The organism is Nocardioides koreensis (genome assembly GCF_039531775.1).
In the GTDB taxonomy this organism is placed as follows: domain Bacteria; phylum Actinomycetota; class Actinomycetes; order Propionibacteriales; family Nocardioidaceae; genus Nocardioides; species Nocardioides koreensis.
The window spans coordinates 389343-445151 of the sequence record NZ_BAAAQR010000002.1 but is presented as its reverse complement, the minus strand read 5'-3'; the positions used below and the strand labels follow the sequence as shown (position 1 = coordinate 445151).

55 protein-coding genes and 2 pseudogenes (2 of these 57 running past the window's edge) are annotated in these 55809 nt (G+C 71.7%); 29 read left to right on the top strand and 28 right to left on the bottom strand.

What is annotated here, in order from left to right; translation table 11 throughout:
• Window positions 1–206 carry the 3' portion of an LLM class F420-dependent oxidoreductase gene (locus ABD268_RS06250; protein WP_344149158.1) on the top strand. It extends 781 nt beyond the left edge of the window, so only the last 206 of its 987 coding nucleotides appear in the window; its start codon lies off the left edge, out of view; the stop codon is at window positions 204–206.
• 8 nt (window positions 207–214) lie between these two features.
• Here the strand turns inward: ABD268_RS06250 and ABD268_RS06245 are convergent, their stop codons facing one another.
• The 5 genes from ABD268_RS06245 to ABD268_RS06225 form a co-directional block, all read right to left on the bottom strand.
• Window positions 215–1915: an ABC1 kinase family protein gene (locus ABD268_RS06245; protein ID WP_344149156.1), complete on the bottom strand. Its 1701-nt coding sequence runs from the start codon at window positions 1913–1915 to the stop codon at window positions 215–217.
• Window positions 1916–2085: 170 nt separating this feature from the next.
• On the bottom strand, window positions 2086–2619 hold the full coding sequence (locus tag ABD268_RS06240; RefSeq protein ID WP_344149154.1) for a GNAT family N-acetyltransferase: 534 nt from the start codon (window positions 2617–2619) through the stop codon (window positions 2086–2088).
• A 3-nt stretch (window positions 2620–2622) separates the two neighbouring features.
• A complete protein-coding gene (locus ABD268_RS06235) occupies window positions 2623–3486 on the bottom strand; it encodes a PHP domain-containing protein (protein WP_344149152.1) in 864 nt (287 codons plus the stop codon).
• A 164-nt stretch (window positions 3487–3650) separates the two neighbouring features.
• Complete coding sequence (locus ABD268_RS06230; RefSeq protein WP_344149150.1) at window positions 3651–4355, bottom strand: class I SAM-dependent methyltransferase; 705 nt, start codon at window positions 4353–4355, stop codon at window positions 3651–3653.
• Between the two features lie 137 nt (window positions 4356–4492).
• Entirely contained in the window at window positions 4493–4963 is a 471-nt protein-coding gene (locus ABD268_RS06225) for an SRPBCC family protein (protein WP_344149148.1), read from the bottom strand.
• 270 nt (window positions 4964–5233) lie between these two features.
• Here ABD268_RS06225 and ABD268_RS06220 point away from each other — a divergent pair, with 270 nt between their 5' ends.
• Window positions 5234–6286, top strand: a complete 1053-nt coding sequence (locus ABD268_RS06220; RefSeq protein WP_344149146.1) for an HNH endonuclease signature motif containing protein — start codon at window positions 5234–5236, stop codon at window positions 6284–6286.
• A 35-nt stretch (window positions 6287–6321) separates the two neighbouring features.
• On the opposite strand, the gene ABD268_RS06215 is transcribed toward ABD268_RS06220, so the two are convergent.
• The 5 genes from ABD268_RS06215 to ABD268_RS06195 are packed head-to-tail and all read right to left on the bottom strand — an operon-like array spanning window position 6322 to window position 10924.
• Window positions 6322–6648 carry a hypothetical protein gene (locus ABD268_RS06215; protein WP_344149144.1) on the bottom strand — a complete coding sequence of 109 codons (327 nt, stop codon included), beginning with the start codon at window positions 6646–6648 and terminating at the stop codon, window positions 6322–6324.
• A gap of 11 nt (window positions 6649–6659) precedes the next feature.
• Window positions 6660–7520: a GNAT family N-acetyltransferase gene (locus tag ABD268_RS06210; RefSeq protein ID WP_344149142.1), complete on the bottom strand. Its 861-nt coding sequence runs from the start codon at window positions 7518–7520 to the stop codon at window positions 6660–6662.
• Window positions 7521–7558: 38 nt separating this feature from the next.
• The gene (locus ABD268_RS06205) at window positions 7559–7981 is read right to left on the bottom strand and encodes an iron chaperone (protein WP_344149140.1); all 423 of its coding nucleotides are present in this window, start codon (window positions 7979–7981) and stop codon (window positions 7559–7561) included.
• Window positions 7978–9735, bottom strand: coding sequence for a DUF429 domain-containing protein (locus ABD268_RS06200; RefSeq protein WP_344149138.1), 1758 nt, complete (start codon window positions 9733–9735; stop codon window positions 7978–7980). Before ABD268_RS06200 ends, ABD268_RS06205 begins: the two co-directional genes overlap by 4 nt.
• A gap of 22 nt (window positions 9736–9757) precedes the next feature.
• Window positions 9758–10924, bottom strand: a complete 1167-nt coding sequence (locus tag ABD268_RS06195; protein ID WP_344149136.1) for an ROK family protein — start codon at window positions 10922–10924, stop codon at window positions 9758–9760.
• A gap of 210 nt (window positions 10925–11134) precedes the next feature.
• Between ABD268_RS06195 and ABD268_RS06190 the strand changes: the two genes are divergently transcribed.
• The 5 genes from ABD268_RS06190 to ABD268_RS06170 are packed head-to-tail and all read left to right on the top strand — an operon-like array spanning window position 11135 to window position 17550.
• Window positions 11135–12403: an extracellular solute-binding protein gene (locus tag ABD268_RS06190; protein WP_344149134.1), complete on the top strand. Its 1269-nt coding sequence runs from the start codon at window positions 11135–11137 to the stop codon at window positions 12401–12403.
• Window positions 12403–13395: a carbohydrate ABC transporter permease gene (locus tag ABD268_RS06185; RefSeq protein WP_344149132.1), complete on the top strand. Its 993-nt coding sequence runs from the start codon at window positions 12403–12405 to the stop codon at window positions 13393–13395. Before ABD268_RS06190 ends, ABD268_RS06185 begins: the two co-directional genes overlap by 1 nt.
• Window positions 13392–14216, top strand: a complete 825-nt coding sequence (locus tag ABD268_RS06180; RefSeq protein WP_344149130.1) for a carbohydrate ABC transporter permease — start codon at window positions 13392–13394, stop codon at window positions 14214–14216. The genes ABD268_RS06185 and ABD268_RS06180 overlap by 4 nt, the downstream gene beginning before the upstream one ends.
• Window positions 14213–15955, top strand: a complete 1743-nt coding sequence (locus ABD268_RS06175) for a glycoside hydrolase family 13 protein (protein WP_425573683.1) — start codon at window positions 14213–14215, stop codon at window positions 15953–15955. The genes ABD268_RS06180 and ABD268_RS06175 overlap by 4 nt, the downstream gene beginning before the upstream one ends.
• Complete coding sequence (locus ABD268_RS06170) at window positions 15952–17550, top strand: glycoside hydrolase family 66 protein (RefSeq protein WP_344149126.1); 1599 nt, start codon at window positions 15952–15954, stop codon at window positions 17548–17550. Before ABD268_RS06175 ends, ABD268_RS06170 begins: the two co-directional genes overlap by 4 nt.
• A gap of 10 nt (window positions 17551–17560) precedes the next feature.
• Here the strand turns inward: ABD268_RS06170 and ABD268_RS06165 are convergent, their stop codons facing one another.
• Entirely contained in the window at window positions 17561–17956 is a 396-nt protein-coding gene (locus tag ABD268_RS06165) for a MerR family transcriptional regulator (protein ID WP_344149125.1), read from the bottom strand.
• An 83-nt stretch (window positions 17957–18039) separates the two neighbouring features.
• Here ABD268_RS06165 and ABD268_RS06160 point away from each other — a divergent pair, with 83 nt between their 5' ends.
• Both ABD268_RS06160 and ABD268_RS06155 read left to right on the top strand, forming a co-directional pair.
• On the top strand, window positions 18040–19569 hold the full coding sequence (locus ABD268_RS06160) for a SulP family inorganic anion transporter (RefSeq protein WP_344149124.1): 1530 nt from the start codon (window positions 18040–18042) through the stop codon (window positions 19567–19569).
• Window positions 19570–19667: 98 nt separating this feature from the next.
• Window positions 19668–20249 carry an HdeD family acid-resistance protein gene (locus ABD268_RS06155; RefSeq protein ID WP_344149122.1) on the top strand — a complete coding sequence of 194 codons (582 nt, stop codon included), beginning with the start codon at window positions 19668–19670 and terminating at the stop codon, window positions 20247–20249.
• A gap of 263 nt (window positions 20250–20512) precedes the next feature.
• Here ABD268_RS06155 and ABD268_RS06150 read toward each other — a convergent pair whose 3' ends face one another.
• The 4 genes from ABD268_RS06150 to ABD268_RS06135 all read right to left on the bottom strand — a co-directional run bounded on the left by ABD268_RS06150 (window position 20513) and on the right by ABD268_RS06135 (window position 23914).
• On the bottom strand, window positions 20513–21307 hold the full coding sequence (locus tag ABD268_RS06150) for a DUF2785 domain-containing protein (RefSeq protein WP_344149120.1): 795 nt from the start codon (window positions 21305–21307) through the stop codon (window positions 20513–20515).
• A gap of 217 nt (window positions 21308–21524) precedes the next feature.
• Entirely contained in the window at window positions 21525–21917 is a 393-nt protein-coding gene (locus ABD268_RS06145) for an SHOCT domain-containing protein (RefSeq protein ID WP_344149118.1), read from the bottom strand.
• A 187-nt stretch (window positions 21918–22104) separates the two neighbouring features.
• Window positions 22105–22806, bottom strand: coding sequence for a hypothetical protein (locus tag ABD268_RS06140; protein WP_344149116.1), 702 nt, complete (start codon window positions 22804–22806; stop codon window positions 22105–22107).
• A gap of 493 nt (window positions 22807–23299) precedes the next feature.
• Window positions 23300–23914 carry a class I SAM-dependent methyltransferase gene (locus ABD268_RS06135; protein WP_344149114.1) on the bottom strand — a complete coding sequence of 205 codons (615 nt, stop codon included), beginning with the start codon at window positions 23912–23914 and terminating at the stop codon, window positions 23300–23302.
• A gap of 263 nt (window positions 23915–24177) precedes the next feature.
• Between ABD268_RS06135 and ABD268_RS06130 the strand changes: the two are divergent.
• A pseudogene (locus ABD268_RS06130) lies at window positions 24178–24351 on the top strand (integrase core domain-containing protein); the annotation flags it as partial.
• On the opposite strand, the gene ABD268_RS06125 reads toward ABD268_RS06130, so the two are convergent.
• A complete protein-coding gene (locus ABD268_RS06125; protein WP_344149112.1) occupies window positions 24348–24659 on the bottom strand; it encodes an antibiotic biosynthesis monooxygenase family protein in 312 nt (103 codons plus the stop codon). The pseudogene ABD268_RS06130 and the gene ABD268_RS06125 overlap by 4 nt on opposite strands.
• A gap of 139 nt (window positions 24660–24798) precedes the next feature.
• Between ABD268_RS06125 and ABD268_RS06120 the strand changes: the two genes are divergently transcribed.
• Complete coding sequence (locus ABD268_RS06120) at window positions 24799–26118, top strand: cytochrome P450 (protein WP_344149110.1); 1320 nt, start codon at window positions 24799–24801, stop codon at window positions 26116–26118.
• 18 nt (window positions 26119–26136) lie between these two features.
• On the opposite strand, the gene ABD268_RS06115 is transcribed toward ABD268_RS06120, so the two are convergent.
• Complete coding sequence (locus ABD268_RS06115; RefSeq protein WP_344149108.1) at window positions 26137–27435, bottom strand: alpha-hydroxy-acid oxidizing protein; 1299 nt, start codon at window positions 27433–27435, stop codon at window positions 26137–26139.
• Between the two features lie 81 nt (window positions 27436–27516).
• Between ABD268_RS06115 and ABD268_RS06110 the strand changes: the two genes are divergently transcribed.
• Window positions 27517–28359 (top strand): DUF427 domain-containing protein, encoded by an 843-nt coding sequence (locus ABD268_RS06110; RefSeq protein ID WP_344149107.1) that lies wholly within the window; start codon window positions 27517–27519, stop codon window positions 28357–28359.
• 147 nt (window positions 28360–28506) lie between these two features.
• Complete coding sequence (locus tag ABD268_RS06105) at window positions 28507–29934, top strand: lytic transglycosylase domain-containing protein (RefSeq protein ID WP_344149106.1); 1428 nt, start codon at window positions 28507–28509, stop codon at window positions 29932–29934.
• Between the two features lie 28 nt (window positions 29935–29962).
• Here the strand turns inward: ABD268_RS06105 and ABD268_RS06100 are convergent, their stop codons facing one another.
• Together ABD268_RS06100 and ABD268_RS06095 are read right to left on the bottom strand one after the other, a co-directional pair.
• On the bottom strand, window positions 29963–30460 hold the full coding sequence (locus ABD268_RS06100; protein WP_344149105.1) for a hypothetical protein: 498 nt from the start codon (window positions 30458–30460) through the stop codon (window positions 29963–29965).
• Entirely contained in the window at window positions 30457–32259 is a 1803-nt protein-coding gene (locus tag ABD268_RS06095) for a sialidase family protein (RefSeq protein ID WP_344149103.1), read from the bottom strand. Before ABD268_RS06095 ends, ABD268_RS06100 begins: the two co-directional genes overlap by 4 nt.
• Before the next feature lie 155 nt (window positions 32260–32414).
• Between ABD268_RS06095 and ABD268_RS06090 the strand changes: the two genes are divergently transcribed.
• Window positions 32415–33014, top strand: a complete 600-nt coding sequence (locus ABD268_RS06090; RefSeq protein WP_344149101.1) for a GNAT family N-acetyltransferase — start codon at window positions 32415–32417, stop codon at window positions 33012–33014.
• Here the strand turns inward: ABD268_RS06090 and ABD268_RS06085 are convergent.
• On the bottom strand, window positions 32998–33384 hold the full coding sequence (locus ABD268_RS06085) for a VOC family protein (protein WP_344149099.1): 387 nt from the start codon (window positions 33382–33384) through the stop codon (window positions 32998–33000). The genes ABD268_RS06090 and ABD268_RS06085 overlap by 17 nt on opposite strands.
• An 84-nt stretch (window positions 33385–33468) precedes the next feature.
• Window positions 33469–34659, bottom strand: coding sequence for a RimK family alpha-L-glutamate ligase (locus ABD268_RS06075; protein WP_425573682.1), 1191 nt, complete (start codon window positions 34657–34659; stop codon window positions 33469–33471).
• Window positions 34660–34802: 143 nt separating this feature from the next.
• Between ABD268_RS06075 and ABD268_RS06070 the strand changes: the two genes are divergently transcribed.
• The 5 genes from ABD268_RS06070 to ABD268_RS06050 all read left to right on the top strand — a co-directional run bounded on the left by ABD268_RS06070 (window position 34803) and on the right by ABD268_RS06050 (window position 41059).
• Window positions 34803–35276, top strand: a complete 474-nt coding sequence (locus tag ABD268_RS06070; RefSeq protein ID WP_344149096.1) for an ATP-dependent zinc protease family protein — start codon at window positions 34803–34805, stop codon at window positions 35274–35276.
• Complete coding sequence (locus ABD268_RS06065) at window positions 35276–36229, top strand: succinylglutamate desuccinylase/aspartoacylase family protein (RefSeq protein ID WP_344149094.1); 954 nt, start codon at window positions 35276–35278, stop codon at window positions 36227–36229. The genes ABD268_RS06070 and ABD268_RS06065 overlap by 1 nt, the downstream gene beginning before the upstream one ends.
• A gap of 48 nt (window positions 36230–36277) precedes the next feature.
• Window positions 36278–37888 carry an FMN-binding glutamate synthase family protein gene (locus ABD268_RS06060; protein ID WP_344149092.1) on the top strand — a complete coding sequence of 537 codons (1611 nt, stop codon included), beginning with the start codon at window positions 36278–36280 and terminating at the stop codon, window positions 37886–37888.
• 154 nt (window positions 37889–38042) lie between these two features.
• Window positions 38043–40211: an RNA polymerase recycling motor ATPase HelR gene (gene helR / locus ABD268_RS06055; RefSeq protein ID WP_425573681.1), complete on the top strand. Its 2169-nt coding sequence runs from the start codon at window positions 38043–38045 to the stop codon at window positions 40209–40211.
• 92 nt (window positions 40212–40303) lie between these two features.
• Complete coding sequence (locus tag ABD268_RS06050) at window positions 40304–41059, top strand: sulfite exporter TauE/SafE family protein (protein WP_344149086.1); 756 nt, start codon at window positions 40304–40306, stop codon at window positions 41057–41059.
• Window positions 41060–41087: 28 nt separating this feature from the next.
• On the opposite strand, the pseudogene ABD268_RS22805 reads toward ABD268_RS06050, so the two are convergent.
• Window positions 41088–41279 (bottom strand): annotated as a pseudogene (locus ABD268_RS22805) (phosphotransferase); the annotation flags it as partial.
• A 23-nt stretch (window positions 41280–41302) separates the two neighbouring features.
• Here ABD268_RS22805 and ABD268_RS06045 point away from each other — a divergent pair.
• From ABD268_RS06045 to ABD268_RS06025, 5 genes are read left to right on the top strand one after another with little or no spacing between them, the layout of a single operon-like run.
• Entirely contained in the window at window positions 41303–41872 is a 570-nt protein-coding gene (locus tag ABD268_RS06045) for an RNA polymerase sigma factor (protein ID WP_344149083.1), read from the top strand.
• Complete coding sequence (locus ABD268_RS06040) at window positions 41869–42705, top strand: zf-HC2 domain-containing protein (RefSeq protein ID WP_344149079.1); 837 nt, start codon at window positions 41869–41871, stop codon at window positions 42703–42705. The genes ABD268_RS06045 and ABD268_RS06040 overlap by 4 nt, the downstream gene beginning before the upstream one ends.
• Entirely contained in the window at window positions 42702–43583 is an 882-nt protein-coding gene (locus ABD268_RS06035; RefSeq protein WP_344149076.1) for an ATP-binding cassette domain-containing protein, read from the top strand. The genes ABD268_RS06040 and ABD268_RS06035 overlap by 4 nt, the downstream gene beginning before the upstream one ends.
• A gap of 40 nt (window positions 43584–43623) precedes the next feature.
• Window positions 43624–44517, top strand: a complete 894-nt coding sequence (locus ABD268_RS06030) for a hypothetical protein (RefSeq protein WP_344149073.1) — start codon at window positions 43624–43626, stop codon at window positions 44515–44517.
• A complete protein-coding gene (locus ABD268_RS06025) occupies window positions 44514–45104 on the top strand; it encodes a hypothetical protein (protein WP_344149070.1) in 591 nt (196 codons plus the stop codon). The genes ABD268_RS06030 and ABD268_RS06025 overlap by 4 nt, the downstream gene beginning before the upstream one ends.
• Window positions 45105–45194: 90 nt before the next feature.
• Here the strand turns inward: ABD268_RS06025 and dnaB are convergent, their stop codons facing one another.
• Window positions 45195–47588 (bottom strand): replicative DNA helicase, encoded by a 2394-nt coding sequence (dnaB, locus tag ABD268_RS06020; RefSeq protein ID WP_425573685.1) that lies wholly within the window; start codon window positions 47586–47588, stop codon window positions 45195–45197.
• 701 nt (window positions 47589–48289) lie between these two features.
• Between dnaB and ABD268_RS06015 the strand changes: the two genes are divergently transcribed.
• Together ABD268_RS06015 and ABD268_RS06010 are read left to right on the top strand one after the other, a co-directional pair.
• Window positions 48290–49648 carry an MATE family efflux transporter gene (locus tag ABD268_RS06015; protein ID WP_344149067.1) on the top strand — a complete coding sequence of 453 codons (1359 nt, stop codon included), beginning with the start codon at window positions 48290–48292 and terminating at the stop codon, window positions 49646–49648.
• A 9-nt stretch (window positions 49649–49657) separates the two neighbouring features.
• On the top strand, window positions 49658–50251 hold the full coding sequence (locus ABD268_RS06010; protein WP_344149064.1) for a hypothetical protein: 594 nt from the start codon (window positions 49658–49660) through the stop codon (window positions 50249–50251).
• Window positions 50252–50273: 22 nt separating this feature from the next.
• On the opposite strand, the gene rplI is transcribed toward ABD268_RS06010, so the two are convergent.
• The 4 genes from rplI to rpsF form a co-directional block, all read right to left on the bottom strand.
• Window positions 50274–50720: a 50S ribosomal protein L9 gene (gene rplI / locus ABD268_RS06005; protein WP_344149061.1), complete on the bottom strand. Its 447-nt coding sequence runs from the start codon at window positions 50718–50720 to the stop codon at window positions 50274–50276.
• Between the two features lie 14 nt (window positions 50721–50734).
• Complete coding sequence (gene rpsR, locus ABD268_RS06000) at window positions 50735–50971, bottom strand: 30S ribosomal protein S18 (protein ID WP_179661957.1); 237 nt, start codon at window positions 50969–50971, stop codon at window positions 50735–50737.
• Window positions 50972–51093: 122 nt separating this feature from the next.
• Window positions 51094–51669 carry a single-stranded DNA-binding protein gene (locus ABD268_RS05995; protein WP_344149055.1) on the bottom strand — a complete coding sequence of 192 codons (576 nt, stop codon included), beginning with the start codon at window positions 51667–51669 and terminating at the stop codon, window positions 51094–51096.
• 87 nt (window positions 51670–51756) lie between these two features.
• Window positions 51757–52047 carry a 30S ribosomal protein S6 gene (gene rpsF, locus ABD268_RS05990; protein ID WP_344149052.1) on the bottom strand — a complete coding sequence of 97 codons (291 nt, stop codon included), beginning with the start codon at window positions 52045–52047 and terminating at the stop codon, window positions 51757–51759.
• 272 nt (window positions 52048–52319) lie between these two features.
• Here rpsF and ABD268_RS05985 point away from each other — a divergent pair, with 272 nt between their 5' ends.
• The 3 genes from ABD268_RS05985 (at window position 52320) to ABD268_RS05975 (ending at window position 55470) form a co-directional block, all read left to right on the top strand.
• Window positions 52320–53114, top strand: a complete 795-nt coding sequence (locus tag ABD268_RS05985) for a deoxyribonuclease IV (RefSeq protein ID WP_344149049.1) — start codon at window positions 52320–52322, stop codon at window positions 53112–53114.
• Window positions 53115–53224: 110 nt separating this feature from the next.
• A complete protein-coding gene (locus ABD268_RS05980) occupies window positions 53225–54388 on the top strand; it encodes a lipid II:glycine glycyltransferase FemX (RefSeq protein WP_344149046.1) in 1164 nt (387 codons plus the stop codon).
• A complete protein-coding gene (locus ABD268_RS05975) occupies window positions 54385–55470 on the top strand; it encodes an alanine racemase (protein WP_344149043.1) in 1086 nt (361 codons plus the stop codon). Before ABD268_RS05980 ends, ABD268_RS05975 begins: the two co-directional genes overlap by 4 nt.
• Here ABD268_RS05975 and ABD268_RS05970 read toward each other — a convergent pair.
• Window positions 55463–55809: the 3' end of a glycosyltransferase family 87 protein gene (locus ABD268_RS05970; RefSeq protein WP_344149040.1), read on the bottom strand. Its footprint extends 1096 nt past the window's final position; 347 of the gene's 1443 nt are visible here — the last part of the coding sequence; its start codon lies beyond the right edge, outside the window; its stop codon occupies window positions 55463–55465. The genes ABD268_RS05975 and ABD268_RS05970 overlap by 8 nt on opposite strands.

Here is a 55809-nt window from a genome sequence, read left to right as displayed (position 1 = left end):
CCACCCAGTTCGTCCGGCCCGAGGACGTGGCCGAGTCGATCCCCTGCGGTCCCGACCTGGACGCCATCGTGGAGTCGGTCAGCTCCTTCTGGGAAGCCGGCTTCACCGACATCGCCCTGGTGCAGATCGGTGACGAGAGCCAGGAGGCGTTCCTCCGCGAGGCCGCCGGGCCGCTGCTGGAGAAGCTCCGGGCGGCCTCGAGCTGAGCGTCCGGTCAGCTCGCCCGGTCCCCCGAGGTCAGGGCGGCGGGTGATCCCTGCCGGGCGGCCCGGGCGACCTTGCGGTCGGTGAGGACGATCGAGAGCCCCAGGGCGACCCCGGCCAGGACGGCGAACATGAAGAAGCCCATCGCGATCGCCGGGTAGCCGAGGAGCTCGTGGTCGCTCGGCACCCGCATCATCAGCGCGGCCCCGAGCACGGTGGCCGCGATCACGATGCCCAGCGTCACCCGGTTGGCCACCCGCTGCAGCACCGTGTGCAGCTGCTCCTCGTCGATCGCGCGCACCCGCATCGTGAACTCACCCTCAGCAAGCGCGTCCAGGATCCGGTTGCCGCGCTTGGGCAGCAGCGAGGTGAACTCCTTGGCCTCGATCGCGGCGGCCATGATCCCGGCGGGGCTGACCTTGAGGCCGCTGGCGAGCAGCTCGCTGAGGTTCGAGCGGATCGCGGCGGCCGGGTCGAAGTCCGGGTCGAGGTGCAGGGTGGCCTGGTCGAGGTTGAGCAGCGCCTTGCCGATCATCGACATCTCCGCGGGCGGTCGCAGCCCGTGCGCGCCGGAGATCCGGCTCAGCTCGACCAGCACCGTGCCGGCCTGCTGCTCGGGCCCGGCCGCGGCCGCCTCCGAGACCAGGTGGGCGACCTCCCCGCGGAAGGCGGCGGCGTCGTACTCCTCGAGCGGGTGACCCATGCCGGCCAGCACCGCCGCGGCCTCCTCGCCGTCCCCGTCGCCGATCGCCAGCAGCAGCTTGGTGACCTTGTCCTGGAGCCGCGGCGGGACCGACGAGACCATGCCCAGGTCGAGCAGCGCCAGGCGGCCGTCGTCGGTGAGCATCAGGTTGCCGGGGTGCGGGTCGGCGTGCAGCACGCCGTGGTCGAGCATCAGCCTGAGGTAGCAGCTGAACAGCTGCTCCACCATCGGCCCCGCGTCGACGTCGAGCAGGCCCAGCGGCCCCACGTCGGTCACCTTGCGCCCCTCGATGCGCTCCATCGTGAGCACCCGCGACGACGAGTGGTCGAGGATCGCCTCCGGCACCACGAGCAGGTCGTAGCCCTTGGTCAGGTCGCGGAACTTCAGCAGGTTGCGGGCCTCGCGGCGGTAGTCCAGCTCGCCGGCCAGGGACCGGCGGAACTGCTCGAGCAGCTGCTCGAAGCCGAAGCGCTTGCCGGCTGCGGTGTGCTTGTCCGCGAGCCCGGCCAGCCGGGTCAGGGTCTCCATGTCGTCCCGGGCGACCTCGCGGGCGTCGGGGCGCTGGACCTTGACCACGACCTCGCGGCCGCTGGGCAGGGTGGCCCGGTGGACCTGGCCGAGGGAGGCCGCGGCCAGCGGCTCGCGCTCGAAGTCCGCGAACAGGTGTCGGACCTGTCCCCCGAGCTCCGTCTCGACGATCTCCTCGACCTGCTCGTAGGGGAACGGCTCGGCGCTGTCCTGGAGCCGGGCCAGAGCGGTCGTGTAGACCGCGGGCAGCAGGTCGAAGCGCGTGGAGAGCAGCTGGCCGAGCTTGATGTACGTCGGGCCGAGCTCCTCGAGGTCGCGGGCGAACGCCTCGGCCTTCGCCTCGTCGCCCATCGGGGGCTCCTCGTCGAAGGAGAACTCGTCCAGCCCGGCCCCCGCGACCAGGTCGGAGCGGCCGTGCCGGACGAGCAGCCGGGCGAGTGCGGCGTACCGGCCGATGTTGCTGGTGCTGAGGGGTGCCATGCCGCCAGCATGCCCTCCGCCGCGGTGGCGCCAACCAGGGCCTCCGGATGAGCCCGGTCACGTTGCCGCCGAGGTCGGTGAGGGGCGCCGGCCAAGGTCGGCGCAGCGGCATGTGGATGCGTCACGGGCTACCCCCGCGGGCGTGCTGCTGATCCGGTTGTCGACCGGCCTCACCAGGCGTCGCCGGGTCGGTCCTCGCAGGTCACGCTCGTGGAGAGGTCTGGGACGGCGGACGGGTCCTGGCGCAGGATCATGAGCCCGCCATGCTCATCGTCGGGGACCACGCCCGTGGCCGCCTGCGTGTACGAGAGCCCGCGCCACCGCTCCCACCCCAGCAGCTCGTAGAAGCCCGTCGCGCGTCCGGTCGAGAGCAGCGCAACCGGCCAGCGGGAGCAGATCTCCTCCTGGAGCCTCTCCATGGTTCGCCGGCCGATGCCTTCCCGCTGGCGCTCGGGATCGGTGGCCACGGCCTCGACGTAACCGACGGTGAGCCAAGGCCGGTCTCCGAACCTGATCCGCCGAGGTACGGCGCTGGCGTGCCCGAGGACGCGGTCGTCCTCGCGAGCCAGCACGTGCACGCCGCCATAGGCATGGTCGGCGTCGTCGTCGCTGAAGCGGTCGCCGAAGGCCCGGTCCCAGAGCGTCCGCAGCGCCAGTCGGGTCGCCCCGTCGATCTGGTCACTGTCGACCACGACGACCTCCACGCCTTACGCCTTGACCCAGAATGCGCGGGGATCGTCGCCCGGCCGGAAGTCGGCCGCCCCGGCGATCTTCACCGCGTCGGCAAAGCCCCGAGCCAGCGAGCTGGGGTCGTGCGCGTCGCTGGCGAAGGTGATGGCCTCCCCACCCTCCTGCCGCCACCACCTCAGCACCACGGGATGCAACGGCACCCGTGTGTTGACCTCGAGGACCTTGTCGGCGGCGGCGAGAGCGCGCAGCACCTGACGGTGCTCCTCCTCGAAGTCGTGAGGGTCGTAGGGCGCACCGTCGGTCGGCCAGTAACGGACCGGGTAGTCGATGTGCGCGAGGATCTCGAAGCCCTCGAACTCCTCGACCAGCCGCAAGGTCTCGAGGAGGTACTCGCGCACGACTGCGTCGGGCGCCTGGTCGCTGTAGCGGACCGACACGTCGGTGAAGGTCGACCCGCCGTGGAGGCGGGCGGAGTGCACCGAGGCGAGCACCCGCTCGAAGCCGCCTCGGTCGAGAAGGGACTTCGTCCGGTCTGCGTGCCAGTGGGGTTCACTGAGCTCGACGCCCGAGTGGATGCGCAACCCGGGGTAGCGATCCCTGCAACGCTCCAGACACTGTCGGTAGCCGTCCAGGTCAAGGGGCGGCGGGGTGAACTGGTCCCCACTGACCAGGTGCTCCCAGTCCTCCGGGACCTGCGTGCCGGCGGGGAGCGTCCACGGGGTCAGGTCGGCGTGCTCCGTGAAGGCGACCGACGGCAGGCCGAGCTCGACCGCGCGCTGGCACGTGCGCTCCATGCTGCCTTCCGGCGCGTCCCACGACCACTCGGTGTGCACGTGATGGTCGGGCGGCAACGCCGCGCCTTCTTTCCCCGGGGCAGACACAAGCGGCATCCTCACCCGCGCCCCGGGCGGGCCGTCAAGGCCTGTCACCCGCGACGCGGGTGGTCCAGCGCAAGAAGGCCACGGGTGGGGGCCGGTGAGCACGCCGGTCGATCACCGTTGTACGACGACGAGTGCCCGGAGCCTTCCCGCGGCACCAGGCTCGGTCAGCCGGCAGCAACCGCGCGCACGTACAGGAAGACCGGCTGCGTGGTCAGGACGCGGCGCATCCGCGGGTCACGGATCTCTCGTCCGTCGTCGTGTGGGACGGGCTCTTCGACCGCGTCGATGACGAACCCGGCAGCGAGGAGCGGTGAGAACACCGCGGAGACGGGACGACGCCACATCTCGGCGGGGACACGAATGCCGTCGACGTCCCATTCCTCCTCGATGAGCTCCGTGCGGTGATAGTTGCTCCGATCCGAACGCAGCCACCCCGTGATGGGATGGTGGATCGACATGACCAGGGCGCCTCCCGGACGCAGGCAACGACGAACCTCGGCGAGGACAGGGTTCCAGTCAGGCAGGTAGTGCAGCACCAGGGAGGCCACCGCGACATCGACGCTCGCATCCGCGACCATCGTCAGCGGCGTGCTGAGGTCGGCCAGGTGGATGCTGGCGCGTTCGCCCAGACGCTCCCGGGCAAGACGGACCATCTCTTCCGACCGATCCAGCGCGGTGACGTGAGCACCGCAGTCCACCAGCTGCTGGGTCAGGTGCCCGGAAGCACATCCGAGCTCGAGCACATGCTGTCTGACGACAGGGCCGGCCAGCTGCAGGATCGTCGGCCGGTCGTAGTCGGCATTGGGCGGTCCGAGCTCGGACGACCGGTCGTATCGCTCAGCCAGCTCGCCGTAGATCCTGTCGCTCACCGCCGCAGACTGCCACGCGCGCCATAGTGAGCCGACTGACGGGTGAACGCACGGGACGGCATCGTCGTCGACCTGGCCGCCGTCGCCGAGAGTGAGAGCTCGGGTGTCGCTTCCCTGACCTGTCGCCAGAGTGGTCCTCAGGCTCGACCGGACTCGATGTACTGCTTGAGTCCCACCCAGTTCCGGCGCTCCCAGCCCGGGCCGACCAGGGCAAGGACGGGAGACATCACCCGCCACGGGCCGACCAGGACCATGTCCCAGTCCCACCGCAGTCGCGTCCCGCCGTCCACCTCCTCGAACGACAGCGAGCCGTCGACGTGCAGGTACGACGAGCGCACGACGTGGTGCAGCCGATGCGGCCTGCCGTACTCCACGACCTCGAGGGTCATCCTGCCCCTGGCACCCATGCCCCTGGGCTCGGCGACGAAGCGTGTGCCACTCCCCACCGGTCCCTCGCTCAGCTTCTCGGCGCGGACGATCCGTGGGTTGTACCTCGGCTCGTTGCGCTCGTCGGCGACCAGGTCGAAGACCTCTTCGACCGGCGCGTCGATGGAGACCTCTCCGGAGATGTGCGTCACCGCGAATGCTCCTCCCGGTCGATTGCTCATGGGCGCCAAAATTTTACCCTGCAGGCCTTCGCTCACTTGTTCGAAAATAATACAATGGAGTTGTCAGCGTGATCGCGGCACGCGGTGAGGGAAGGGTGTCATGGCGACAGGCACGTGGGAGGCGGTACGGCGACACCCGGTCGCCGTACTCGTCGAGCGCCTGCACGCGGAGCTCGACCAGGTTGCCGAGCAGGGCCTGTGGTCGATGGGCAACGAGGAGCTCACCGAGACCCTGCGCGAGGCGACCAGGCTCGCCTCGCGGCCGACGGGGTGGGGGCCACCTCGACCGCCTCCTGGTGGGCACACGCCACCAAGCAGACGCGTGCCGAGGCGCACCGCAAGATGCGACTGGCGCGGGCCATGGACCGGGACCACGAACCGGTCGGCGACGCCCTCTTCGCGGGCCGGCTGCTGACCGACCAGGCCGACGTCATCGTCAGGGCGGTCGACGAGCTGCCCCGAGACCTGGTCGACCCCGAGCTGGTGCAACGGGCCGAGCTGCACCTGGTCGGGCTCGCCCGGCACCACGACGCGAAGGAGCTGAAGGTGCTCGGGGCCGCGGTCCTCGAGCACCTGGCACCCGAGATCGCCGAGGCCCACGAGCAGGCCCAGCTCGACCGCGAGGAGAAGCAGGCCGCCCAGTCCGCCCGGTTCACGATGAGCGACGACGGGCACGGCCGCAGCCACGGCCGGTTCACGCTCCCGACGATGCAGGCCGAGATGCTGCGCAAGCACCTGCTCGCACTGGCCTCGCCCCGGCGGACCAGCGACGCCGGCGCCGGCACGGGCGGCACCCCGCCCGGGGAGCAGAAGCCGCTGCCCCACCGGATGGGCCTGGCCTTCCTCGAGTACGTCCAGCGCTACCCCAGCGACCACGTCCCCCAGTCCGGCGGCGTGGCCGCGACCGTGGTCGTCACGATGACCCTGGAGACCCTGATGGGCGGGTTGGCCTCGGCCGCCCTCGACACCGGGGCGCACATCTCCGCGGGCGAGGCCCGCCGGCTCGCCTGCGAGGCCGGGAGCATCCCGGCCGTGCTCGGCGGCGCCGGGCAGGTCCTCGACCTGGGCCGCAAGCGCCGCTTCCACAGCGAGCCGCAGCGCATCGCCCTCGGCCTCCGAGACGGCGGTTGCACGACGGAGGGGTGCGACTGGCCTCCCGGCCTCTGCCACGCCCACCACGATCCCCCGTGGTCGGCGGGCGGCATCACCGACGTCGACCGCGGTCGACTGCTCTGCCCCCACCACCACGCACGGGCCCACGACCCCACCTACCGCACGACCCGGCTCCCCGGCGGGAAGGTCGCCTTCACCAGGCGGACGTGAGGCAGAGCCTGCTCGGCTGTCATGGCCGTGCGTCCTCAGTCCCAGCCGTCCGGCAGCGGCCGCCACTCACCCCACCCGAAGCGACTCTCGGCCACGAAGTCCTGCAGGTTCGAGGCGAGCCGGTTGCGCCAGTCGGTGACCGAGGCATCGATGGTGCTCTCGTAGACCCGGTCGACGAGCCGCTCACCCACCAGGCTCAGCTCGAGCTCGGCGTACCAGTGGCGCGGGTCGGCGGACGGCGCGCGCCGGGCGACGGAGGCCGCGTCCACCTCATCCGGCCTCAGCACGGCCTCCAGCGCCGGAGCCACGATGTGCGCCACGACGTCGGCCACCCCGGCGATCCGCTGCTCCTCGGGGTCCACGCGGGCTCCGCTCACCGCGCCGGCGAGCTGAACCGCGCCCGCTTGCCGAAGGTCTCGAAGCCCAGCCTCGTGTAGAGGTCGGCCGCCGGGTTGTCCACGTTCACGGTCAACCACGCCTCGGTGGCGCCCTCCGCCGCGAGGGCCTGCAGGCTCCGGCTGACCAGGTGCGCGCCCAGCCCGCGGCCGCGCCAGGCCGGCACCGCGCCGACCTGGTCGACCCAGGTGTCCAGCACGTTGACGAACCCCACCGGCTGCCCGTCGGCGTCCAGCGCCACCAGCGACAGGTCACGACGCCAGTCGTCGTCCTCGGCGAGCTCCTCGAGCCACTCGTCCTCGGTCGGGTCCGGGAAGCCGGGACGGTCGGAGAAGGAGCCGACGTACGCCGCGAACAGGTCCCGGTGCGAGGCGTCCGCCACCGCGACGAGCTCCACGCCGTCCGGCGCCGGCACCACCGGCACCTCGCCCAGCGGGTGCCGCATGACGAGCTCGGCGAAGCCCTCCGCCAGGCCGAACCGCGCGTAGAGCCGCTCGGCGGTGGGCTCGCAGGTCTCCGTCGCGGCGGTGAGGAAGGCCGGCCCGGCGGCCGCGGCCGCCCACTCCATCAGCCGTCGCCCGAGCCCCTGTCCCCGGTGGGCCGGGTGCACCAGCCCACTGGTCGTCGCCGCGCCGTCGCGCACCGCCGCGCCCGCGGCGGCGACGAGCGCCCCGGTCTCGTCGCGGGCCGCGAGCGTCTCGCCGGCCAGCAGCCGTGCGCGCAGCAGGCCGTCGCTGGTGAGGATCGGCAGCCCCCCGTCCGCGTCGAGGCAGGCGCGGGCCAGGTCGCGCAGGGCCGGCAGGTCGCTCTCGGTCAGCGGGCCCCAGGTGATGGTCATGTCGTGCCTCCGCGCCGGTGTCGGATCGAGGGGTTCGATCATCGGAGCCGCATCATGCCCGGACCGGTGGTGAACCGGCACCGGAACATCCACGATCTACCCGAAACGCTCGACCCGCAGGGCCCGCACCGCCCGCGAGACCAGCTCGTAGGGGATCGGTCGGTCCAGCGGGAAGCGGCCGTGCCCCGGGTCGCGCGGTACGCCGCGAGGTCGTCCTCGAGCCCGGGGTCCGCGGCGGTGCCGGGCTCGGGCAGCGGGTAGACGCTCACGTAGGTGGTCCAGCCGGCGAAGTGCACCAGCGACCGGCCGTCGACCTTGTAGGTGGGCATGTTGTACGCGACGGTCTCCTCCGCGTCAGGGGCGGCGGCGCGGATCGCGCGGCGTACCTCCTCGAGGACCGGGCGGACCTCCTCGGGGAACGACGCGAGGTACTCCTCCACCGAGGCGAACCTCGTGCTCACGACTCCCCCTCGAGCTTGTGCAGCCGGGTCCGCAGCAGAGGCTCGCGGTGGCTGTTCCCGTGCAGCGCGACGTACCGCTCGCCGTACGCCGCCAGCAGCGCGTCGTCGAGGCGGCGCACCGCACCCGGCGGGTAGCGGTAGCCCATCCGCTCGTTGAGCGCGGCGGTGTCGATCGACCGGAGCGCCTCGCCGAGCTCCTCCAGCGAGGTGATGCCGAGCTCGAGGAGCAGCCCGGAGATCCAGGCGTAGTGGTCGGTGCGCGACCAGCCGGCGTCGGCGTACTGCCCGGCCAGGAAGGCGGCCAGCTCGCGCGGGCTGATCCGCGGGTCGTCGTCCTCCGGCTCCGCGGGCGTGCTGGTCATCCCCTGCTGCAGCCGGTCGCGGATCGTGGAGAACTCACGGTCCGCGAGCTCGAGCAGGCCGGCGGCCAGCGTGAACCGGCGGTCGAAGTCGGGCACGTGCTCGTCGGGGATCGTGCCCTTGTAGCGGATGTCGTGCTCGAACTCCGCCCACGCGTGCTGGAGCACGGTGCGGATCTGGACCTGGGCGCTCCGTCCCCGCAGCAGCTCGTAGGCCGGCTGGCTCTCGCGCACCGCGTCGAGCCCGATCAGCAGGTGCCGGCTGGCGTAGCCGAACCGACCCTGGCTGGCGGTCTCGCGGCCCATGTCCCGGTCGTCGTGGAGCACGACCTGGTCGCGGAGCAGCTCCGCGACCGCGGCCACGTCGCTGTGCACGTAGGTGATGACCCGGACGCCGATCACGTCGGTGATGTCCCGCAGCGGGTCGGGGAACGCGAGCACGCCGTCGACCGTGCGGGCGGCCTTGGTCGCGAACGAGGCCACGCTCTTGGCCCGGCCGGTGACGCTCAGGTAGTTGATGCCGGCGTCGTCGAGGATCGTCTGCACCAGCGCCACGGCCTGGTCGGCGGCCTCCCGCAGCGTCGCGTGCTGCGCGGCGTAGTCCCGCACCGCCTCGCGCACCCGGTCGGCGGCCGACGCGGCCCTCCGCTCCCGCGGTGTCGGGGTCAGCCCGGCAGGCAGCGTGGGCGTGACGATGTAGCCGCCGGAGAAGTCGCCGTACGTCGTGGTGAGCTCGGGCTTGCGGAGGGCGAACAGCCCGATGTACGCGCACAGCACCGCGTCCACCTGGTCCTCGACGACCCGCAGCTCGCTCTTGCGGGTGGCGTCCTCGACCTGGGTCACCAGCCCCTTCCAGGCGCCGTTCACGGCCAGGCGCGGGTCCGCGTCCGCGAGCCCCTCGAGCAGCCCCATCAGCACCAGCAGCTCCCCGCGCAGCGCCTCCAGGGAGCGGCCGGTCTTGTTCTTGTACTTGAGCGTCCGGCCCAGCTCGAACAGCGCCACCGTCGCCGGGTGCGGGTAGACCTCGATCGCGCGGCGCTGCCGGCCGGACCGGGGGTTCATGTCCAGGCCCAGCATCGAGCAGAGCCGGGCTCCGCGGGGGGTCCCGGCGAGCTCCGGCTTGCCGGTGTTGGCCGGGTGCGCGCCCGCGTCGAAGCGGGCGAAGTCGCGGTTGAGCTCGGCCTCGGCGGGCCGGTTCCCGGTCGCGTTGGGCACGATCAGCGGCGCATCGATCGCGACCAGGCAGTCGCCCTCGACGTACGGCGCCAGCGCGGCCACGATCTCCTCGTCGGTGCCGGCCGCCGAGACGTGCACCAGCTGCCCACCGTCGTCGAGGACGGCCAGGCCGGTGGGCTTGCGCTGGCCCCAGGCGAGATCCACGCCGACGAAGTGCATGGGCACAGCCTGCCGTATCGGCTCAGGATCCGGCGGTCACCGCCGACCCGAGCACGTGGTGCTGGATCGCGATGGCGGCCGCGCCGCGCGCCCACTGGTCGGAGTCGTAGGGCTGCACGACGACGTCCACCGGGGAGGCGGCCGGGTCGCGGTCGCGCTGCACCCCCTCCCACACCGCACCCCACGCGACCCGCGCCAGCTCGATGCCCTCGCCGGAGAGGAAGATCCGGTCCGGCATCGCGAGGTTGGCCACCGCCGCGATGAGCCGACCCAGTGCGTGGCCGGCGGCGGTGACGACCTCGAGGGCCACCGGGTCGCCGCCGCGGGCGAGCTCCAGTGCCTCGCCGTAGCCGACCGGACGCCGGTGCGCGACCGAGACCTGCGAGCTGATCCCGGTGGTGGTGAGCATCGCCTCGGCACACCCGTGGTGCCCGTTGGGGCAGCGCGGACCCTGCGGATCCAGCGGGTAGTGCCCCACCAGGCCGATCCCCACGTCGCGGTGCGTGACGACGCGGTCGTGGACGACGAGGCCGTAGCCGACCCCGATGCCGATGGTCAGGACCGCGAAGCTGGGCACGGTGCGTCCCTCGCCGAACCAGTGCTCGGCACCCGCCAGCGCGACCAGGTCGTTCTCCAGGATGACCGGCAGCCCGGTGGCCTGCTCCACCAGGCGCGCCAGTGCGACGTCGTGCCACTCGAGGAACGGCGCCCGCGCGACGGTCCGGCCGTCGTGGCTCACGCCGCCAAAGCTGATCCCGACCGCGGTCGCGTCCTGTCCGGCGTCGAGGTCGGCGACGAGCCTGCCGATGGCGGCCGCCACCCGGGCCGGCTCGAGGCCGTCGAGGTCGACGGTGCGCGAGGCGACGATGTCGGCACGCAGGTCGGTGAGCACCCCGTGCAGGCACTCCCCGGTCAGCTTCACCCCGACGAAGCGGTGCGTGCTGGCGGGTACGTCCACGAGCCGGGCCGGGCGGCCGGGGCCACCGGCGAGCGGCTCCTCGAGCTCGATCAGGACGCCGCTCTCCAGCAGGGGCGCCACGGTCCGCGTCAGCGTCGCCGCCGAGACCCCGAGCTTCGCGGCGAGCTCGCGCCGCGGCAGCGGGCCGCGGATCAGCACCTCGAGCGACAGGTCGCGCGCCAGCCCGTCCAGGGCCGGCCACACCTGGCCGCGATCCTCCAGCTGGGTCACGCCGCCTCCCCTTTGGTGCTCGATCCGACCCGGCATTCGTTTCATGGTGACGCTAACTCGCGGGCCACTCCCGCGGATCCCTGCCAGCCATCGGCACGACCGAGCCTAAATCAGCACCGACCCTTGACACCAGTTCTTTGCATGATGAAACGTATTCGCCGCAGCGATGTCTCACCAACGCGGCACTCGTCGAGAACGGAGAAACCCAGCATGAGACCCACCAAGACACTGAGCTGGCTGGCCCTCGGGGGCGTCGCCCTGGCCCTGTCCGCGTGCGGCGGGGGCGGCCAGGAGCCGACCACGGACGCCGACGGCAACACCGTCATCAAGTACTGGCACGCGTACAGCGCGGACAGCCCGGAGCTCAAGACGCTCGAGGACGAGGTCATCCCCGCCTTCGAGAAGGCGCACCCGGGGATCAAGGTCGAGTCGGTTCCCTATCCGTACGACGAGCTGCACAAGAAGCTGCTGACGGCCACGGCCGGCGGCACCCTGCCGTGCCTGGTCCGCAGCGACATCATCTGGGTGCCCGAGCTCGCCCAGCTGGGCACGCTCGCTCCGCTCAGCGAGGAGATGGACGACTTCGACAAGATCGCCGCCAACACCTACGACGGTCCCCTGGCGACGACGGAGTACGACGGCAAGCACTACGGCCTGCCCCTCGACACCAACACGCGGGTGCTGATGTACAACCAGGCCACCCTCGACGAGGCCGGCATGGACGAGCCGCCGGCCACGTTCGACGACATGCGCAAGCTCGCCGAGGGCCTGAAGGGGACCGGCGACTTCGCCTTCGCCGACAACGACACCGCGGGCTGGAACCTGCTGCCGTGGATCTGGTCCGCCGGCGGCGAGATGACCGACGAGGGCATGACCAAGGCCTCCGGCCACCTGAACTCCCCCGAGTCGGTGGCAGGCGTCCAGCTGCTCGTCGACATGTACAAGATGGGCGAGATCCCCGACCTGATCACCGGCGCGCAGGGCGGCACCGAGACGGCGGTCGGCCTGCCGAAGGGTGACTACGCCACCATGCTGGACGGGCCCTGGATGTTCCCGATCTTCGAGGACCAGAGCCCCGACTTCGCACTCAAGACCGCACCCATGCCTGCCGGCGACGGCGGCTCGATCTCGGTCGTGGGCGGCGAGGACGTCGTGATGACCGACAGCTGCCCGTCGAAGGACGAGGCGATGCAGTTCATCGAGTACCTGCTCGGCGACGACGCCCAGAAGGCCATGGCCGAGACCGGTCAGATGCCCGTGCTCTCCAGCCTCGGCTCGGAGCTGACCGACATCAAGCCCTACTACGACACCTTCGCCAAGCAGCTCCAGACCGCCCGGCCGCGGCTGCCGCACCCGGAGTACCCCAAGATCGAGGAGATCCTGAGGACCGAGGTGCAGAAGGCCTTCACCGGTGACACCACCGTGCAGGAGGCCCTCGACAGCGCCGCGCAGCAGATCGACCCGATCCTGGCGGGCTGATGACCGACGTCGTCACCCCCACCGCCTCGACGTCCCGCCTCCGCGCCCCCCGCGCGGGGGCGGGCCCCCGGGGCGGACGCGGCCGGGGTCCGGTCCGGAGCACCGGGCCCCGGCACGGGTCCCGGCTCACGCCGTACCTCTTCCTGCTGCCCGGGATGGTCCTGTTCGTCGGGCTGATCCTCTGGCCGATCGTCCAGGCCGCCCGGATGAGCCTGCTCGACTGGAAGTTCACGCCGGGCGTGTCCAGCCCGTTCGTGGGGCTCGAGCACTACGACCGGGCCGTCCACGACCCGGTCTTCTGGAAGAGCCTGGTCAACACCGGCGTCTACATGGCGGCGACGGTCCCGACCCAGCTGGCGCTCGGCCTGGTCCTGGCGCTCCTGCTCAACAAGGCGATCGCGGGCAAGGTCGCGTTCCGGGTGCTCTACTACCTGCCCGTCATCACCAGCTGGGTCGTGGTGTCGCTGGTCTTCGAGTACCTCTTCTCGACCAGCAGCGGCCTGGTCAACCACGTGCTGCACGACGGGCTCGGGATCGGCCAGGAGCCGGTCAACTGGCTCGGCCAGCGCTGGCCGGCGATGGCGGTGCTGAGCATGCTGGGCATCTGGAAGGGCGCGGGCTGGTCGATGCTGATCTTCCTCGCCGCGCTCCAGACGGTCCCCAAGGACCTGCTCGACGCAGCCAGCGTGGACGGCGCCGGCAAGGTGCGCACCTTCTTCTCGATCACGCTGCCGCAGCTGCGGCCGGTGGTGGCGTTCGTGACGGTGATGCTGGTGATCGGCGGCTTCAACGTGTTCATCTCGGTCTACGTCATGACCGGGGGCGGCCCGGGAGACGACACCCAGGTGGTGCTCACGTACATGTACAAGCAGGCGTTCGAGTTCCTCGAGTTCAGCTACGGCTCGGCCATCGCCTACCTGCTGGCCATCATCATCTTCGGCCTGAGCTTCGCGCAGATGAAGCTCTTCAAGTACGACGAGGAGGCCTCGTGAACCGCCCATCGGCAGGGACCTCCCTGCGCTTCGTGATCCTCCTCGCCGGCGCGGCGGTCATGGTCGTGCCGTTCGCGATGATGGTCGCCACCTCGTTCAAGCAGCAGAGCTACGTGCTCACGCCCGATCTCGTCCCCGACCACGCGACGTTCGACAACTACGTGCGGGCCTGGACCTCGAGCGGCTTCGCGCACTACTTCCTCAACAGCGCGGTCGTCAGCCTGGCGACGGTGCTGCTGGTGCTGCTGTTCGGCTCGATGATGGCCTACGCCTTCGCGCGCTTCGAGTTCGTCGGCAAGAAGGTCGTCTTCTACTCCATGATCGCGACCCTGATGATCCCCAGCATGATGCTGCTGATCCCGCAGTACTTCGTCGCCCGCGACCTCGGTGTCCTCGACACCAAGTCCGGACTGGTGATGTTCTACGTCGCCGGCCAGCTCGCGTTCACGACGTTCCTGCTGCGCGGCTTCTTCGCCGGGGTCCCGCGCGAGCTCGACGACGCGATGCTCATCGACGGCGCCAACCGGCTGCACATCTACTGGCACCTGATGCTGCCGCTGGCCCGTCCGGCGCTGGCCACGGCCGCGATCTTCACCTTCCTCGGCTCCTGGGACGAGTTCGTCTGGGCCGTGACCATCATCGACTCCAAGGACAACAGGACGCTGCCGATGGCGATCCAGCTCTTCCAGGGCCAGCACGGCACCTCCTGGGGACTGGTCTTCGCCGCCTCCACGATCGCGGTCATCCCCGTCATCGCGGTGTTCGTCGTCTTCCAGCGCTTCTTCGTCTCCGGCCTGGCGGCCGGAGCACTGAAGGGATGATCCCCGTGAACCGGACCGAACCGGCCTGGTGGACCACCTCGGTCGTCTACCAGGTCTACCCGCGCAGCTTCGCCGACTCCGACGGCGACGGCATCGGCGACCTGGCCGGCGTCACCGGTCGGCTGGACTACCTGCACGAGCTCGGCATCGACGTGCTCTGGCTCTCGCCGATCTACCCCTCGCCCCAGGACGACAACGGCTACGACATCAGCGACTACCAGGACGTCGACCCGTTGTTCGGGACCCTCGCGGACCTCGACGAGCTGATCGCGCAGGCGCACCAGCGGGGCATCAAGATCGTGATGGACCTCGTCGTCAACCACACCTCCGACGAGCACCCGTGGTTCGTGGAGTCCCGCTCGTCGGTCGACTCGCCGAAGCGGGACTGGTACTGGTGGCGCCCTGCCCGGCCCGGCACGACCCCCGGTGAGCCCGGCGCCGAGCCGACCAACTGGGGCTCGTTCTTCTCCGGCCCGGCCTGGGAGTACGACGAGGCGTCGGGCGAGTACTACCTGCACCTGTTCAGCCGCAAGCAGCCCGACCTCAACTGGGAGAACCCGGAGGTGCGGCGGGCGATCCACCAGATGATGCGCTGGTGGCTCGACCGCGGCGTCGACGGCTTCCGGATGGACGTCATCAACATGATCTCCAAGGAGCTCCCCCCGCGCGACGGAGCCGTGCCGACGGCCGAGCGGGACGGGGTCGTCCCGGCCGGAGCGGTGCACGGGGACGGCGGGCCGTTCTTCCTGTGCGGGCCGAGGATCCACGAGTTCCTCGCCGAGATGCACGCCGAGGTCGTCGCCGGCCACGAGGCCACGCTCCTCACCGTCGGCGAGATGCCCGGCGTGACGATCGAGCAGGCCCAGCTGTTCACGGACCCCGACCGGCACGAGGTCGACATGGTCTTCCAGTTCGAGCACGTCGGGGTCGACCAGGGCGACTCCAAGTGGGACGTGCTCCCGCTGCGGCTGACCGCGCTCAAGGAGTCGCTGGGGCGCTGGCAGGAGGGCCTGGCGAAGGCCGGCTGGAACAGCCTCTACTGGAACAACCACGACCAGCCGCGCGTGGTGTCGCGGTTCGGCGACGACGGTGAGCACCGGGTCCGCTCCGCGAAGCTGCTCGGCACCGTGCTGCACCTGCACCGCGGCACGCCGTACGTCTACCAGGGCGAGGAGCTCGGCATGACGAACGCGCCGTTCGCCGCCGTCGAGGACTTCCGCGACATCGAGTCGGTCAACCACTACCGCTCGGCGGTCGAGCTGGGGGCGGACCCCCGGCGCGTGCTGGACGGGCTGCGGAGGATGGGCCGCGACAACGCGCGCACCCCGATGCAGTGGGACGCCTCACCGGGCGCGGGCTTCACCACGGGTACGCCGTGGATCGGGGTCAACCCCAACCACGTCGAGGTCAACGCCGAGACCGCGGTGGCCGACCCGGACTCGGTGTTCCACCACTACCGGCGGCTGATCGAGCTGCGCCGCAGCGAGCCGGCAGTCGCCCTCGGCGACTTCACGATGCTGCTCGAGGACGACCCCGTCGTCTACGCGTTCCTCCGCCGGCTCGGTGACGTGGAGCTGCTGACGGTCGCCAACTTCTCCGGCGCGCCGGCGCGGCCGGCGGTGCCCGGGTACGACGAGTGGCTCGAGGCGGAGCTCCTGCTCGGCAACGTCGCAGGCTCCTCCGGTCCGGAGCTGGCCGCCTGGGAGGCCCGGGTCCACCGCCGGACGATGACCGGATGACCGACGCCGACCTGGTCCCGACCCGGGCGGCGTACGGCCCCGACGACGACGTCACCCTGGAGTGGACCGGGCCGCGCGGCCCCTCGCGGCTGGTGGTGACGCGGCTCGGCGAGGTCGTGCGGGACCAGCAGGTCGAGCCCCGCGAGCTCCTCGCCCTCGGGCCGTTCCCTCTCGGCGGGTACGCCGTGTGGCTGGAGTCCGCGGACGGCACCGGCGACGCGCGCACGGCCTTCGACGTGCTCCCCTCGCCGGTGGCCCGGCCGCGCTACGGCTTCCTGTCCGAGTTCGGCCCGGACCGCACGAGGGACGAGATCGACGCCGCCGCGCTCGGGCTCCGCCGGCTCCACCTGACGACGGTGCAGTTCTACGACTGGGCCTACCGGCACGCCGACCTCGTCGGCACCGAGGAGGAGTTCGTCGACATCTGCGGCCGCACGCTGTCCCACCGGACGACACGGGCGCTCATCGAGGCCTGCCACGAGGTCGGTGCGGAGGCGATCGGCTACGCCGCGGTCTACGGGGTCGGGATGGACCACGCGGACGACCACCCCGAGCAGCTGCTCCACCACCGCGACGGCTCGAGGTACTCGCTGGCGGACCTGCTCGCCATCGGCAACCTCGACGCCGACAACCCGTGGCACGACCACATCATCGGGCAGTTCGAGCGGGCCCTCGCGGAGATGCCCTTCGACGGCCTGCACCTCGACACCTACGGGTCCCCGAAGATCGCCTGGGACCACCAGGGGCGCCCGGTCGACCTCGCCGAGCAGTTCCCGCCGTTCCTCCGCGAGGTGCGTCGCCGGCTGCCCGAGGCGACGCTGTTCTTCAACAACGTCAACGACTACCCGACCTGGGCCAGCGTCGCGACTCCCCTGGACACCACGTACATCGAGGTGTGGGACCCGCACCGGGAGTACCGGCACCTGGTCGCGCTGCTCGAGACCGCGAGGCTCTCGGCCCCCGGACGGCCGGTGGTGCTGGCGGCCTACCTCGTGCCGTACGCCGACGGCAGCACCCCCGGCGCGGACTGGGCGGCCCGGCTGGCCCTGGCCACCGTCCTCAGCCACGGCGGCCACCACCTGCTCTGCGGCGAGGGCAACGGTGTGCTGACCCACCCGTACTACCCCGGCTTCGCGCGGGTCGGGGAGCCCACGATGCGGCTGCTGCGCGACCAGCTCGACTTCGCGGTCGCCAACGGGGACCTCCTCCACGCCCCCGAGGGGCGGACCGTCACGCACTCGCACCTGTCCGGGGACGAGAACGACGACCTCGCCGTGCAGGCACCGGTCGCGGTCGCCCCGGACCCCCGGGCGGGGAGCCTGTGGGCCGTGGCCCGCACATCCCTCGAGGGCCTGACCCTGCACCTGATCGACCTCAGTGCCCAGACCAGCCTGGAGTGGAACCGGCCCAAGGAACCGGGCGCCCCCCTCGACGGGGTCTCGGTGCGGGTCCGGTGGGCCGGTGACCGCCTGCTCTTCGGCAGCCCGGACCGGGGACCGGACCTGGTCGACCTCGACGCGACCCGCGACGGCGACTACCTGGTCGCGACCCTGCCGGCGTTCACCGCGTGGGGGATGGTCCACCTGCCTCGGTGACCCCTCGCCCCTACGGGAGCTGGCGCCCCAGCTGCTCGAGGAACTCGTCGGCCATCGCGACCTGCTCCTCGAGCCTGCGGCGACGCTCCCGGGCGTCGTCGGCGACCAGCCGCAGCCGCTCCACGAGCTCGGGGTCGGGGTCGTCGCCCTGGTCACGGATCGCCTCGATCAGCCCCATCACCTCGTGCATCGCCTCGAGGCTGAAGCCCAGCGGCTTCATCCGCCGGACCACCAGCAGCTTCTCGAGGTCCTCGGCGGTGTAGAGCCGGAAGCCGCCCTCCGTGCGGGCCGACGGCGTGAGCAGGCCGATCTCGTCGTAGTGCCGCAGCGTGCGCAGCGAGAGCCCGGTCCGCTCGGCGATCTCGCCGATCTGCATCGGACGGGGGGCGCCTGCCTCGGTTGCCATGTGCCGCCTCTCACGTCGGTCTCGATTCGGGGCCAACCCTCACGTAACGGTAGGTTTGTCGTCGACCCCCACCGGAGAGAACTATGCCGACTTCCCCTGCCCTGACCGAGTCCCCGGCCGCCCCGACCGAGGTCCAGGCCGCCTCCGTGCGTACGGCGCTGCGCTCACCGGCCCTGCTCCGCACCGAGGTGCTGGCCGGACTGGTGGTCGCCCTGGCGCTGATCCCCGAGGCGATCTCGTTCTCGATCATCGCCGGCGTCGACCCGCGCATCGGGCTGTTCGCGGCGTTCACGATGGCGGTCTCGATCTCCTTCCTCGGCGGTCGCCCCGCGATGATCTCGGCGGCGACCGGCGCGATCGCGCTGGTGATCGCACCGGTGATGCGCGACCACGGCTACGACTACCTGGTCGCGACGGTGCTGCTGGGCGGCGTCATCCAGGTCCTGCTGGGCGTGGCGGGCGTGGCCCGGCTGATGCGCTTCGTGCCCCGCTCGGTCATGGTCGGCTTCGTCAACGCGCTCGCGATCCTGATCTTCCTGGCCCAGGTCCCGCACCTGGTCCACGTCCCGTGGCTGGTCTACCCGATGGTCGCGGCCGGGGTCGCCCTCATCGTGCTGCTGCCCCGGGTCACGCGCGTCGTACCCGCCCCGCTGGTCGCCATCGTGGTGCTGACCGCGCTGACCCTGACCGTCGGGCTGGACCTGCCGACGGTGGGCGACGAGGGTGAGCTGCCCGACAGCCTGCCCACCCTGTTCCTCCCGCACGTCCCGTTCACCCTGGAGACCCTGCGGATCATCGGCCCGTACGCCGTGGGCATGGCGCTGGTGGGCCTGCTCGAGTCGCTGATGACCGCGAAGCTCGTCGACGACATCACCGACACCCACTCCCACAAGTCCCGCGAGGCCTGGGGCCAGGGCGCCGCCAACGTCATCACCGGGTTCTTCGGCGGCATGGGCGGCTGCGCGATGATCGGCCAGACGATGATCAACGTGAAGGCCTCCGGGGCCCGCACCCGGATCTCCACCTTCCTCGCCGGCGTCTTCCTGCTCGTGCTCGTCGTCGGCTTCGGCGACGTCGTGGCCCTGATGCCGATGGCCGCGCTGGTCGCGGTGATGGTGATGGTCTCCGTCGGCACCTTCGACTGGCACAGCGTCCGGCCCGCGACCCTGCGCCGGATGCCCCGCAGCGAGACGACGGTGATGGTCTCGACGGTGGTCGTCGTGGTCGTCACCCACAACCTCGCGATCGGGGTGGTGGTCGGAGTCCTCGTCGCGATGACGCTCTTCGCCCGCCGGGTCGCGCATCTCGCCGAGACCCGGCGCGAGCTGGTCGAGGGCACCGACGGCTCGGTCCGCGTGGTCTACACGGTCACCGGCGAGCTCTTCTTCGCCTCCAGCAACGACCTCTACGCCCAGTTCGAGTACGCCGAGGATCCCGTCGACGTGACCATCGACCTGTCCCGCTCGCACGTCTGGGACGCCTCGACCGTCGCCGCGCTGGACGGGATCACGACCAAGTACGCCCGCAAGGGCAAGCAGGTCCGGATCGAGGGCCTGAACACCGCCAGCGCCTCGATGCACGACCGGCTGTCGGGTCGGCTCGCCGCCCACTGAGCCAACCCTCGGGACGCTCCACCATCCCCAGTCCTGGGGCAGCGTCCCCGGCCCCGGCGCGCGTAGCGTCGTACGCCGGGGACACCGGGGAGGGCTCCATGGAGAGCGACTGGTTCAGCATCGGCTGGAAGGCGCTCGTGGCGCGCGGCGGTGTCGCCCTCGTCTTCGGGATCCTCGCGATGGCCTGGCCGCTCGAGACCGCCACCGCGCTGGCTCTGCTCTGGGGGCTGTGGGCCATCGCCGACGGCTTCGGCTCCCTCGCCCAGGGGTTCTGGCCGGGCGCCGGGTCCGGCTCGCGGTGGCTGCTCGTCGCCATGGGCGCGATCGCCCTGATCGCCGGGATCGTGGCCGTGACCAGCCCGAAGGTCACCGCCGTCGCGCTGACCTGGATCCTGGGCATCTGGCTGATCGCCCGCGGCGTCTTCGAGCTGGCCGCGGCGGCCACGTCGTCGACGACGGTGCCGCGCGGGCTGCTCGCGCTGGCGGGCCTGGTCGACCTGGTCCTCGGGATCCTCTTCGCGGCCAACCCCGGCAAGGGCGCCGTCGGCATCGCGTTCCTCCTCGGGCTGGTCGCGTTCGCCTGGGGCGCGGTGCTGCTCCTCATGGGGCTGTGGCTGCGCCGCGAGGCCACTCACCACCTGGGCCCGGCGGACGCCGGCCCGCACCCGACTGCCTCCTGACGTCAGGGCGCCCAGCGGCAACTCTCCCACGGTCGCCAGTCCGGTGATGCCCGCGCAACAGAACGCGTCTGCTCATCTGGCGCGCAGACCCTTGTTCCCTGCCTTGGGCCTGCGTCTAACAGCCGCGAGTCGCCGTGACCCAGCTAGGTCGATCGGCAGCCTCGAGCATGGTTGGGAAGAGTCTGGAGGGCCGAGGTGTCGGTTAATCCAGGCGATACGTCGGTTCGCTGGACGCGACGCCTGTCGTCTACGTGCTGCCGCGCTCACCACATCCAAGGCGTGGCCGGGTGCAGGACCTCGGCCAGATGATCGAGAAGATGCTCATTCCATCTGGCCGCAACCACCTCAGTGGGGGAAACACGGACGCCGCGACTGAGCAGCACGTACAGCGTGCGCAGGGTGTTGAGAGTGTTCGTCGCCGGCGCGGGGGTCGCGCCCACGCCACCAGCGGACAACATCTGCGCGACGGGCGCGAGCCACACCTCGGCGTCCTCTCGCGTCAGGTCCGACCGCGTCAGAACCTTGCCGATGGCGTACGCCAAGCGAGCATCCTCCTTGTCCCGCCACACGAGATTGGTCTCGGCGCTCATCCGCTGCCCAGCCAGTTCCAGCATCCGGCGTGGCTCAATCTCCTTCCGCAGGCCAAGCTCACCGAGCAGGTCGGCGCCGTGGGCAACGGCGTGCAGCCAGCCGAGCTTCTGGTCATACCCTCGGAGGTCGCTCTCATGCGGATACCAGGTCTCAAAGGCGCCGACCCACGAGGGCTCGCACACGCCGCGTGTCGCCACGATCACGCACAGAACCAGGGCCGCGAAGCTGCGCGTCCAGACCTCTTCGGAGGCCAGTCTCTGCGCCATCAGGTCGCCTAACGGTTCTAGCCTGTCGTCGGGAACCACACCTTCATCGATCCAAGTCGCCAGCGTGGTGAAAGCCAGGTCGTCGCGGATCTCCGGATCCGGCGATGTGAGCATCTCCGAAAGCTCGGCCAGCAGGGCGTTCACGGCTGCACCCTGCGGGAGGGCAAAGTTCTCCTCGCGGACTCTATGCCAGTTGATCATTCGGGCAACCTAACCGGGGGGCCCGGGAAGAGGAACCGAGTTTCCGTGGCTGGAGCGGTTCGGCGCACCTACGACTAACAACCCAGATAGACGCACCCACGCATGCCCGCAACTCACATCGCACGAAGAGCACGACGGGGCTCAAGCGTTACTCGAAGCGAGACTCCTCGTGGGTGAGGAATGGGTTGGGCGAGCCAGTCACCACGAGTGACGTCAATCAGGAAGCGAGCGCCTTTGCCTTGAGCTGATCGAACTCCGCCTGGGTGATCGCCCCGTTGACGAGTAGGCCCTTGGCGTCGGCGATCTGGCTGGCAGCGTCGCCCGAGGACGGTGCGGCGACCGATTTGAGGTAGTCCGCCTGAGCCGCCTGGATCTCCTTTGCCTGCTCCAGTTGACGATCCTGCATCCCGTGGCCACGGGCGATCAGATAGACCAAGATGCCCAGCCACGGGACGATGATCACGAAGATCACCCAGAGCGTCTTGCTTCCTCCGCCCAGGTCCTTGCTCCGGAAGATGTCTCCGAGGACCCAGAACAGGCACATGAACCACGCAAAGAACAGGAAGAACTCAAACAGGGCCAGCAGGAACGAGCCGTTGTCGTCGAACACAAGGCAACCTCTCAAAGGGGCCGAAAGGGTGGATCCCACCGGCTTCTTGACGCAGCCTCAAGCGATCAGCAGCCGAAGACATCCCCCGACTCGGATGAGATGTCCACCCCGCGCCAGCGAGCCACGCCGGGGGCATTGTGAAGTCGCTCAATGCCCGGGCCTTGGCCAGTCGATGGTCACGCGTGATTCATCGCGCCGCCGGAGCGTACGCGCCGCCGTCGCGGGTATCGGGCGTCTGCAGCCTCACGAGCCGGGCGAGTAGCCACACCAGCGCTGCTTGCCAAGCCAGCACGAAGAAGAACACGAACAGCACCCACCACCTTTCGAACCCGTGCGCCACAACAAGCGGCAGCGCCGCGAGCACGAGGGTCAGCACCATGCCGGTCACGTAGGTCACGGCCGCCGCGGCCCGGTACCCGCGGGTCCGATCGCACGGGGGATCAATGCCGAGCGCGTGAACATCGTGCGGTGGGTGGTCCCTCACCATCTGCCGAGCTGAGCTGTAGACACGGGTGCGGGGATACCGCTGGGCCAGCATCCGGCGTGCTCCCGACGCCGCCCGCGGGTTCCAGCGCACCCCGGCCGGCAGGGCCACCGCCTCGATGCGCGCTTGCGCTGCGCGGAACCCGCGGTCGCCCAGAACACAGCGTCCACGAGCGGCGATGACCGCGCTCGCCGGGCCGATCAACACCATCGCGCTGCCACCGGGCAGATACCAGCCGTACAGGCCGCAGCCGCAGTCCACCCCTGGTGGCGAGTGGTCCGCCTCGCCGGCGCACCTCGCCTGCTCAAACCTGCCCTCCCACGGCCCCGATCCCGAGTACACGAGGGGATACAGCCCGTCGGCACGCAACTCGAACTGGCGATACCCACGCAACTCCCCCGGCACGAGCGCTGAGCCTTGGCGTGGCGCGGGCGCCGGCGCTGTCATGTCCGTGCAGGGGCAGGCGATAGCGATGCGCGCTCAGTCTGCCGGGCGGGCTCTGCCCGGACGGGCTCGGTCACCGGCTCGTCCGTCAGGGGTTCGAACTCGACTTCGCGGCGTTCGGTGCCGATCTCTCCCATGGTGGGCTCCCCTCGCCGATTCGGTCGGTGAGTCGATACCTCCGACCCACTCGCATAGGAGCGGGTCCTTCACTCTTATCCTCGCCGCCCCATGAGCACCTGTCGAGAGCCTCGTTGGGCAGTGATCTCGAGCGCGAGGAACCAGGGCCAGCGGCAAACCGTGCTGCGGTCCGTGTGGCGAACAGCGGGCGGCGAAGGTGCGTCATACCGCCACCTGCCGGCGACTCCATTCTGCGGACGATGCCGGGCTCAACGCGTCGCGCCCAAGGTGGGTCCAGAGGCCGAGACAACCGGCTCGGACGGGGCTCGCCGCGGCGTCAGGCGGAATGGTCGCGTGCTCGTGACAGTTGGGCTCGCCACCAAGCGCCGTTCTCGATCCGCTCGAGCCGGTCCATGACGAGGTCTCCGCTCGAAAACTCTTCGACCTCGGCACGGGTCAGCGGCCAGGGTGGGCCCTTCACCTCGGAGTGTTCCTCCCGCGTGGTCGCCAAGACCAGCAGCGTGCCTTCAGGTGCCACCAACGCTGCGATGTTCCGCACCGCGACTGAATGCTGCTCAGGCGGCATCGACTGCACGGTGAGGCTCTCTACGACCAGGTCAAAGTTCCCCTGCCACTGACGAGGAAGGTCCATGACGTCGGCAACGAGGTAATTCACCTCGCTGGCCGGATACTTCCGCCGCGCACCAGCAATCGCCGTCGGCGCGAAGTCAAACCCCGTGGTCCGAAATCCCAGCAACACAAGGAACTCGGCGTCAGCTCCGTAGCCACACCCGACCACCAGCGCCTCGCGGCCACCTCCCGCGAGGTTCCGTGCCTTCGCCCACTCCACGAGCTGCGGGCGAGGGGCGCCGTAGTCCCAGGGCGGCTTGCCCCCACCCGTCTCCGCGCGCGCGTACATCGCCTCGAACATGCCCGATGGCTCGCTCGTCACGGCTCGAGACTACCGACCACGGTGTCTCGCGGCACCGCCGCGATCATGCGCCGTCGGTCGCGCCGTTCAGCCACGGGATGTGCGCGCCTCGCGCGCACTGATCTGCCTCGATGCGCGGATGCGAAGTGCGTCATTCCCCGCCGCGTCGGACCGTTCTCCTCGGAGTTCGAATGTCGCGAAATCGAACGTCGCACAATGCCGATCACCGGTACTCGTTGCTCCAATGGCGAGAGCCACCTGTACCGCGACCCAGAATGTCCCTCAACCGGACCCTGCTCGAAGAATGGGCCCACGCCCACGAGTACCGCTCAGAAGCCGAACGCGCAGCCACCTACCCCGCCTGGCTGCACATCTACAATCACCACCGCGGCCACACCGCACTCAAAGGCAAGTCACCCATCCAGTTCGTGCCCAACCTGCGTGGACAGAACACCTAGGGCACGAGCTCGGCAATGACCTCCAGGTCGGTGTACTCCGGCACTGCTTCGAGGACCCCGGCCAGACTGGCCCGGAGAGCTCGGACGCCTTCCTCACGCCGCGGATCAGCCTCGCGGGCCCGCGCCTTCTCCTCGCTCTCGAAGACGACCAGCACGAACATGCGTGCCGGATCCTTCTGGTCCTGCATGACGAGGGTGCGCAGCGGGCCGGAGCCCGGCTGCTCGAACGTCCGCAGCTGTTCCATGGCTCGGCCGACCTCGTCGGCTCCGCCCTCCTTGACGCGGACGCTGCTCAGCTGGGCCCACATGTCCTTCCCCTCTCACTCCCCGCCCGTCGCCGAGTGTTCTCCCCCGACTGATGGGCGGCAATGGCCCACGTGGCGGGTTCTCGCGGGCCTCGCCCCACCGGGCAGGATGGAGGCGACACCGCGCCCCAGGAGGCCCCGCGTGACCGTGCCCAGCCCCGCCCCCCTGGCCCGCGCCGCCGTGCGCTGGTCCCTCGGCCACGCACTTCCGCGCACCCTGCTGCGCCGGGCGGCCCGGGAGGGCGACCTCCACGGCCGGATGTTCGTGGCCACCCAGTCGGGCGACCTGTCGGCGCTGGAGCCGGTCCTGGACGAGTTGCGCGGCCACGGGCCGTTCTACCGGGGCAAGTACGCCGCGGTGAGCGCGGAGAACGCCGCGGTCCGGGAGCTGCTGTCCAGCCCTGACGTCGCCTCCGGGTTCCTCCCCACCGACGGCGGCAGCCGCCTGGCCCGGCTGCAGGGCTGGTCCATGATCGACGCCCCGCTCGGCCCACTCACCCCACCCTCGCTGCTGGTGACCGAGCCGCCCGACCACACCCGCTACCGCAAGCTCGTGACGCGGGTCTTCAGCGTCCGGGCCGTCGAGCAGCTGCGCGGTCGTACGCAGCAGATCGCCACCGACCTCCTCGACCGGATCGACCCGGGCCGCCCGGTCGACCTGGTCGCGGGGTACGGCAGCCTGCTTCCGGTCACGGTGATCGCGGAGATCCTCGGCGTCCCCGAGCACGACCGGGACAAGGTGCTGAGGTTCGGCGCCGCGGCCGCGCCCAGCCTCGACCTCGGACTCTCCTGGCGGGAGTTCCGCCGGGTCGAGTCGGCGCTGCGCGAGTTCGACCGGTGGCTCGACCACCACCTCGCGGGCCTGCGCCGGCGACCGGGCGACGACCTGCTCAGCCAGCTCGTCGCCGCCCAGCACGACGGCGTGGGCCTCACCGACACCGAGCTGAAGTCCACCGCCGGGCTGGTACTCGCGGCCGGCTTCGAGACCACCGTCAACCTGCTCGGCAACGGCACCGCGCTGCTCGCGGGCCACCCCGAGCAGCGCCGGCTGCTCGCCGAGCACGACGACCTCTGGCCGAACGCCGTCGACGAGGTGCTGCGGGTCGACCCGCCGGTGCTCCTGACCGGACGCATGACCACGGCCGACGCCGAGATCGCTGGCGTGCCGATGCCACGCGGGTCCGCGATGGTCGCGCTGCTGGCCGGCGCGAACCGGGACCCCCGGGTCTTCCCGCAGCCGGGGACCTTCGACGTCAGCCGGGAGAACGCGCGCGACCACGTCTCCTTCTCCGCCGGGCGGCACTACTGCCTCGGCGCTGCGCTGGCCCGGATGGAGGGCGAGGTCGGGCTGCGGACGCTCTTCGAGCGGTACCCCGACCTGCGCGTCGAGCCGGGCGCCGTACGCCGCGACACCCGCATCCTGCGCGGCTACGAGCGGCTGCCGGTCACGCTGAAGCCCTGACGGCCGCGACTCGTCGAGTCAGGCCAGCAGGTCCCGGCTTATCTGGTCGACCGAGCTGACGCCGGACAGCGCCATGGTCAGGTCCAGCTCGGCCCACAGGTGCTCCATGACCGTCCGGGCGCCGTCGGCCCCGGCGAGCGCGAGGCCGTAGACCCAGGGCCGGCCGACGAGCACGGCGCGGGCTCCCAGCGCCAGCGCCTTGAAGGCGTCGGCCCCGCTGCGGACCCCGCTGTCGAAGAGCACCGGGATCCGGCCGTCGACCTCCTCGACCACGCCGGGCAGCGCGTCCAGCGAGCCGATCGCCCCGTCGACCTGCCGGCCGCCGTGGTTGGACACGACGATGCCGTCGACGCCGTGCTCCAGGGCGAGCGCCGCGTCCCGGGGGTCCTGGATGCCCTTGAGCACGATCGGCAGCGAGGTGCGCTCGCGCAGCGTGGCGAGGTCGTCCCAGGTCAGGGAGGACCTCGAGAAGACGTCCAGGAAGGTCTCGACCGCCGCCCGCGGCAGCGGCGAGCGCAGGTTGGTCCACAGGTCCCCGGGGTAGTGCCGGGCCATCGAGACCAGCGCCTTGACCGCGGACACGGTGGGGCGGGGCGTGGGCTCCTCCGACGGGGTCTGCGCGCGCGCCTCGACCAGCCGGCGGAACGCCGGGTCGCTGGTGTACTGCGCGATCCCCTCGGCCCGCGCGAACGGCAGGTAGGCCACGTCGAGGTCCCGGGTCCGCCAACCGAGGACGTGGGTGTCCAGGGTGACCACGATCGCCTCGCTGCCGATCGCCTCGGCCCGGGCCACGAACGAGTCGACGACGTCGTCGTCCCGGCTCCAGTAGAGCTGGTACCACCGGGGTGAGTCTCCGAGCGCGGCGGCGGTCTCCTCCATCGGCAGCGAGCCCTGGGTGGAGATCACCATCGGCAGGCCGAGGGTCCGTGCCGCCTCGGCGACCGCACGCTCCGCCTCGCGGTGCGCCATCTCCAGCACGCCGATCGGGGCGAACAGCAGCGGGGCCGGCAGCCGCCGACCGAACAGCTCGACCGACGTGTCGCGCTCCTCGACGTCGACGAGCATCCGCGGCACGATCCGGTGCCGGTCGAAGGCCGCCAGGTTGGCGCGGGCGGTGTGCTGCTGGCCGGCGCTGCCGGCGACGTACGACCACGCCTGCGGGCTCATCCGGCGCTGCGCCGCCGCCTCCAGGGCCGCCGGCTCGACGGGGACGACGGGCCTGTGGCCGAACACCCCGGCCCGGTAGATCCGCCCCTGGACCTCCCGGCCCATGCTCACGGCGGTGGTGACGCGGTCCCTGATCGTCTGCTCGCTCACCCGGCCAGTCTCCTACACGTTCTCCGTCGCACTCTGGCGCGACCGCGGTGCACGGCGGAGACTCGGAGGATGGCGGTCCTCATGCGTGACCTGGTGATGGGTGCATTGCCCGAGCTCCGGGTCCACCCCGTGGAGAAGTGGGTGCGGGCGACCGCCGGCGACGCGGTGGTCGTCAGCTCACGCGCCGCCCGCCTGGTGTGGGAGCCGCGGCGGGTGGTGGCGGCGTACGCCGTGCCGCGCGAGGACGTCGCGGGCGAGCTCGTCCCCCACGCGACCCCCACCGAGACCGCCGGCCAGGAGCATCCGTTCTCCCTGGACGAGGGCGGGCCTCCGGTGCTGGACCCGCGCACCCCGTTCTCGGCGCACAGCTGTCCGGGGGCGCCGCTGACGATCCGGACGCCCGACGGCGACCTGCCCGGCGCCGCGTTCGCGCCGGTCGACCCGGACCTGGCCGGCTACGTCGTCCTGGACTGGAAGGCCTTCACCCAGTGGTACGAGGAGGACGAGCCGGTGATGGGGCACCCGCGCGACCCCTTCGACCGGATCGACTGCCTGCGCAGCAGCCGCCGCGTCGCGATCAGCGCCGAGGACGCGGTGCTCGCCGACAGCACCCGGAGCACGTGGTTGTTCGAGACGCCGCTACTCGTGCGCTACTACATCCCCCGCGAGGACGTCGCGATGGAGCTGCTGGAGCCCAGCAGCCTGCACACGGTGTGCGCCTACAAGGGCCGGGCGTCGTACTGGTCCGCCCGGGTCGGGGACCGGGTGCTGAGCAACATCGCCTGGACCTACGAGCAGGCCCTCCACGACGCGGTGCCGGTGCAGGACATGGTCGCCTTCTTCACCGAGCGCCTCGACCTGACCGTCGACGGGGTGGCCCGGCCGCGGCCGGTCACGCCGTGGTCCGACCGGGCACCGGGCTAGGGCGCGGGCCGCGGCTGACCCTCAGGTTTGGGGATTCGTGGAACCGCGGCGCGACCTAGCGTCGATCGGGACGCCCGATGCCAAGACCTCCCTGTGACGTGGAAGATGCGCCTGACCGGACACAACCGCCCCCTCTTGACGACCGTGGTGACCACGGTTGTCCTGGTCGCAGCGTCGATGCTGGCCGGCCGGGGCTCCGCGGTGTACCCGACCGCCGGGACGGTGTCGCTCGAGGCCCGGTCCGGCTCCGCCGTCGCCGACCGGCCCGTGCACGTACCCACCGTCTCGGTCGGCGAGGCCCTGGTCCGGCACACCAAGGGCACCCCGCGGCTGCCGCCCGCGGCGCTGGCCCACCTCGACATCCCCGTGACCGCACTGCTGGCCTATCAGCGGGCAGCCGCGATCATGGAGAATGTCGACGGATCCTGCGGCCTGTCGTGGTCCCTTCTCGCTGCCGTCGGGCGGGTGGAGTCCGACCACGGACGGTACGGCGGCGCCCTGCTCGGCGCGGACGGTGTCTCGAGCCCGGTGGTCCGAGGTGTCGCCCTGGACGGGCGTCGTCCGGTCGCGCGGGTCCACGACACCGACGGCGGCGGGCTCGACGGGGACCGCGTCTGGGACCGCGCAGTCGGCCCGATGCAGTTCCTGCCGTCGACCTGGTCGGTGGTCGCGGTCGACGCCGACGGCGACGGGATCCGGTCGCCGGACGACATCGACGACGCCTCGCTGGCCGCGGCCGTGTTCCTCTGCTCCGCGCCGGGCAGCCTGGACACCCGGAGCGGCCGTGGGGCTGCCGTCTTCCGCTACAACCCCTCGGGGTCCTACGTCGCGAGCGTCCTGGCCGTCGACCGCGCCTACCGCGCCGGCGACTTCGCGATGCTCGGCGACCTCGGCCAGCCCGTCCGGACCGCGATCATCCCGGCCAGCCCGGAGCAGCCCACCCTCGAGGCCAGGAGGGGCGCCGACCACGGCGATTCGCCGTCCGGCGGCCAGGTGACGGAGGCGGGGAGCGCGCTCGGCACCCACGACCCGGGCCCGACGTCCGTCCCCTCCCAGGACCCGACACACGGCTCGACGCCGGGCTCGCCGGGCTCGCCGGATCCCGGGACCACTGGCACACCGACGACCGGCACCGCCGACCCCACGTCGGATCCCCCCAGCCCCACACCCAGCCCCACGTCCGACCCACCGAGCCCGACACCGGACCCGTCCAGCCCCACGTCCGACCCACCGAGCCCGACACCGGACCCGTCCAGCCCCACGTCCGACCCACCGAGCCCGACACCGGACCCGCCCAGCCCCACGCCCGAGCCGGTCACGCTGACCGGCGTCCTCGGCACCTACGGTGTCGGCCCGGCCCAGTGGTGCGTCGGTGAGACGGTGCTCGACGTCGGCGACGCGGACTTCCTCACGACCGCAGCGAGCGCGGACTTCGACGGTGACGGCACGCTGGAGTCCAACGCCCAGGAGCTCACCGGTCTCGTCGGGACCCAGGTGAGCCTGCAGGTGACGCGGGGCACCGCCCCCGCGGTCGTCCTGGCCGTCAACGGCGCGGACTACGACCCCACCCGCTGAGCCCGAGCGCGCGGGACGTCACCAGCGATCAGGCCCCGGGGGCGGCGGCGAACACCTGGATCACGGTCTCGCCCGGGCAGTCCGCGGACTCCCGGATCGCCCAGCGCCCGGTCTGCTCGTCGGAGCGCCAGTTGGCCTCGGCGTCGTGCTCCTCGGTCTCGCCCTCGGTGATCGCGAAGCCGTTGTCGACCGCCTCGTGGTTGAGGAAGTCGAGGATCGTCAGGAACGGCGCCGAGGAGACAGCGGTGACGATCACCCCGGTCTCGCCGCGGTGCTCCACGTCGTAGACGGTCGTGTCGGCCGGGAACTCCCACGACTCGGGGAACCCCTCGCCGTACGGCTCGTCGACCGGGTCGGCGTCGGCGCGGCACACGCTGCGGTCCGCGGCCGCCTCGAGCTCCTGCTCGGCCGCCTGCTCCCTGGCCTTCTCCGAGGACGACTCGGCCTCGCTCTCACCGCCGCAGCCGGCGAGGGCGGAGGTGAGGAGGAGCAACGCGCCCGCGAGGGCGACGGCCGGGCGCCTCACTTGCGCGCCCTGTCGTACTTGGTGAACAAGGTCTTTCCTCCGGTCTGCCGCGCGATCGTCGCGTAGGCGTCGTGGCCGTTCTTGCGCGGGTGGTCGACACACTTCCCGATGCAGCCGTCGGCGTACCCCACCAGGACCCGCCCGTGGTCGTCGAGCGTGATGTCCATGAAGTCGAGCAGGTTGCGGTCGTCGCCGCAGGTCGTGCCGCCCGTGCACAGCGAGCCCCGCTGCACCGGGTCGTGCGGGGTCGCGTCCCGGGTCACCCAGTGCCGGCCACCGTCGTAGGTGGTGCTGATGTAGAGGTGCCACACGCCGTGGAACTTGCCGGTCGCCTGGTAGTCACCGCCCTTGGTCGTGCCGAGGTAGGCGAAGGCCGCGCGGTCGTCGCTGCCGGCGACCACGGCCGGGAACACAGCGTTCTTGACGCCGAGGTCGCCGGCGACCTGCTGCCCGCGCTTCCAGGTGCGGCCGTGGTCGGTGCTGACCGCGACGCCGGGGCGGCCGTCCGCGCCGACGTACCCGACGTAGACGGTGTTGTTCGCGCTGATGCCGACCGACGGGTCGGAGTCACCGACGGTGCTGGAGGGCACCTTGTGCACGGTCCAGCTCTGGCCGTCGTCGCGCGAGACCGCCAGCGCCGCACGCTTGCCGCACCCCTTGTTGGGCAGGTACGCCGTGCCGTCCGGGCCGACCTTGACGTGGCCGTGCAGGCCCCCGCACTGGGTCAGGTCGTACGTCGGCACGCCGGCGCCGAAGGTCGTCCCGCCGTCGTGCGAGGCCGCGCAGAAGGCGGTCGCGATGTCCTGGCTGCAGTAGTAGACGGTGTTCTCGTAGTCGGTGGTCGGCAGGTTGCCGAGGCCGTTCCCGGTGAGCGGCCCGCCGCCGATGCTCTGGTGGTCCACCCCGCTGGGGATGCCGCCGCCGGTGCTCGGGGACCAGGTCTTGCCGTCGTCGTCGGTCCAGCAGGTGAAGGAGTCCACACCGGTCAGCTGCGACTCGAAGGTCCGCCCGGTGCTGCGGTCGGTGAACAGGATCGGGTCGAGGCTCTCGGTGCTCCCCTGGGGACAGCCGGTGGCGGCGTTGGCGGAGACGTCGCGCCAGGTCGCGTCGCCGTGCGCCCACCGGACCTTGTAGGTCGAGAGGTAGGCCTGGTACATCGTGGCGTCGGTCCTGAAGCTGTTGCCGATCGAGGGCTCGCCGGCGTTGTTGGCGTCGGTGAGCTTCCTGGGCGCCTTGTAGTTCCGGAACGTGGGCGGCCTGTCGTCGCCGGGCTGGGGGTTGGCCGGCCGGTCCACGAGCCTGGCGGTTGCCCGGTAGCTGTCACCGGCGGGGGCGAAAGGCACCACCCGGACCGTGTAGTCCCCCGCCCGTGGAGCCGCGAGGATCAGCTCGGGGTCGCTGCTCGACGCCGCGGTGGCCACCGACTCGCCCTTGCTGTTCAGCAGGTAGACGTCGAAGTCCGCGGCGGCGTTCTCCCACTTCACCGAGATCTTGAGCTGGTGGTCGCGGCCGTAGGTCGACGGCGTGTCCACGTGCAGCGCGAAGTCGTCGCAGGACTCGGGGGCCGAGCAGTCCGGCAGGTCGAGCGCGGTACCGGTGAGGTTCGGGACGGCGAACGGGCCGCCGGTCCAGGAGACTCCGTGGTCGCCCCCCGCGGACACCGTCCCCTCGGCCGGCGTCGCCGCGTCGGCGCTGCCCGAGCCGGTGAGGCCCAGCACCGTGAGGCCCGCACCCACCAGCAGCAGCGCCGCCGGGCCGGTGACGAGCTGGTGGACGGTGGAGCGTGGTGCTGCGCGCATGGATGCGAACCCTTTCCCGGGACGGCCGGACTCCCCGGTCAACGACGAACGTCCCCTCGCGCTACGGCGGCCAAACCCGGCGGGCACCCCGGTCTGGAGCGGTGTCCCGCCGAAACTCCGTGCCGGGCGCGTGGCCGATGGCCGACGATGTGCCCATGCCCCAGGACCTCAGCGCCGTCGACTGGCCCGTCCGCACCGCGCGGCTGACGATCCGGCCGGCCACCCCCGACGACGCCGAGGCGACCTTCCGGATCCGCTCGATCCCCGCGGTCGGTCGCTGGCTGACCCGCGAGGCCGACGACCGGGAGCGCTACGTCCGCAGCTTCGCGGATCCCGAGCGGCTGTCGAAGACCCTGCTCGTCGAGCACGGCGGGGTGGTCGTCGGTGACCTGATGCTGCTCATCGAGGACGGCTGGGCCCAGGCCGAGGTGGCCGACCGGGCACGCGGGGTCCAGGCGGAGCTCGGGTGGGTGATCGACCCCGCCCACGCCGGGCGGGGCTTCGCCACCGAGGCCGCCCGGGCGCTGCTCGGGATCTGCTTCGAGGACCTCCGGCTGCGTCGGGTCATCGCCCAGTGCTTCGCCGACAACGTCGCGTCCTGGCGGCTGATGGAGAGGCTCGGCATGCGGCGGGAGACCCACTCGGTGCGCGAGTCCCTGCACCGCAGCGGCGCGTGGCTCGACGGGTTCGCCTACGCGATCCTCGCCGAGGAGTGGCGCGAGCAGCGGGCCGCGGACCTCAGGGCATCCCCGTGACCGTGTCGGCCCTGAACACGCAGAACTCGTTGCCCTCCGGGTCCAGCATCACGGTCCACGTGTCCGGGTTGTCGAACGTGGGCGGGTCCTGACGCACGTCGAGCACCGTGGCGCCCGCCTCCACCAGCCGAGCCACTTCCTCCTCCATCGGCCCCGGCGTGACGAGGTCGATGTGCAGCCGGTTCTTGACCTGCTTCTCCTCGGGCACCTTCATGAAGTACAGCGGCGAGCCCGACCTCGAGGGATCGTCCACGAGGTACTCCTCGGGGTTGCGCTCGGCCATGCGCCGGGACAGGACAGTGGCCCAGAAGCCCGCCTGGGCACGCGGGTCGCGGCAGTCCACGACCACGGCCAACACTGATGACGACATCGCGCCTCCTCGCAGGGGTCTGCCCCCATTGGGCGGGACGCGCGCCCGTCACCGCAAGGGGGACTCCGGCCGGGGGCGCGACGCTCAGCTCTCGTGGATGAGCTGTTCGGGCAGCTTCTTGACCCGGGTGCGGCGCCTGCGGCGCGTCGGGATCATGGAGCGCATCTCCTCCAGCTTGCCGAAGCAGAGCAGCCGGTCACCGGCCTCGACCAGCTCCTTGTGCAGGGGGTTCGGGATCACGTTGGCGCCGCGGTGCAGCGTGAGCACGGTGATGTCGCGCTCGTCGAGCCCGGACTCGCTGAGCTTCTTGCCGACCATGTCGGCACCCGGGTGCACGACCAGCTCCGCGACGCCGTACCCGGTGGAGACGCTGAGCCGCTGGCGCACGTCGATCTCCGGGAACGCCACCTGGTTGGCGATGTGGTCGATGATCGCGCCGGCCACGTCGAGCTGGGTGGCCGTCTCGATGCCCTCGAGGCCGGGCGAGGAGTTGACCTCCATCACCAGCGGCCCGTCGTTGCCCTCCAGCATGTCGACGCCGGCGACGCGCAGCCCCATGATCTGGGCCGCCCGCACCGCGGTCCGCTCGTACTCCTCGTCGAGTGCCACCGGCTCGACCGAGCCGCCGCGGTGCACGTTCGACCGGAACTCGTCGCCCTGCGCGACCCGGCGCATCGCCGCCACGACGCGGTCCCCGACGACCAGCGCGCGGATGTCCCGACCCTTGCTCTCCTTGACGAAACGCTGGATCAGCACGTTCTGCTGGGTGCTGTGCAGGGTCTCGATGATCGCCTCGGCGACCTTCCGGTCGGGGGCGAGGATGACGCCGATGCCCTGGGTCCCCTCCAGCAGCTTGATCACCACCGGCGCGCCGCCGACCCGCTCGATCGCCGGGATCACGTCCGCACGGTCGCGCACGAACGTCGTGGCCGGCATCCCGATGTTGTGCCGGGACAGGATCTGGGTGGCCCGCAGCTTGTCGCGGCTGTTCGTGATGCCGTACGCCGGGTTCGGCGTGTAGACGTCCATCTGCTCGAACTGGCGCACGACCGCGGTGCCGAAGTAGGTGATCGAGTTGCCGATGCGCGGCAGGATCGCGTCGTAGTGCGACAGCTGCTTGCCCCGGAACTGCAGGTCCGGCTCGTCCCCGGAGAGGTCGATGGAGAAGCGCAGGGTGTTCAGGACCTTGACCGTGTGGCCGCGGTCGAGCGCGGCCGTGCGGAGTCGCTGCGTGCTGTAGGCGCGCGGTGCGCGGGAGAGGATCGCTAGCTTCATGCCCATCCTGAGCCGACCGGGGGTGACGGCCGCCCATTCAAGCACCGGGGTGGCCCCGCTGGATACGGCGCGGTCACGCCTCGGTCGTCCGTGCCGGGTCGGTGCTGTCGGGGACCGGGCCCCGGGGCTGACAGGATGGCCCCGTGTCGACGACTCCTGAGTGCACCATCGCCGGGTGGCGGGAGTGGGTCAGTCTCCCCGACTGCGGCGTCCCGTGGGTGAAGGCCAAGCTCGACACGGGCGCCCGCACCTCGGCGATCCACGCCTTCGACATCGTCGAGTTCGAGCGCGACGGCGACGCCTGGGTGCGCTACTCGATCCATCCCTGGCAGGGCTCCCGCGAGGACGCCACCACGGTGGAGAGCCGCATCCACGACCGCCGCGTCGTGCGCAGCTCCTCGGGCCACGAGGCCGAGCGGTACGTCGTGCAGATGACGGTCGGCCTGGTCGGCCGGACGGTCACCACCGAGATGACGCTCTCGCAGCGCGACCAGATGGGCTTCCGGATGCTGGTCGGCCGGGAGGCCCTGCGGCAGGGCTTCGTCGTCGACCCGGCCCGCTCCTACCTCGGCGGCCGGCCCCGGACGTCGGTGCGCCGGCGCAACCGGGGTCGCTGATGCCGCGCGACTCCTTCGCCATCGGGCCGGTGCGGGTCCGGGCCGGCGCCGCGCGCGACCTCGAGCTCCCGATCACCCGGCTGATCACCGGCGCCGACGTCGGGCTCCCGGTCCGGATCCTCCACGGCCGCGAGGAGGGGCCCGTGGTGTGGGTCAACGCCGCGACGCACGGCGACGAGGTCGTCGGGGTCGAGGTCATCCGGCGGCTGCTCACCTCGCTCTCACCCAAGGAGCTGCGCGGGACCCTGATCGCCGTACCGGTCCTCAACGTCCTCGGCGTGATGACCGGCGAGCGCTACCTGCCCGACCGTCGGGACCTCAACCGGTCCTTCCCGGGCTCGGCCCGCGGCTCGCTGGCGAGCCGGATCGCGCACCTGATGATGACCGAGGTGGTCGCCAAGTGCGAGGTCGGGATCGACCTGCACACCGGCTCGGACCGGCGTACGAACCTGCCGCAGGTCCGCGCCGACCTCGACGACCCCCGCACGCACGAGCTGGCGGCGGCGTTCGGTGCGCCGGTCATGCTGCACGCCCGGATCCGGGACGGGTCGCTGCGGCACGCCGCGCGGGAGCGCGGCGCCACCGTTCTGCTCTACGAGGGCGGCGAGGCGTGGCGGTTCGACGAGTGGGCGATCTCCGCCGCGGTGGACGGCGTACGCCGGGTGCTCGCCGCGCTGGGCATGGTCGACCCGGTCGAGCCCGCGGCCGAGCCAGGCGTGGAGTGCCGGCAGAGCGGCTGGGTGCGCGCCCGGCACACCGGCTTCCTCCACCTCGACGTCCAGCTCGGGCAGCGCGTCGGCGACGGCGAGAGGCTGGGCAGCCTGTCCGACTCCTTCGGCCGCACGCTGCGGCTGGTCCGGGCGGACCGCACCGGCATCGTGATCGGCCGCAGCGAGGCGCCGGTCGTCAACGGCGGCGACGCGGTCGTGCACATCGCCGACCACGGGGGCTGATCCGCCGAACGGGCTCGTGCGGAGGCCGGGAGTGGGTACGGGCGCGACATGAAGAGACGTTGGGCAGCGGCTCCGTTGGCAGCCATCGGCACGGTGGCCGTCCACGACCTGGTGCAGCGCCGGCACGCGATCCTGCGCAACTTCCCGGTGGTGGGCCATGCCCGCTACTGGCTGGAGGCGATCGGACCCGAGCTGCGGCAGTACATCGTGGCCGGCAACGACGAGGAGCGACCGTTCAGCCGCGACCAGCGCCGCTGGGTCTACGCCTCGGCCAAGCTGCAGAACAACTACTTCGGCTTCGGCACCGACAACGACCTCGAGCACGGCGCCGGCAACGTGATCGTCCACCACCGGACCTTCGGCGACGCCCACCCGACCCACGGCGCGGTCGGCCAGGAGGCGAGGCTGCCCTCCGCGAAGGTCCTCGGCCAGGCCCGGGGACGACGGCACGCGTTCCGGCCCGCCTCCGTGGTGAACGTGTCCGGGATGAGCTTCGGCTCGTTGTCGGGCAACGCGATCGAGGCGATCAACCGGGGGGCCGCGGCCGCCGGCTGCCTGCACAACACCGGCGAGGGCGCCGTGTCGCCCCACCACCGGCACGGGGCGGACCTGGTCTTCCAGATCGGCACCGCCTACTTCGGCTGCCGTGACGAGCAGGGCAGGTTCAGCATGGCGAGGCTGAAGGAGCTGGTGGCGACCACCCCCGTCCGGGCCATCGAGATCAAGCTCAGCCAGGGCGCCAAGCCCGGCCTCGGCGGCGTGCTCCCCGCGGCGAAGGTCTCCCGCGAGATCGCCGAGACCCGGGGGGTGCCCCTGGGGGTCGACTGCCTGAGCCCCTCGCGCCACGCGGAGTTCCACGACGTCGACTCGATGCTGGACTTCGTGGAGCGGGTGGCCGACGAGACCGGCCTGCCGGTCGGGATCAAGTCGGCCGTGGGGGATCTCGGGTTCTGGCGCGAGCTGACCGACGCGATGGCGGCCGGGGATCGCGGCGTGGACTTCGTGACCGTCGACGGCGGCGAGGGTGGCACCGGCGCCTCCCCCCTGATCTTCACCGATGCCGTCTCGCTGCCGTTCCGGCTCGGCTTCGCCCGGGTGTACGCCGAGTTCGCCCGGCGCGGGCTGCACCAGGACGTCACGTTCATCGGGGCCGGCAAGCTGGGCCTGCCCGACAACGCGGTGGTGGCCTTCGCGCTCGGCGTCGACATGGTGAACGTCGCCCGGGAGGCCATGCTGGCGGTCGGTTGCATCCAGGCACAGAAGTGCCACACCGGCGAGTGCCCCACCGGCGTGGCGACCCAGAACCCGTGGCTCGCCCGCGGACTGGACCCGGCCGACAAGAGCGAGCGGGTCACGAACTACGTCAAGACCCTGCGGCGCGACCTGCTCAAGGTCTCCGAGACCTGCGGCGTCGAGCACCCGGCCCTGATCCGCCCCGACTCCGTCGAGGTGCTGGACACGCTGTCCGAGGGACGGTTCCTCGACGAGATCTACGGCTACGAGCCGGGCTGGGGCTTCCCCTCGGCACCCGATCTGGCCTCGATCCGGGCGATCATGGCCGCGGCCGACGAGGACGAGAGCCAGACCGAGGGGCCGCCGGAGACCTCGCAGCGCGGACGGGAGAGCGTCGGGGCGGCGGGAGAGAAACCGGCCATGTGACCCGCAAGACGCAGGACGGAAGGGAGTCGCACTCCCTTCCATTTCCAACGTATAGCGCACCGGGGGGCTTGCGGCAAGACCCCTGTCAGGCTCCAGAATCGCCGGCCGTAGCCGATTTTCCACGGGTGGGGAGCTGTGAGATGGGGCCGATGACGTGGACCGCGTGAGCACCAGTGCCTTCGACCTGTCCGGTCACCTCGCGCCCAAGGCCGACCCGGCACTGATCGCCGGCGACGAGCAGCACTTCGGGGCCATCGCGGAGAGCCTCGAGCGGTCGATCACCGACTTGTCGCTGCGTCTCGACGCCGCGCGCAGGGCGCCCGGAGGGACCGGCCAGCAGGCCCTCGACCGCGACCAGGAGGTGCACCGGCTGACCGGGCGGCTGCGCGCCCTGCGTCGCTTCGGGCTGGACCTGTGCCTCGGCCACATGGTGAGCGCGGATGACACCGAGCCCGTGTACGTCGGGCGGCTCGGGCTCACCGACTCCGCGGGTCGTCGGCTGCTCGTCGACTGGCGCTCGCCCGCGGCCGAGCCGTTCTTCGGCGCGACCCACGCCAACCCGATGGGGCTGGCCAGCCGCCGCCGGTACCACTGGACCCGGGGCCGGGTCAGCGACTACTGGGACGAGGTGTTCACCGCGGACGGGTTCGGCGGGCACGCCGCTGCGCTCGACGACCAGTCCGCCTTCATCGCCACCCTGGGCAGCAGCCGGTCACCGCGGATGCGCGACGTGCTCGGCACCATCCAGGCCGACCAGGACGCGATCATCCGGGCGGGTTCCCGGCGCGCCCTCGTCGTCGACGGTGGCCCCGGCACGGGCAAGACCGTCGTCGCGCTGCACCGCACGGCGTACCTCCTCTACTCCGACCCGCGGCTCGGGCACCGGCGGGGTGGTGTGCTCTTCGTCGGTCCGCACCAGCCCTACCTGGCCTACGTCGCCGACGTGCTGCCCAGCCTCGGCGAGGAGGGCGTGCAGACCTGCACCGTCCGGGACCTCGTCCCCGAGGGCGCCGCAGCCGCGCCCGAGGCCGACGCCGAGGTGGCGCGCCTGAAGGCGTCCGCCGACATGGTGCGGGCCATCGAGCCGGCCGTCCGGCTCTACGAGGAGCCACCGACCGAGGGGATGGTGGTCGAGACCCACTGGGCCGACGTCTGGCTCAGCGCCGACGAGTGGGCGGAGGCGTTCGCGTCGGTGGACCCCGGCACCCCGCACAACGAGGCGCGCGACCAGGTCTGGGGCGAGCTGCTCGCGATCCTCGTCGACAAGCACGAGGACGAGGACGTGTCGCCGGACCTGGTCCGCAGGTCCCTGCGGCAGAACGCGGAGCTGGTCGACACCTTCACCAGGGCCTGGCCGCTGCTCGAGTACACCGACCTCGTCGGGGACCTGTGGACGGTGCCCGCCTACCTGCGCAGGTGCGCGCCCTGGCTCGACCCCGAGGAGGTCCGCAGGCTGCAGCGCACGGACCCGCAGGCCTGGACGGTCTCCGACCTGCCGCTCCTGGACGCGGCCCGGCAACGCCTCGGCGACCCGGAGGCGTCCCGGCGCAAGCACCGGCACGAGGCCGCCGTCGCCGCCGAGCGGGAGGAGATGGCCCACGTGGTCGACCACCTGGTCGCGACCGACGACTCCGAGATGCAGGTGATGTCGATGCTGCGCGTGTCGGACGCGCAGAGCATCCTGGTCGACGAGTCCGCGCTGTCGAGCGCCGACCCGGACTCGCTCGCCGGACCGTTCGCCCACCTCGTCGTCGACGAGGCCCAGGAGCTGACCGACGCCGAGTGGCAGATGCTGCTGCTCCGCTGCCCGTCCCGCAGCCTCACCATCGTCGGGGACCGCGCGCAGGCCCGGCACGGGTTCTCCGAGTCGTGGCAGGAGCGGCTCCGGCGGATCGGGCTCGACCACGTCGACCTGGCGTCGCTGAGCATCAACTACCGCACGCCGGAGGAGGTCATGGCCGCGGCCGAGCCGGTCATCCGGGGCGTGCTCCCCGACGCCAACGTGCCGACCTCGATCCGCAGCACCGGCGTACCCGTCGTGCACGGACCCGTGTCGGACCTGGGCCCGGTCCTCGACTCGTGGCTCGCCGAGCACGCCGACGGGATCGCCTGCGTCATCGGCATCAGCGAGCTCGAGGACGACATGCTCCGGACCAGCTCCCGCGTCCGGTGGCTGACACCCGAGCTGTCCAAGGGCCTGGAGTTCGACCTGGTCGTCCTCATCGATCCGGACACTTTCGGCACCGGCATCGAGGGAGCCGTCGACCGTTACGTCGCGATGACCCGGGCGACCCAGCGGCTCGTCATCCTGTCGAGCGCCTGAGTTGAGCCGCTCGCCGACGGGCTCGCTCGAGCACCCGGTGGGGCGCGTGACCGCTAGCGTGGCCGGGCGCTCTGTCCCCGAAGGGTGGTCTCGTGGCACTCGTACTGGCTGTCGCCGCCGGTGTCGTCGGCATGCTCATCGGCATGGTCGGCGTGGGGGGCGTCCTCCTGCCACCGTTGCTGGTGGCGGTCGGAGGACTCACCGCGCACGAGGCCACGGCAACCAGCACCTGGGCCTTCATCTTCACCGGCGTCGTGGGCACTGCGGCGTACTCCTGGCGGGGTGTCGTCCCGTGGCCGATGCTCCTGCGCCTGGCGATCGGCATCGTCCCCGCAGCATTCGTCGGGGCAGCGGCCAACGTGCTCCTTCCCGCGACGGTGGTGCTGCTCGCCATGGCGACGCTGACTCTGTACGTCGGAGCCCGGCAGCTGCGTCCCGGCACCGACCCCGCCGAGGGAGAGGCGGGGAGGGAGCTGCGCACCGCAGAGCTCGTCGGGATCGGAGCTGTGGTCGGGTTCGGGTCCGCGCTGACCGGCACCGGCGGGCCGGTCCTGCTCGTGCCTCTTCTGCTGGCGCTGGGCATCACACCGGTGAAGGCGGTGGCGGTGAGCCAGGCCGCGCAGCTCCCCGTGGTGATCTCCGGCTCCATCGGCTACCTCCAGGCCGGTCTCACGGACGTGGCCCTCGGCACGACCCTCGGCGTGCTCGCCGCGGTGGGCACGGCGGTCGGCGCCGTCGTGGCCACCCGCATCCACGCCGCACACCTGCGAGCCCTGATCGCCCTCGCGTGCATCGCCGCCGGACTGTTCCTGGCCGCCCGTGCCGCGGCCGACCTCCTCGGGGGCTGACCCAACGCCACGCCGCCCGGGCCAGATCCTCGATCGGGTCTCCGGGCCGGGCGAAGTCCCAGTCCAGGACGACAAGTGAGCCGTCTGGTCGACGCACGGTGTCGTACGGCGAGACGTCGTGGTGCACGACTACTCGATCCGGGCGGAGACGGGCAGCCGAGGGCCGGCAGGAGGTCTCCCAATCCCAGGTCTTGACGTCGGCAGCCGGGAACCAAACCAGGTCGGCGTGGCGACAATGAGGTCATGAGCACCACCCCGTTCGTGACCGACGCGGCCCTGGTCGCCGCGGTCGCGGACAAGGACGCTGGCGCGCTGCGGGAGCTGTACGAGCGGCACGGCGCCTGGCTGCACGCCCGGCTCATCCGCCGCTGCAACGATCCCGAGGTCGTCGTCGAGGTCGTGCAGGACACTTTCGTCGCGCTCTGGAAGGACGCGCGGCGGTTCCGTCACGACGGCGAGGTCGGTGCGTGGCTGTGGGGCATCGCGTTCCGGCGGATGGTGTCGCGGCTGCGGTCTCGCAAGGACGTGGTGCTGATTCCCGATTGGGACGTGCCGGCAGCGCCGCAGCAGGTGCTGCCGTCCGCCGAGGACCTGGTGCTCCTCGGTGTGGAGTACGGCGACCTGGCCGCGGCATTGCGGCGCCTGTCGCCGGAGTTCCGATCGGTCGTGCAGGCGGTCGTGCTCGACGGCCTGACCACCAAGGAGGCCGGGCGCCTGCTCGGCGTCCGCGAGAACACCGTGAAGACGCGGCTCCACCGCGCGAAGGCGCAGCTGAGGACCGCGCTCACCGAGCCGCAGGAGGGATGGCGATGACCACCGGGACCCAGGGTTGGCACGCCGACCCGGCGCTGTTGGCGAGCTACCTCGCCGGAGACCTCGACGCCGTCACCGGCGCCTCGGTCGAGCAGCACGTGAGCCGATGCGAGGCCTGCCGGGCGGCGGTGGGCCACTTGCTCGAGCCGCAGCTGGTCGAGCGCACGTGGGCCGGCATCCGCGACGCCATCGAGCGTCCGCCCCTCCCGGTCCCCATCCGGCTGGCCAGGCGGCTCGGGCTCCCGGAGTCGACGGCGGTGCTGCTCGCCGCCGCCGCCTCCCTGCGCGGTGCCTGGCTGGTCGGGGCCTTCCTGTCCCTGTCCTTCGCGACCCTCGCCGCCTACCTGTCCGGCGGTACGGCGCTCGCGCCGTTCCTCCTCGTTGCCCCGCTGGCGCCGGTGCTCGGGGTCGCCACCGCCTACGGCCCGCGCCAGGACCCGCTCGAGGCGCTGGTCGCCACCGCGGCCTACGGACGCACCAGGCTGATCCTGCTGCGCACGATCGCGGTCCTGGTGTCGGTGCTGCCGGTCACCGCCCTGCTCGGTCTCGCACTCCCCGGGCCTCGGTGGCTGGCCGCCGCGTGGCTGGGCCCGGCCCTGGCCCTGGTGCCGGTGCTGCTGGCGCTGGCCGGGTTCGTCGGCCCCCGGGCCGCGGCAACGGTCGTGCTGCTCGGCTGGTCCTCCGTCGTGGTCGCCTCGACGCGCGCCGGCCTGGACCCGGCCTGGCCGGTCGAAGCCGCTCAACAGGGCGCCTACCTCGCACTGGCCGTGGCCGCCTGTGCGGTCATCGCGGTCCGACTCGGCATCGACCGGCGGCGGGGGGTGGCGCTGTGAACGTCCCCAGGGGCACGGTCGAGCTCACCGGCGTGGGCAAGCGTTACGGCCGCAAGCACGCCCTCGCCGACGTCGACCTCACCTTCGACCACGGCGTGACGGGGCTGCTCGGCCCCAACGGCGCCGGCAAGACCACGCTGCTGCGCATCGTCGCCACCTCCATCGCCGCCGACAGCGGGCAGGTGCGGTTGCTCGGGCGCGATCCACACGGCTCCCAGGCGGACGTGACCGCCGTGCGCAGGGAGCTGGGCTACCTGCCGCAGGAGCTCGGCTACCCCTCGGACATGACCGCCTTCGGGTTCGTCGAGTACGTCGCCGTCCTCAAGGAGTGGAACGACCGGGAGCGCCGCGTCCGGGAGGTGCGGCGGGTGCTCAGCCTCGTCGACCTCACCGACCAGGCGACGGTCCGGGTGGGCCGGCTCTCCGGCGGGCAGCGCCGGCGGGTCGGGCTGGCCCAGGCGCTGCTGGGCGACCCGCGGCTGATCGTGCTCGACGAGCCGACCGCCGGCCTCGACCCGGCACAGCGCGCCGACCTGCGGCGCACGCTCTCCACCCTCGGCCACCGCTCGACCGTGCTGCTGTCCACCCACCAGACCGAGGACGTCGCGGCCCTCTGCGAACGCGTGGTCGTGCTCGCGGGCGGGACGGTGCGCTTCGACGGCGCCGCCACCGACCTGGTCGCCACCGCCGTCGGTCGGGTCTGGCTGGCCGACGAGCCCGGCGACGACGCGCTGGTCAGCTGGCGGACCGGCACCGGTCGCCACCACGTGGTCGGCGGTACGCCGCCGACCGGCGCGGACCCCGCCGAGCCGACCCTCGAGGACGCCTACCTGCTGATGCTCGGCCCTGATGCGCAGCGGCTCCGCGCACCTGCCTGACCTGCCGGTACCACTCATGCCCACCACACCTGGAGCGACCATGAGCAGTCTTTCCGTGCCCGCGTCCGGCCTCGCCGGTCACCGTGCGATGGCCGTCATCGAGGCGCGCCGGATGGCGCGTCACCCCGTCTTCCTGCTCGGTGTCGTCCTCGCCTTCGTCGTGCTGGGGCTCTTCCTCGCCACCAACGAGGAGGAGGGAGTCCCGGTCGTGCTCACGATCCCGCTGCTGGGCGCGTTCTACATCGGCCTGACCAGCGTCATCGCCGCCGCGCGGCTCACCAGCTCCACCGACGTCGCCGTCGAGGCCGTCGCCACGGCCCCGGGCACCGAGGCTCGCCGGACGCTCGCGCTCGCCGCGACCGGCATCCCGGCGTTCCTGGCCGGGCTGGCGTTCTCGGTCGTCCTGGTCGTCGTCGCGCAGGTTCAGGGCGTGGCCCCGCAGGAGTGGTGGTTCGGCACGCTGCCCGACTGGCAGGTGTGGAGCATCCTGCTGATGTGCCCAACCGCGTGTCTCGGCGGTGCGCTGCTGGGCGTCCTGACCGGCCGCTGGCTCCGGTTCCGGGGTGCATCGGCCATGGCGGTGGTGGCCCTCATCGTGGTGAGCCTGCTCGGACAGACCCCGCTCCTCGAGACCAGCAGCTCCGAGTGGCGGCTCTGGGTGCCGTGGGCGATCTTCCACACCGGCGACAACGCTGACGGCACCCAGACGCTGATCGCCGGCAACCCCGGCGCCTACCTGGGCTACATGCTGGCCCTCTGCGCCCTCGCGGTGCTGGGCGCGATGTGGCACGACCGCACCGCCCGGACACCGCGGTTCCACGCTCTCGTCGCGGCTGTCGCGGCGACCGCGCTCGTGCTCTTCGCCCTGGCAGCCACGACAGGCAACCACGACAACCGGGACTCCGACCCGATCCCGTCGAGGGTGACGGGTTGAGCGCCCGGCTCTGGTACCTCCGTCACGGCGTCGCCTGGCTCCCCGTCCTCGCGTGTTGCGCAGCAGCCGCCGCCACCGCACTGCTCGTGGTGCGCTGGCCGGACGTGGCCGGGGTGCTCGCCCCCACCGTTCTCGCCTGCTGTGCCGGAGCGGCCGCGTTCGTCTACGACGAGGACGCCCTTCCGGTGGTGGCGGTGACGCCGCGTGGCGCGGGCTGGCGGCGGACCGCCCGACTCGGTGTGATGCTGCTGCCGCTGTCGGTCTGGGCCGTGGTGGTGGCGCTGCGACCCGGCGACGTCCCGTTCGTGCGGCCGGGCTGGTGGCTGCTGGGCGGCGCCACCCTCCTGCTCGTCGCTGGCTCCGCGGCCCTGGCCTCCCGACGGCTCGTGCAGGCACCCGGCGCGCTGCTCGCGCCGGTGGTCGCCCTCACTGTGGTGGCGCCGGTGACGTTCGCGGGGCTGTTCAGCTGGGGCACCCTCTACCCGATCGGCGACTTCCCGGACCCCGTGCGAACGGTGTGGCTGGGGGTAGCGCTCAGCGGCGCCGCAGTCTGTGCTGTGGCGCTGCGGCCCGGGCTGCGCCGCTGAGGATCACTCCGGCACCGGCACATCAGTCTCGACGGGATCGCGGCGGCGGAACACGCCTCTCGTGGACCGGACCCCCAGCACGCAACGAGCTCAGTGCGCCATGTCGACGAAGCGCGAGTAGTGGCCCTGGAAGGCGACGGTGATGTCCCGGGTGGGGCCGTTGCGGTGCTTGGCGACGATCAGGTCGGCCTCGCCGGGGCGGGTCGACTCCTTCTCGTAGACGTCGTCGCGGTGCAGCAGCACCACCATGTCGGCGTCCTGCTCGATGGACCCGGACTCGCGAAGGTCGCTCATCATCGGCCGCTTGTCGCCGCGCTGCTCGGGGCCACGGTTGAGCTGGGAGAGCGCGATGATCGGGATCTCGAGCTCCTTGGCCAGCAGCTTGATCTGCCGGGAGAACTCCGAGACCTCGAGCTGGCGGGACTCGACCTTCTTGCCCGACGACATCAGCTGGAGGTAGTCGATGACCATCAGCTTCAGGTCGTGACGCTGCTTGAGCCGGCGGGCCTTGGCCCGGATCTCCATCATCGTCATGTTCGGGGAGTCGTCGATGAACATCGGCGCCGAGGAGACCTCGCCCATCTTGCGCGCCAGCTTGGCCCAGTCGTCGTCGTTCATCGCGCCGTTGCGGATGTGGTTCAGCGGCACCTTCGCCTCCGCCGACAGCAGGCGCATGGTGATCTCCGAGCGCGTCATCTCCAGGCTGAAGAAGACGCTGCTCAGGTTGTTGTGGATCGAGGCCGCGCGGCAGAAGTCCAGAGCCAGAGTCGAGTTGTGCGTCGGGATCATCGACTGGCCCGCGAGGTACAGGTGGTCCTCGTTGTCGACCTGGACGCAGCGCACCGGCACGCTGTCGATCTTGCGCACGGCGGTCACGTAGCGGCGTCCGATCCGCACTGTCGATGCAGGTCGTTCCTGCTTGTGGAGCAGGTGCTTCCGGCTCAGCCGGAAGACGTCGTCGGTGGTGGAGAAGTTGAGGATGTAGCAGGTGGAGGTCTCCTCGGACCGGCCGCGCACCTGTCGCGTGGTCCGTCCGCACTTGTAGCCCAGGCTCACCACCAGTTCGTGGACGTCATCGGCGAGACGCTTGCTGGTGACGGCGAACTGGCACGAGCCCACGCCCTTGACCACGGTGCCGTCGGTATCCATCAGGCCCGCGAGCAGTTCTCGCCGCGATGTCTCGTCCGAACGCAGGTAGGACCTCGGGATGTGTTTCGCACCCAGCACCCCGGCCTTGCGCAGGAGTGCCGTGAAGGAGCCGTGATCGGTGTAGCAGTCCCGGCACAGGCGTGACCCCGTGCAGCGGGCTCCGCAGTCGAGGCAGGCGCCGGCACCGACCGGGCGCTCGTCGATCGGCAGCTTGACGCTGAACAGCATGTTGCCCCGAGGTTCCACTCGCAGACCGTGCCCCTCGAGGTACATCGGGATCTCGTCGGTCTCGCAGGTGATGCGTGCCCCATGGCTGTGGCCGTCACCCAGCCACGCGCCCAGCACGTACGGGGCGATCGGGAGCGCGGCCGGCGCGCCCTGGAGCGGGGCGGTGTTGAGAACGGCATGGTTGGCGCGCCCGTCCGCGCCGACCTTCAGCGTCTCCTCGATCTCCCGGGTGGTGACAACGCTCGGGAAGATGTGCTGGTTGCGGGTGCGGTTGTACTGCCGATCGGCGGACCACTTCGACTTTCGCGCCGCACGTGTCTCGGTGAGCCACTGGTGCTCGGCATCGGCGACGATCCGGGAGCCGTCCGAGAAGGCCACCTCGTAGCAGGGCCGGTCGAGCAGAACATCGGTGGCCGCCACCACGGTCGTGGGGCGCCCGTGGGCGTCGTACAGCTGGTCGCCCACCCGTACCTCCCCCATGGTCGTCCAGCCGGTCGGCGTCGGGAGGGGCGTGTCGAGGGCCAGCGCCTTGCCCATCGCGGGACGCGCCGCGACGATGATCATCTGGCCGGCGTGCAGGCCGTTGGTGAGGTCGTCGAGGTCGGCGAAGCCGGTGGGCACGCCGTAGAGGCCCGCCTCCCGGTTGCCGATCGCCTCGATCTCGTCGAGGACGCCGTCCATGATGTCGCTGAGCGGGACGTAGTCCTCGCCCGAGCGCTTGTCGGCGATCTTGTAGACCTCGGCCTGCGCCTGGTCCACGACGTCGTCGATCTCGCCCTCGCCGGCGTAGCCGATCTGCACGATCTTGGTGCCCGCGTCGACGAGCTTTCGCAGGATCGCCTTCTCCCGGACGATCTCGGCGTAGTAGCCGGCGTTGGCCGCGATCGGCACGTTGGCCGACAGCGTGTGGAGGTACGGCGCCCCGCCGATCCGCTGCAGCTCGCCGCGACGCTGGAGCTCGGCGGCGACCGTGATCATGTCGACCGGCTCGCTGCGGCCGTACAGGTCGATGATGACGTCGTGGATGGTCTCGTGGGCCGGCCGGTAGTAGTCGGTGCCGCGCAGCGACTCCGTCACGTCGGCGATGGCGTCCTTGGACAGCAGCATCGAGCCGAGCACGGACTGCTCGGCGGCCATGTCCTGCGGCGGGGTGCGGTCGCCCGGGCGGGTGGGCCGCTCCCCGGGCGCGTACGGCGCCGGACCGTCCCCCCACTCCTCCAGCGGAGGCTCGTCCAGGTCCCGCGGGTCACGCCCCCGGTCGTGCTCCGCAACGCTCACCCTGGGCCTCCTGAAATCCTCTGCGAACCGACCCCGCTCGAGCACCGCCGAGGGTAGTCACGACCGCCGACAGCCGGGCTCGCGGCCCTGGTCCGGCCACCCCGCGCGCGGTCCGCGCGACTCGGGAAGCCCTCGCCGGCCCGGCCGGCGACCCCCGGACCGTACGTCGCCGAGCACCCCAGGTGGAAGCCCGTTGTCCACAGGTCCTGTGGATAACAGGCCCAAGGTCGTGGACGACACGCGACGAGTTGTGCACTCACTGGGGAGAGACCTGTGGAGAAAGGGTGGGAAATCTCCCCCATCACCCCTCTGACCTGCGAAAACGTTGCTCCACACCTGTGGAGAGAAAATACCTCGTCGCGGATCGAGTTCACCGGCCCGACGCCTTCCGGACGCCTCCCGCTATGTCGACAAAGCCCCCGGACCCCGGGATTCCCACAGGTTGGGGATGGTTACCCACAGGGGGCTGTGACTAGTTCCTGTTGGGAGCAATCAGACCATCTGGTTCTTACCGTGACTAGAGTGTGTCCATGCGCACCTCCGCGGACCGCGAGATCTGGCGGCTGGCCGTCCCCGCCTTCCTCGCCCTGGTCGCCGAGCCGCTGTTCCTGCTGGCCGACGCCGCGATCGTCGGCCACCTCGGCACCGCGCCGCTGGCGGGCCTCGGCATCGCCGGCGCCGTCCTGCAGACCGCGGTCGGCCTCTGCGTCTTCCTGGCCTACGGCACCACCGCCGGCGTCGCTCGGCATCTCGGCGCCGGGGACCTGCGCGGCGCGCTCAGCCAGGGCATCGACGGGGTGTGGCTCGCGATCGGCATCGGGGTCCTGACCACCCTGCTCGGGGTGCTGCTCACCGAGCCGCTGGTGCACCTGTTCGGGGCCTCCGCCGCCGTCTCCGGCCCGGCGGCGACCTACCTGCGGATCGCGTTCCTCGGGACCACCCCGCTGCTGGTGATGCTGGCCGCGACAGGGGTCCTGCGCGGACTCCAGGACACCCGGACGCCGCTGGTGGTCGCGGTGGCCGGCAACGCCCTCAACATCGTCCTCAACCTGCTCCTCGTCTTCGGCGCCGGCCCGATCCCCGGCCTGGGCATCGCCGGCTCGGCCCTCGGGTCCGTCCTCGCGCAGGTGGCCAGCGCCGTGGCCCTGCTGCTCGTCGTCGTCCGGGCCGCCCGCCGCGAGGGGGCCCCGCTGCGTCCCGACCTCCCGGGCATCCGCGCCGCCGCCCACGCGGCCGTCGCCCTCGTGGTCCGCACGCTGACCCTGCGGGCGGCCCTGCTGGTCACGACGTACGCCGTCACCCTGACCGCGACCGACAGCCGCGCCCAGGAGGTGGACCTCGCCACCCACCAGCTCGCGCTGACCATCTGGACCTTCCTGGCCTTCGCCCTCGACGCCATCGCCATCGCCGCGCAGGCGATCACCGGCCGCTCGCTCGGAGCGGGCGACGTGGCCGGCACCCGTGCGCTGACCCGCCGGATGGTGACCTGGGGGGTCCGCAGCGGCGTCGTGACCGGGGTGCTGCTCGCGGCGGCCAGCCCCCTGCTCGGCCACCTCTTCACCGACGACGAGGCGGTGCAGCGGCTGCTGGTCCCGGTGCTCCTGGTCGCCGCGGCCGGCCAGCCGGTGGCGGGCGTCGTCTTCGTGCTCGACGGCGTGCTGATCGGCGCCGGCGACGGCGGCTACCTCGCGCGGGGCGGCCTGGTGACCCTGGTGGTCTACGCCCCGGTCGTGCTGGCCCTCGCCGTCGCCTCGGCGGGCCTGGTCGCGATCTGGGTCGCCTTCGCGAGCGTGTTCATGGGTGCCCGGCTCGTGGTGCTGGTGCGCCGCGCGCGGGGGGACGCCTGGCTGGTGACGGGAGCCCGCGCGACCCCGGCCCGGGCCACGTAGGTTGGGCCCATGAAGCCGCTCCAGTCCGTCGCGATGGGGCTGGTGATCGTGGTGCTCGTGGCCCGCTTCCACGGGTACGACGCCCTGCCCGACCCGGTCGGCTGGCTGCTGGTCCTGCTCGGGGTGCGCTCCCTGCCGAGGGCCGTCCCGCACCGCGACGGCCTGCTGGGGCTCGGCGCCCTGGCCGGGGTCGTCTCCGCGGTCGTGTGGTTCCCGTCGGTCACCGACGCGCTGTACGACGCCGACGCCTCGCTCGGCTGGGCGGCCAACCTGCCCGAGGTGCTGTTCGCGGCGCTGCTGTGCCATGCCCTGGCCGCCACCGCCGGACCGGCCGGCGACCTCAAGGCGGCGCGCTGGCTGCGCCTGACGCGGACCGCCCTGCTCGTCGTGGCGCTGCTCCCGGTACTGGTCTTCGGCGCGGGGCTGACGTCGTTCGAGCTCACGTCCTACGTCGCGGCCGGACTCGTGCTGGTGCTGCTCATCTGCCTGCTGTTCGCCTACGCCGGCCGCCCCTGGGCGATGCCGCCGGCCGACCCCGCGGAGGACCCGGCACGTGCGACAGGGGCCGCCCCTCCCGAAGGAGGAACGGCCCCTGAGGCGTGAGCTGAGCTGCTGGGGTGGGTCGTCAGCCGGGGATGACGTTGAGGCCCACCGTGGCGGACACCTCGTCGTGCAGCTTGACCGAGACCTGGTGGGCGCCCAGCGACTTGATCGGGTTGTCGACCACGATCGTGCGCTTGTCCACCTGCTCGCCGGTGGCCTCGGTGAGCGCGCCGGCGATCTCGGCGACGGTGACGGCGCCGAAGAGACGACCACCCTCGCCCGCACGGACCTTCACGCTGACCGTCGCGGCCTCGAGCTTGGTCTTGATCTGGGCCGCGTGGTCGTGGTCGCGGACCGCACGCGAGGAGCGGGCGGACTTGATCGACTCGACCGTCTTCTCGGCGCCACGGGTCCAGCGGATCGCGACACCTCGCGGCACGAGGTAGTTGCGGCCGTAGCCGTCCTTCACCTCGACGACGTCACCGGGGGCACCGAGACCGGTGACCTCCTGGGTCAGGATGAGCTTCATCTGTTCGGCTCCTCTCAGCGACCGGTGGACGTGTAGGGCAGCAGGGCGAGCTCGCGGGCGTTCTTGACGGCGATCGCCACGTCGCGCTGGTGCTGGACGCAGTTGCCGGTCACCCGACGGGCGCGGATCTTGCCGCGGTCCGAGATGAACTTGCGGAGCAGGGCGGTGTCCTTGTAGTCGACACCGGTCGCCTTCTCCTTGCAGAACTGGCAAACCTTCTTCTTGGGCTTGCGAATCACTGCCTTGGCCATTGTGGTGCTTCCTTTCTAGAAGCCCGGCCCAGAGTGGGTACTGGGCCGGAATGGTTGAGGGATTCGTCGTTGTTCGATGGTGGCCTCACGACCACCGGAGCTGATCCGGTCAGCAGGACCGATCAGAACGGAGGCTCGTCGGAGCCCACGCCGGGAGCACCCCACGGGTCGTTGCCCGCGGGACCGCCCGACGGCTGGCCGCCGCCGTAGCCGCCCTGGCCACCGCCGGACTGCGGAGCCGGGGTCGCCCACGGGTCGTCGCCGCCGCCGCCCTGCGGGGCGCCGCCGCCACCCTGCTGCCCGCCGCCGGAGTAGCCCCCGCCGCCACCCTGCCGGGTGGTGCGCTGGACCTTCGCGGTGGCGTACTTCAGGGACGGACCGACCTCCTCGACCTCGATCTCGAAGACGGTGCGCTTCTCGCCCTCGCGGGTCTCGTAGGTGCGGGACTTCAGGCGACCCTGCACGACGACACGCATGCCGCGCTGCAGGGACTCGGCGACGTTCTCCGCGGCCTGCCGCCAGACCGAGCAGGACAGGAACAGCGCGTCGCCGTCCTTCCACTCGTTGGACTGACGGTCGAAGGTGCGCGGCGTCGACGCGATCCGGAAGTTGGCCACGGCCGCCCCCGAGGGGGTGAAGCGCAGCTCCGGGTCGTCGACGAGGTTGCCGACCACGGTGATGACGGTCTCGCCTGCCATGCGGTCTCCTAGCTAGTTCTGATCAGGGCCGCGCCCATCGTTGCCGCTGGCACCGACAGGCGCACGGGTTTCATCCACAGCCGACGCTCAGTGAGCGTCGGGGCGCATGACCTTCGTGCGGAGGATCGACTCGTTGAGGCTGAGCTGGCGGTCGAACTCCTTGACCGTGGCCGGCTCGGCGCTCAGGTTGATGACGGCGTAGATGCCTTCGGCGTTCTTCTTGACCTCGTAGGCGAGCCGGCGACGTCCCCAGACGTCGACGGACTCCACGGTGCCACCGTCGTTGCGGATGACGTTGAGGTACTTGTCGAGCGACGTCTCAACGGTGCGCTCTTCGATGCTGGGGTCGAGGATGACCATCACTTCATAGGCACGCAAAGCGGTCTCCACCTCCTCTGGACTAAGGCGACCACGGTCTCTCCGTGGCAGGAGGGCGATGCGTCCCGGCCACGTCGTGCGACGAGTCGTACGACGCGGGCGGGTGTCTCGAGCCTGCCGGCCCCGTCGGTGGGGCGGAGACAAGGACGCCACAGGCTAGCAGCGGCGGGCGGGGCGCCTGAAATCCTCCGGACATCCCTGGGGACGTCCTCCCGCGGCCGAGGAGCCGCACCGGGCCGGGCCGGGCCGCCGGGCCTTCCTAGGATGGCCGGATGAGCATCAGCATCGGAGCCCACGTCGACCAGACCGACCCGATCGCCGAGGCCGAGGCCCGGCAGGCGCCGCTGGTGCAGTTCTTCCTCGGCGACCCCCAGGGCTACAAGGGCCCCGAGTTCTCCTACGCCGGCGGCGCGGAGGGCCTCCGGGCCGACGCGGAGGCCGCCGGGATCGACCTCTACGTGCACGCGCCGTACATCGTGAACGTCGCGACGACCAACAACCGGATCCGGATCCCCAGCCGCAAGCTGCTCCAGCGGCACGTCGACGCGGCGGCCTCGATCGGCGCCAAGGGGCTGATCGTGCACGGCGGACACGTCAACAAGGCCGACGACCCCGAGAAGGGCTTCGACAACTGGCGCAAGGCCGTCGAGGCGACCGACCTGAAGCTGCCGCTGCTGATCGAGAACACCGCAGGCGGCGAGAACGCCATGACCCGCTACCTCGAGCGGATCGCCGGGGTGTGGGAGGCGATCTCCACGACCGAGCAGCGCGACATGGTCGGGTTCTGCCTCGACACCTGCCACGCCCACGCGGGCGGCAACGACCTCGCGACGGTGGTGGAGGACGTCCGCCGGATCACCGGGCGGATCGACCTGGTCCACTGCAACGACAGCCGGGACGACTTCGACTCCGGCGCCGACCGGCACGCCAACTTCGGCAACGGCCGGATCGACCCCGACCTGCTGGCCGCGGTGGTCCGCGACGCCGGCGCCCCGGTGGTGTGCGAGACCCCGGGCGGGGCCGAGGAGCACCGGGCCGACTTCGCCTGGCTGCGCGAACGGCTGTAGGGCTGGGCTGCGGGAGCGCCCGTGACCCCGGTCGGGCAGCCCGGGGTGCGCCCCGGCGCACGCTGACCCGCACGACGGCCGGGCGCCGGGCGGCCCGGTAGCCTCGCCGGGTGACCTCCCCTCCCTCCGCCCCGCTGACCGTGCGCGACGTGACCGAGGAGGAGCACCTCGACTTCCTCCGGGGTCGTCGCTCCGCGAGCTTCCTGCAGACCCCGGCCTGGGGCCGGGTGAAGTCGGAGTGGCGCCGGGAGTCCCTGGGCTTCCTCCGCGGGGACGACCTCGTGGGCGTGGGTCTCGTGCTCTACCGCCAGCTCCCCAGGGTCAAGCGCTACCTCGCCTACCTGCCGGAGGGCCCGGTCATCGACTGGGCCGACGACGACCTCGCCGCCTGGCTCACCCCGATGACCGCACACCTGAAGAGCCGGGGCGCGTTCGGCGTGCGGATGGGCCCGCCCGTGGTGACCCGGCGCTGGACCGCGGCCCAGGTCAAGGAGGGCATCGCCGACGAGGGGGTACGCCGGCTCGGCGACCTGGCTCCCTCCGAGCGCGACCACACCGGCGCCCGCGTGGTCTCCCAGCTCGACGAGCTGGGCTGGATCCGGCAGTCCGTCGACGGTGGTTTCGCGGCCGGCCAGCCGCAGCACAACTTCCAGGTCCCGCTGCGCGCCGCCGACGGTTCCCCCCGCACCGAGGACGACGTGCTCAAGGGCATGAACCAGCAGTGGCGCCGCAACATCAAGAAGGCCGCCAAGGAGGGCGTCGAGGTGGTCTCGTCAACCACCGCCGCCGAGGCGCTCGAGCTGTTGCCGGCGTTCCACGAGCTCTACGTCCACACCGCCGAGCGGGACCACTTCACGCCGCGTCCGCTGGCCTACTTCCGCACCATGGTCGAGGCCCTCGGCGCCGAGGAGCCGGACCGGATCCGGCTCTACCTGGGCCGCCACGAGGACGACCTGGTCGCCGCCACGATCGCGATCCGGGTGGGGGGCCACGCCTGGTACTCCTACGGCGCCTCGTCCACCGAGAAGCGCGAGGTCCGCGGCTCCAACGCCGTCCAGTGGGCGATGATCCGCGACGCCCTGGCGGCCGGCGCCGACGTCTACGACCTGCGCGGCATCACCGAGACGCTGGACTCCGACGACCCGCACCTAGGCCTGATCCAGTTCAAGGTCGGCACCGGCGGCGAGGCCGTGGAGTACGTCGGCGAGTGGGACCTGCCGCTCAGCCGGCCGCTGTACAAGGCGTTCGACCTCTACATGAGGCGGCGCGGATGAGCCTGACCCTCACCGTCGACGGCGACCGCTGGCGCCGTCACCTGTGCTCGGTCGCCGAGGCCAACCCCGGCCTGGTCCCGGTCGCCAAGGGCAACGGCTACGGCTTCACCGTCGGCCGACTGGCCCGCAGGGCGCAGTGGCTGCACGACCAGGGCCTGGGCGGGGACACCCTCGCGGTCGGAACGTACGACGAGCTCCCGCACGCCGCGCAGCGCTTCCACGGCGACCTCCTCGTGCTCACGCCCTGGCGGCCGTTCGGCAGCGCCCTGGAGACCGACCCCGCGCTGGCGCCACGGCTGGTGCACACCGTCGGGCGGGTCTCCGACCTCGCCGACCTCCTGGCCCGTCAGCCCGACGCCCGGTTCGTCCTGGAGCGGGTGACGAGCATGCTCCGCCACGGCCTGTCGGCACGGGACCTGTGGACCGCGGCCCGGATGCTGCACGACCACCCGCGGGCACGGCTCGAGGGCATCGCCCTGCACCTGCCCCTGGCGCAGGGCACGCACCTCTCGGAGGTGCAGCGGCTGATGAACGACGTCGTGGCGGCCGAGCTGCCCGAGGGCGGCACCGGCGCGACCACGGTGTGGGTCAGCCACCTGACGCACGGCGAGCTGGACCGGCTGCGCGCGGCGTACCCGGACTTCACCATCCGTCCGCGGATCGGCACCGACCTGTGGCTCGGCGACCGCGGCGCGCTGCGGGTGACCTCGACCGTGCTCGACGTGCACCCGGTGGAGCGCGGCGACGTGTTCGGCTACCGGAGCCGCACCGCGCCGAAGTCGGGCCACATCCTCGTGGTCACCGGCGGCACCGCCCACGGCATCGGCCTCGAGGCACCCACGGGGGGCTCGTCGCTCAGGGCCCGGGCCGCCACCCTGGCCCGGGGCAGCCTCGACGCGGCCGGCTTCGTGCGCTCGCCCTTCTCCATCGACGGCAAGCAACGCCTGTTCGCGGAGCCGCCGCACATGCAGGCCTCGATGCTGTTCCTGCCGCACGGCGCCCACGTGCCCGCGATCGGGGACGAGATCGACGTCCGGGTCCGGTTCACCACCACCGCGTTCGACCGGGTCCTGGTCAGCTGACCCCTCGGGGCAGCGACAGTGACGGCCTCCTCGACGGCCGGGGCGCCGGCACCCAGTCGCGCACCGGGTCGTGCTGGGGCAGCAGCACGTCGCGCGCGACGAGGACGACCAGGTAGAGCTCGGCCGCCATCCGCAGCAGCACCGCCACCCAGTAGAAGCCGGTGTCCCCACCCGAGGCCGGCGCCAGGTAGCCGCCGAGGTACCACCACACGGCGGCGAAGTAGAGCACCTCGCCCGCCTGCCAGACGATCTGGTCGCGCCACCGCGGCCGTGACAGCGCGGCCAGCGGCAGCAGCCACAGCACGTACTGCGGCGAGTAGACCTTGTTGACCAGCAGGA

What these genes read in the sequence shown, in the direction of transcription:
- ABD268_RS06245 (WP_344149156.1), bottom strand. Translation starts at nt 1,915, where the DNA reads ATGGCACCCCTCAGCACCAGCAACATCGGCCGGTACGCCGCACTCGCC.
- ABD268_RS06225 (WP_344149148.1), bottom strand. Translation starts at nt 4,963, where the DNA reads ATGAGCAATCGACCGGGAGGAGCATTCGCGGTGACGCACATCTCCGGA.
- ABD268_RS06210 (WP_344149142.1), bottom strand. Translation starts at nt 7,520, where the DNA reads ATGACCATCACCTGGGGCCCGCTGACCGAGAGCGACCTGCCGGCCCTG.
- ABD268_RS06200 (WP_344149138.1), bottom strand. Translation starts at nt 9,735, where the DNA reads ATGCACTTCGTCGGCGTGGATCTCGCCTGGGGCCAGCGCAAGCCCACC.
- ABD268_RS06190 (WP_344149134.1), top strand. Translation starts at nt 11,135, where the DNA reads ATGAGACCCACCAAGACACTGAGCTGGCTGGCCCTCGGGGGCGTCGCC.
- ABD268_RS06185 (WP_344149132.1), top strand. Translation starts at nt 12,403, where the DNA reads ATGACCGACGTCGTCACCCCCACCGCCTCGACGTCCCGCCTCCGCGCC.
- ABD268_RS06175 (WP_425573683.1), top strand. Translation starts at nt 14,213, where the DNA reads ATGATCCCCGTGAACCGGACCGAACCGGCCTGGTGGACCACCTCGGTC.
- ABD268_RS06170 (WP_344149126.1), top strand. Translation starts at nt 15,952, where the DNA reads ATGACCGACGCCGACCTGGTCCCGACCCGGGCGGCGTACGGCCCCGAC.
- ABD268_RS06165 (WP_344149125.1), bottom strand. Translation starts at nt 17,956, where the DNA reads ATGGCAACCGAGGCAGGCGCCCCCCGTCCGATGCAGATCGGCGAGATC.
- ABD268_RS06160 (WP_344149124.1), top strand. Translation starts at nt 18,040, where the DNA reads ATGCCGACTTCCCCTGCCCTGACCGAGTCCCCGGCCGCCCCGACCGAG.
- ABD268_RS06155 (WP_344149122.1), top strand. Translation starts at nt 19,668, where the DNA reads ATGGAGAGCGACTGGTTCAGCATCGGCTGGAAGGCGCTCGTGGCGCGC.
- ABD268_RS06150 (WP_344149120.1), bottom strand. Translation starts at nt 21,307, where the DNA reads ATGATCAACTGGCATAGAGTCCGCGAGGAGAACTTTGCCCTCCCGCAG.
- ABD268_RS06125 (WP_344149112.1), bottom strand. Translation starts at nt 24,659, where the DNA reads ATGTGGGCCCAGCTGAGCAGCGTCCGCGTCAAGGAGGGCGGAGCCGAC.
- ABD268_RS06110 (WP_344149107.1), top strand. Translation starts at nt 27,517, where the DNA reads ATGCGTGACCTGGTGATGGGTGCATTGCCCGAGCTCCGGGTCCACCCC.
- ABD268_RS06095 (WP_344149103.1), bottom strand. Translation starts at nt 32,259, where the DNA reads ATGCGCGCAGCACCACGCTCCACCGTCCACCAGCTCGTCACCGGCCCG.
- ABD268_RS06090 (WP_344149101.1), top strand. Translation starts at nt 32,415, where the DNA reads ATGCCCCAGGACCTCAGCGCCGTCGACTGGCCCGTCCGCACCGCGCGG.
- ABD268_RS06085 (WP_344149099.1), bottom strand. Translation starts at nt 33,384, where the DNA reads ATGTCGTCATCAGTGTTGGCCGTGGTCGTGGACTGCCGCGACCCGCGT.
- ABD268_RS06075 (WP_425573682.1), bottom strand. Translation starts at nt 34,659, where the DNA reads ATGAAGCTAGCGATCCTCTCCCGCGCACCGCGCGCCTACAGCACGCAG.
- ABD268_RS06065 (WP_344149094.1), top strand. Translation starts at nt 35,276, where the DNA reads ATGCCGCGCGACTCCTTCGCCATCGGGCCGGTGCGGGTCCGGGCCGGC.
- ABD268_RS06060 (WP_344149092.1), top strand. Translation starts at nt 36,278, where the DNA reads ATGAAGAGACGTTGGGCAGCGGCTCCGTTGGCAGCCATCGGCACGGTG.
- ABD268_RS06045 (WP_344149083.1), top strand. Translation starts at nt 41,303, where the DNA reads ATGAGCACCACCCCGTTCGTGACCGACGCGGCCCTGGTCGCCGCGGTC.
- ABD268_RS06040 (WP_344149079.1), top strand. Translation starts at nt 41,869, where the DNA reads ATGACCACCGGGACCCAGGGTTGGCACGCCGACCCGGCGCTGTTGGCG.
- ABD268_RS06030 (WP_344149073.1), top strand. Translation starts at nt 43,624, where the DNA reads ATGAGCAGTCTTTCCGTGCCCGCGTCCGGCCTCGCCGGTCACCGTGCG.
- dnaB (WP_425573685.1), bottom strand. Translation starts at nt 47,588, where the DNA reads ATGCTGCTGTCCAAGGACGCCATCGCCGACGTGACGGAGTCGCTGCGC.
- ABD268_RS06015 (WP_344149067.1), top strand. Translation starts at nt 48,290, where the DNA reads ATGCGCACCTCCGCGGACCGCGAGATCTGGCGGCTGGCCGTCCCCGCC.
- ABD268_RS06010 (WP_344149064.1), top strand. Translation starts at nt 49,658, where the DNA reads ATGAAGCCGCTCCAGTCCGTCGCGATGGGGCTGGTGATCGTGGTGCTC.
- rplI (WP_344149061.1), bottom strand. Translation starts at nt 50,720, where the DNA reads ATGAAGCTCATCCTGACCCAGGAGGTCACCGGTCTCGGTGCCCCCGGT.
- rpsR (WP_179661957.1), bottom strand. Translation starts at nt 50,971, where the DNA reads ATGGCCAAGGCAGTGATTCGCAAGCCCAAGAAGAAGGTTTGCCAGTTC.
- ABD268_RS05995 (WP_344149055.1), bottom strand. Translation starts at nt 51,669, where the DNA reads ATGGCAGGCGAGACCGTCATCACCGTGGTCGGCAACCTCGTCGACGAC.
- ABD268_RS05985 (WP_344149049.1), top strand. Translation starts at nt 52,320, where the DNA reads ATGAGCATCAGCATCGGAGCCCACGTCGACCAGACCGACCCGATCGCC.
- ABD268_RS05975 (WP_344149043.1), top strand. Translation starts at nt 54,385, where the DNA reads ATGAGCCTGACCCTCACCGTCGACGGCGACCGCTGGCGCCGTCACCTG.